This window comes from Actinoplanes sandaracinus (assembly GCF_030009775.1).
Classification (GTDB): Bacteria; Actinomycetota; Actinomycetes; order Mycobacteriales; family Micromonosporaceae; genus Actinoplanes; species Actinoplanes sandaracinus.
In genome coordinates, this window is record NZ_JASCTH010000003.1 from 286,639 (window position 1) to 340,851 (window position 54,213).

A 54,213-nucleotide genomic window follows, 5' to 3' on the forward strand; every position below is an offset into this window, starting at 1 on the left:
GGAGATCCTCGAGCGCGGCCATCTCGGTGCGCACCCGGTGCTCGTCACGGCGCATCGCGACGTCGGCCCGGCCGGCGTCATGCCGTTCGTGCAACGTGGTGGTCTTCTCGTGCAGCCGGTTGCTGATGTCCAGTTGCCGCCCGATCAGCGCGTCGTACGTGGACGGCCGGCTCATCAGCTTGGTCAGCACCGGCAGGCAGTCGATCGTGACCAGGAGCAGCCGCAGCAGCCACGAGCCGATCAGCACGAACAGACTCTGCGAGGTCAGCACGCCGAGCGCCTTGTCCTCGTCGAGGATGCCGATCTGCTCCTGGGTGTCCCGCTTCTCCCGCACCTTCTGCAGGATCTCGGTGTTCAGAGCCTGTGCGTACGCCGTGCTGATCGTCCCGTCCCGCGCGGTCAGCACGTCGATACGGCGGTTGACCTTGATCAGATCGGCCTGGTGCGCGTCCAGTCCGCTGGAGGCGCGGTAGCGGTCGGCCTCCCGGCGGTCGCGGCGGCAGTTCGGCCCCTCACCCCGCCGATTCGACAGCCCGGGACCGGGGTCGCCGTTGCACTCGGCGCGGGCCAGGTCCTCACGCTTGGTCAGCTCTGTGTTGATCTTCCCGATCAGGGTCTGCAATTTGGCGCGTTCGGTGTCGGCGAGCGCAAGCTCGTTGCGTACGCCGGCCGGGCTGTCGGCGACATTGAGCTGGAAGTCTCCGCAACCCTCCGGGATCACCGCGCCCAGAGCGACCGGGTTGCATTGTTTCAATCTGCTCTCGTAGTCGTCGATCTCGCTCTTGCGCTGCGCGTTGATCTCGGTGTGAATGGCCGGGCCGAACACCTTGAGCAAGAGCGGCTCGGCGATCACCGCGCCCATCAGGACGGAGATGAACAGGCGCGGCAGGAAGATCCGCAACCGCGCCATGCCCAGTACGCCGTGGGTGCTGGCCACCAGCCAGCCGTCGAAGCTCAGGATCAGATAGCCCCAGATCAGCGCCACCGGCGCGATCAGCCACACCGGCATGTCGACGCTGCCGAGCAGCACGCTCATCGACAGCGCCGCCATCAGCGCGGTGTTGAGGACGATCGCGCCGAGCCGTGCGTAGCGGTGCCGCTCCTGCGGGACCCAGTCGAGCACGCGCTCGTCGACTCCGGCGATCCGCCGTAGCTGCCGGCCCAGTCCGTGCTGTGCCCCGGCCGGCAGCAGCGGATCCCTGCGGTCGTCGCCGCCGGGGCTCGCGCCGCTGTGGGGCCGGGTGATGACGGACTCAGACATCTTCCTCACGCAGCCCCTGATCATCGTCGTGAGCGTCGTCATCGTCGCCCTCGGTCGCCACTGACGCCCGGGTGGTCAGCGACGGTTTCTCCGCGCTGTCGACCTCGGGCACGGGCACGTTCATGAACTCGGCGAGCATCCGCTCGCTCTGCATGTCGGAGTTGTTGAACTGCCCGTTCGCCGCCAGGATCTTCAGCAGCGAGTACTGCTGTTCCCGGCTCTCCTGGTCGGCGAGCCGGTCCGCCTGCTCCCTCCTGATCCGGTCATCGCGGTCGCGCTGCTCCTGCAGCAACCGGTCGGCACGGTCGTCGCGGGCCTTCTCGACCCGCTCGGTGCGGTTCTGTTCGGCCTGCCTCATCCGCTCGGTGTGCTCGCGCTCCTTGCGCCGCTCCTCCCGGCCACGCGCGGCCTGGTCGTCCGCGCGCTTGTCCGCTTCGATGCGCAGCACGTGCTCCCGCTCGAACTGGGCCTGCTCGATCTGCGCAAGCCGGTCCTGGTCGTCGAGCTGGCGCAGCTTGTCGGAGAGCTCGGGCGCCTCGATCCGCCCGGCCGCGAAGGCCGCGATGAGCGCCCGCCGCGGATCCTGCCCGATCATTTCCATGTCCTGCGCGAACTCGCTGCGCGCGAACGCCGACCGGTTTCCGGCCAGGATCTGCTGGTGCGCCGCGGACGCCGCTTCCTGGTCGCGGTCGTGCTGATGCTGGAGGCCGTCGATCTCCCGGGCGTGATGCCGCGTCAGGGAGTCGAGGTCGTGCCCGTGCACGGTGTCGGCGAACTCCTCCCGCCGGCTGGTGTTCCGCTTACGGGTATGGACCGACTCGTCGTGGTCCAGCTGGGTGTTCGCCAGGTCGTGGTCGTTGAACTGACGGCCGGTCGCGAGCCGGTGCTGGTGCTTGAGCTCCAGTTCGGCCAGCTTCACCTCGTAGTCGCGGTCCCGGTGGGTGGTCGCGAACTTCGCCACCACGTCCGGATTGGACATCTCCACGCTGGCGACGGTCACCTCCATCCCCGAGACCGTCGGCGGACGAATCGTCAGGTACGCCTTGACCTGCGCGCTCACCACCGGGCGCACCTTGTTGACCTCGGACAACGGGAATCCGAGGCCCAGCTCGAAGATCTTGTTGTGCGCCTTGAGGTGGCTCCACAACGCCTGCTGCGCGTCGACTCCGTCGCGCACCACGGCGATCGGGTCGATCACCGTGCAGGTGAACGTCACGAACACCTCGAACGCCGCCGCGTCCTGCGACGGGATCTCCAGTCGCACCACCACGGGCGCGTTGCGCCGCATGTCGACCATGCTGACGTGCGTCGCCTGCACCACGCGTTCGTCCGAGCCGCCGTACCGGTCGCTGTCCTGGATGTAGTTGCCGGCGACCCGGTAGACCAGCACATGGTGCGCGTCCGGTTTCAGCATGTCGGCGCTGCCCCGCTCGGCCTTGCTGAACCAGCGGCGCTTCTCGGCCTTCTCCAGGCGCCGCCGAACGGTTATCGGGTATGTGACGGTGCTCATGCTGCTCCTTCAGGCAGAACGCGGGAGACGGCGTCGATACAGGCCAGCAGCACATCGGCGGAAAGATCACGCCGCCCGCGGTTGAGTTGCTGATTGACATGGTTGAAGTCGCGTTTGAAGAGGTCACGCTCATGCCACGGCAGCGCGTTCGCCAGCGCCTCGCCGATCGACCGGGCGTCCTCGCGAGGGGTTTCGCTCAGGTCACGCAGGGCGCGGAGGCTGGCCCGCAGCGCCTTGATCGCCTCCCGCCGGAGCGGGCGGAAGCAGAGCAGAGCGGCCCACAGGCGGGCGATCATGTCCAGGCGGTCCGGCTGCTCCTTGCGATGGCGGACCAGGTACCTGATCACCGCGGGCTGCCCGGTCTCGAAGCTTCGGACACTGAGCACGCCCAGGGTCGCCGACATCACCAGCTCCTGGAAGCGGAGTTGCTCCTCGGCCCGCATGCGGCTCGTCCCCTCCTTCAGGCCGAACTTGCGCATCTTGGGCGCCAGCAGCGCGGGCACGGCCTTGGCGTCGTTCTCCGGGTCGTCGGTGAGGTCGGCGAACAGCTGCGCCATGGCCCGGCACGCGGTGGCCTGGAGGTCGGGATTGCGGGCCACCAGATGCCGCCACAGCTGGTTGACCGCCTCCACCGGGAACGCCCCACCGAGGTTGCCGCTGAACGCGATGACCGCGCTCCAGCGCTGGTCGAGGCCACGCTCGGGGGCGGCCCAGCCGGCCGCGATCTGCAACGCCACCGGGGCCAGCTCGCCCAGGCACATGTACCAGAGCGTGTAGATCGCGGTGAACTGCCCGTTCAACCCGATCGCGCCCCGCGACCACGGCTGCAGGTAGGACTCGTTGACCTCCTCGAACGCCGAACAGGCGAGCGCGGCCAGCCCGTTCGCCACCGGAAGGCTGTCGGCGTCGAACACCATCTCGTCCAGCCACTCGGACACGCCGTCCCAGAACGCGTTGTCCTGCGTGCGCCACAGCTCGGCCAGCACGCAACGGCAGTACTCGTCGTCCTTGAAGACCACGATGCTCGCCGTGCCGACCGCGGCCTGCACCGACTTCACATCGATCAGGTTCACCCGGCGGCCCCGCGTGGCGAGCGGCCGGTCGGCCGGCTTGGCCAGCATCTTCTTGTACTTGCCGGGGAGCCTTTTGGTCATCGACGCCACGAGCCGTTCCACGGCGTTGTCGAAGCTCCGGACGTCCACTCGCTGGGTGAAGCAGAGCGCGGCGACCTCCAGGATCTGCCGATCGTCCGGCTCCTCGGCGAACCAGGCGCGCACCTCGTGGACAGCGTTGTCCCGCAGCGAGGCGAGCGCATCGGCCGGGTCCCGGCCGTCCGCGATCTGCCCGGCGACGCGCGCGAGCCCGGCGAGGCTGACCTCGCCCGGCAGGTCACCGGCGAACTCGCCGACCGTGCGCCGCGCCTCCTCCGCACTGACGTCCCGACCCGTGAGCTGGGCGGCCAGCACTTCGTCGGCCGACGGACGGGCCCACTCGACGCGCGACACCCCGCGCACCCCCGATCCGGTGGTGACCACCAGGTACGCGCCGGCCTCGTGCACCTGATCGCGCACGCTGCTCCAGCTGACCTCGGCGACCGCGTCGTTGCGCTCGCCGAAGCGGTCGACGATGAGGTAGCCGCAGCCCTCGTCGTAGTCGCGTTCGGCCAGATGGCGAAGCGACAGATTGGGCGCGAGCAGGACCAGGGGCGCGGCGCCGACCTCGTCCAGCAGCGCGATGGCTCCGGCCCGGCGGCCCGTTCCCGGCTTGCCCTCGATCACGAGCACGTGCTCGCTACGCAGCCGCGCCGCCGCGCCGCCGAAACAACCAGGGCGGGCGTATCGGGTGACAATCTTGGCGACGTCCTGGGGCAGCAGCTTTCCGGTGACCTTGCCGACCGCCTGGTGCGCGGTTCCCTGGTTGCCGCCGGAATTGCCGAAATTGCTGCCGCGCGCGTCGACGTACGCCCCGGCAAATTTGATGTTCGCCAGATGCGACGCCTGTTCGCTCCGTTTGTCGTCGGCGCGGCGCTTGACTTTCCGCCGGGCGCGAAGCGACTCGTCCGGGTCCTTTTCGTTACCCTCGGCCGCGACGTCATCGCGTTTGTCGTCCGCCGGCCGCGGTTCATTGGTTTCCGATTCCGGACCGGCCGGTGCCGGCTCGGCCCTCTCCTCGGTATCTGACATCGGTGGTCCCCCGATTCAGGCCGTGACCGTCAGTTGTACTGATTTCCGAAAGTACTGTGTCGCGCGTCCGTGTGGCCGTAGAAATTGTTGGCGACACCGCCGGCGGCCGGCGCGGAGCCGGACGCCTCCCGCCCCTCCGGCCCCTCCTCGACGAGCTCGACAAGGCGGTCGATCAACGGCTCGACGTCATGTTCCAACGCGCGGAGCCGGATCTGCAGGTACTGCCGGCTCGCCAGCGACGCCAGTTCCGCGGGCAGGTCGGCCACATCCAGCTCGACGTCGCCCACCAACAGCGGGATCACCGGGATGCCGCGGTCGAGAGCACGGGCGATCTCCCGGCGCACCCAGTCCGCCGGGTCGTCCACGCGGCGGTGGCCGTGCTCGTCCGCGGCCAGCCACTTCGGCCCGATCACCGCGATCAGCACGCGGCACCGCTCCAGCGCCTTCTCGATGAGCGGCGGGAAATGCTCGCCGAGCGGGATCGCCGTGTTGTCCAGGAACACCCGGCGAGCGCCGAACCGCTCGCTGAGCACATGTTTCAGGTAGACCGCCGTAACCGCCTGATCCGCCGTTCGATAACTGACGAAGAAATCCGTCACGCGTCTCTCCTCAATGCGGCTTTGAACTACGCGACATCACGATGGAAAGCGCGAAATCATGCTCACCTTGCGGCCAATATCAGCCGTCGACAGAATTCCACGGCGCCGCGTCACGCGGCAAGACGTTTCCCGTCCCCCGTTCGGGAAGATCAAATGATCGCGACCCTGACCTGCCGATCTGCACGATCGGCTGATCCACATTGTGACGAACGGGACCGCCGGGCTACGCCGACCGCACGACTCATCAGCTCCGGCGGGATTAGTGAATATTTCTCTTGATCACCGCAATTAAATGATCTTGATTAGGCACGGGTCTCGACCGGCCGCCAGCTTGTATTCTTGGCGGTCATCAGTTAACAGGCCAGTCTCCACCTCATTCTCGAAGGAACGTCATGGCCCTGTCGTTCGGCGCAGAGCTGCGGGCGCGCAGGCTGGCCGCGGGTGTCTCGCTGACTCGATTCGCGCGGGCGGTCAACTACAGCAAGAGCCACATCAGCAAGATCGAGAACGGTATGAAGGTGCCCGGCACCCTGCTCGCTCGCATCTGCGACGCCGCGCTCGACGCAGACGGCAAGCTGGCGGCGCTCGCCCCCGCCGTGCGGCCCAGCGCGGCCGAGGCGTCCGCCACCGAGGCGGGCCACGAGAGCCCGTGGGTGCTTGAGCTCGATCCGAGCGGTCGTGGCAGATTCGGCGCCGCCACGACTGTCGCGGAGTGGCCGTCCATGCCGGGCACGCCACGGGACGCCGGCCATCTCGTCGACGCCTTCCGTGTCCAGTTCGACAACCTCCGCCGGATGACCCAGTTCATGCCACCGGCCGCGATGATCCCGATCCTCATCACCGGGACACGGGCCGTGCGCCTGACCGCCTTGCCGGCGCCGGAACCGGCCAGGTCTCGCCTGCTCCTGCTCGCCGGGCGGTACGCGGAACTCACCGGCTGGATGGCCCAGGAGTCCGGTGACGACGCGAGCGCGCTCTGGTGGACCGGCTTGGCGGTGCGATTCGCCGCGGAGGGCGGCGACCACCACATCGCGGCCTACGCCGACGTCCGCCGGGCCGACATAGCGATGTACCAGCGGAACGGGGCGAAGACGATCAGCCTCGCCCAGCGCGTGCAGGACACGAAATGCAGCAGTCGCGTCCTCGGCCTCGCCGCGCAGCGGGAGGCGCAGGGTCATGCGCTCCAGGGCGACTACGACGCCTGCCGGCACGCGCTCGATCGCGCGGCGACCTGGCTGAACCAGCCCGATGACACAGCGGCCGAGCCGGTGCTGGGCACGTCCACCGTCCACGACCCGATCGCCATGGCGGCCGACTGGTGCCTCTACGATCTGGGCCGCCCCGAGCAGGCCGGCCAGCGCCTGATCGGCCAGCTGAACCAGACTCCGATGTGGGCCTCGCGCACCCGCGCCCGCCTCGGCGCACGCTACGCCCTCGGCCTCCTCGCCGCCGGCCGGGTCGAGGAGGGTTGCGCCGCACTCGAGACCGCCCTCGACGACAGCGTCGGCCTAGGGTCCGCCACGATCCGGACCGACCTGCTCGAAGCGGGCCGGCACCTCAACCGGCGCCCGGCCGATCTCATGGTCCGGGCCGTCATGCCGCGGCTGATCGAGGCGCTCGGCGCGGGAGTGTGAGGGCCGCCGATCCGGCAGCGGTCATACCGCCCTCCGACGGGATCGCCCGCTGTCCACGTTCCCGGGTCCGCCGCCGCTGGAAGGGAACGCCGAATGATGGCGCCTGGGTCTGGGGACCACTCCCCGGCAGCCCACCGTGGGCCGGACGATGCACCATGCGAACCGCTCCATCCACATCGTCGGCAACCCGCTGGACGCGCGTTTGACCAGATCGCCTGGCAGGCGCACCGCCGATATGGGCCGGCTCGCCCTGTCGAGACGGGTCCCGTACCGATAGATCACACTCGGCGTACGACGAGTCCCGGCTTGACCTCTGCCGCGGCACCCAGGTGTGTGATGTCGTCCGGATCGCTGGTGAAGACGATCGCGCCGTGTGCCAGCGCAAGCGTGACCACCGTGGCGTCGACGACGTCACGGGTGCCGGCCTTACCGCACAGCACCCCCGCCGCTTTCGCCGTCTCCACGCCGACCGGGACGACCTCACAGCCGTGCAGGAATTTGCCGATGGCACCTACCCTTGCGACCTGCCGCGGATGGACGCCGATCGCCGACATGCATGGACTTCTATGTGGCGCGGCCATCCTGACGCCTCCGTACCGTCGACGCCGAACCGCACGACCGGCTGCCAGTTGCGACGGTGGGAGCGGGCGACCCGAGGACGAGTCTGAGCGAGCGAGCCGATGACCGCCATCGAAAGGACCGGCCGCGAAACACGAACCGCTTCTGGCCGACTCTGCTTCGCAGAAGGCGGTCTGCTTCACATAGAGCGCTCTTGAGCACACGTGGATGATGCTGGAGAAAATCGACGGCCGCGAGGTGCAGTCCACGTTGGGCCTGGAACGGGCGATCGCCGCGCTTGCCGGCATCAGCAAAGGCGATGCCACCCCGTTCCCGGACCCTGACTGACCGGTCCAGGATGCGCGTCACCGGCCCCCCTGGGGCGACCACCGCGACGCGGGGTCTGGGGTCGCTCCCAGGTCGGTATCGTGGGGCGGACGGGACTCGAACCCGTGACCGATCGAGTCAAGGCGGTGCGGTTGGATCAAGTCTCGTACGAGGCCAAACGGCTCGTAGCGATTCTTCCTGGGCGGGTGCGGTTGGATCGGTTGCTGTACTTCACTGCTGTACAGCAACCCTCATCGAGACTGAGCCCAGCGTCTCGGCTGTGGCTCATGACCCCTCACTTGTAAGTTTTGGGCGACTCATCCGAGTTCGTCCGTACAAGGCTGTGACCTCAGAAAGCCGTCCGCCGCAAGATCACGCCGATGGAGATCATCTGCGCCGGTTGCTGTCGGCGTTGCTGTCAAAGCGCACTCCTCGGCGGGTGTCTAGATCATTCTGAACCCGCTAGACAGCGCTGGCGTAAGCCCTCGTGACAGCCGCTTACGGGGCGGCGTCACAGTGACTGGTATTGATACGGTGAGCGGACTCGCAGGGGGCAGGAGGCAGGATGGGTCCAGCAGAAGCAAAGCTGAACCTACAACGGCTGGTCGGTAAGTTCTCCCTCTTCTTCGCGTTGATCTACGTGCAGATCCTGATTGCTGCCGTGGTGGTGGCGTTCCGAGACGGCTTGCAACCACTGGCGGTGTGGCTACTCCTGCTCGTTCCAATGGCCGCGTTCGTGCCGGCCGCAGTGGATGCCGTCAAGCTTCACCGAACCAGGGAACCGGAGAGATTGCGCCATCTGTGGCGTCGCTGCGGACTGCTAGGCGTTAGCGGTATGGCACTGCTCATGGTCGCCGCATTGGTGATCGGAGTGATTGACCGGTGACATTAAGGGTAGACCCAGACGAGATCCGAATCTTCGCATCCAGTCTCGCGAGACTTAGCGAGGATGCGGAAATCGCGAAAGGATATGCCGAGCAGATCGGCTCATTCGACGTCCTGGAGACTGGCGCTATTGGCCTTGTCATGGGCAAGCACCGCGCATTCATGGCGGATTTCAGTGCGACTATGCAGAAGCTCGCCACACTTTTTGACTCGTCCGCTGTAAACATGCAGGCGACGGCTAATCAGTACCAGCGGACCGACGAAAAGAGTGCTGCTGAGATCGACGCCTCCTATCCTGCCTCACCTCGACCCATTGCGGACGTTTATTAGCTTGAGGGAGACCTATGGTGCAGGACCCGAACGCCTTCCTTACGCCTCCCACTGAGCCCGATGAGAGCTGGACGAATGGCTTCATCGACCCGGCTTTCCTGTTCAACTACGTGTCGCCGACCTCATGGATTAACGAGCTTATCAACTCAGTGACGGGCAAAGATGTACTCGGCACCATCACGGAATCGATTGCTGGCGACTGGTCGAAGATCTGGGCATTCGGCGATGCGATGACGAATGTCGGCAGGTGGTCGGAGCAGGTGGCGGTAAATGTTCAACAGGAAATCCTTAAGCTGGATTCCTCGTGGGACGGAAACGCGAATGATGCAGCCTATAACTACTTCACGAACTTGGCTGTCGAGATTAGCGACCTCCGTTTCGCGCTAACAGAAATTGGCGAGTCCTACAGAACGGCAGCCAAGGGCGCCTGGGGACTTGCGACTCAAATGGGCAACATGCTGCAAGCACTCTGCGATATGGCGATTGCATTTTGCCTAGTTGTGGCTGGCAGCGCGCTAACCACTAGCGTTGGCGTTGGGTTCGCCGGCTACGGGGTGGCCGGCTTGATGGCCGCTGAGATGATGGCTATCGCAAGCAAGTTGTTCCTTATTGCGTCCACCGCGTCTATGGCAGTTTTTGGCACGTTCGGCGCCGCGATGGACGCCGCCTACCAAGGCGGAGACCTTTCTTCGGTGAAGCTTCCGACCAGCCCATACCCTGTCCTGGGGACCTGACATGTCCGACGGTTCGCTGGATCGTGAAATCGAGGCGATGGTTCGGAACCCTCGCGTAGCTAAAGCGGTCAAGGAGAGTCTTGAGAGGTTGAAGGCTGGTCACGCAGGACCGGAAATGGCTGAGATGGCTAGCGGGGTGCTGGATGGCAGCATCAAGTTACGAGATCTCGCTAAAAGCTCGGTCTACTCAGAAGGATTCTTGGTAGGCCTTGAGCGCTACAAGCAGTGGGAAGCCACACTCAGTTCAGATGAGCGGCAACGCCTGCAGGATGAGGCAGAGAGCCTCTACGGTCGCGACCTCGGCAGGCCCGAACGGGGCTAGCTCCGCCGTCTGCGAACCGACGCCATGGACGCCTTGACCCCCAGGCACTTTTCGATCTTGGCTGAACTTGGTCAACATGCTGCTGACCTGCATAGGCACGTCCACAGAGGTCCATAGGCGTCCGTCGGTGGCGCTGGCGATTGTCACTCAGTTAGTCACCCAGCGCCCCAGGACCTCCAAGGTCGGGCGGAGTTGGATCAGCCCCGCGTTACCCTTCCTACAGCTGACGGGCCGCCTCACCAAGACCTACTTTCTGCGCCTGCAACGATCACCTTTTGGGCGAGATACCGGGCAAGGTAAATGTCCGCCGCCAACCGGTTGACTTCGCCACTGAAAGGAATAAACATCGGTTGCCTCTTCGGTCCGCCATCCTCCTTAGCGTGAACGATACGGCATCTAATCTGATAGACACGATTAGCCACTTGCTCGATTAGATCATCAGCCTCCGGCCGCAGAGCCTTCACACCTTCAATGTATTGCTTGCCGGTAAGGTGATCCTTGAGGACGTTGTCACTCACAATAAAATCTCGTAGAAGACTCAAGTCGACACATCGCTCAAGTGTTGCACGAAGCTGAAGCAACTCCGATAGCGATCCAGCCGTCGAGCTGTCGAGCATTGAAATGATGCGACCAATGTCCTCTTCACTGCTAGCGTCGAAACGCGGGTCAATAAGCTCAGCTCTTAACTTCAACCTACGTTCTTGATCAGAATATTTTGAGAAATGAAACTCCAAGGACTGGTAATAGGCGAGATATTCGAGCAATGGCATACCCTGCGCCGAGCGGCCATACATATACAGGGCGACCGGCTTTTCGGCGTACATGACAGGGGGAATCTTGGGAACCACTGGAGAGTTGCGACCCCTGCCCCGCATCCTCAGGCGCCTGATGCGATCGACCGACCTACTCTCGCGCAAGCCGAGCGAAACTTGTTGAGTAAGTTCGAGTTCGAAAAAGAACGAGCTTGAAAATTCTCGAAGGTATCGCAATGCGTCATCATGCCTGGAAATACCATTGGCAGGAATAGTTAGGCTTAGCGAGCCAAATTCGCATGCTCGCATCAAATCACTAGGCACGCCCAACTCAACGGTAAAGCCCGTTTGTGGATGAGTGATTTCGACTTTATTTGGCTCATTTTCAGCAATGTCTTCGGCAAGCTCCGTTCCTTCCGGTTCATCCATTTGCCTTGCGCTTCTCATGGCAAAGGCAAGCCGCTGCAGAACATTTCGCCCCAAAGGGTTTCCGTAAGATCTAACGACCGCCTCAATGACATTCGAAGAAGTGTCGAGGAAGGCGGCATGTTCACCCAAGAAAATGAGCTTTTCGAATTCATGGGCGGCAAATACCTCAACGTCGCGGTCAAAAATGTCAACTGTTCTTTTCGACCGGCCATTTGGCATTTGCAGCATGATGAGGTTGCGTGGTTCGATTTCGCCGTCGGATCCAACAGTATGAACCTCCTGAACCTCGACGGAGATACTGGCCGCTGAAGCTCTTTGCTGGATCTCTTCCATCGCACTCAAGGCAACTCATCCTCGTCTCGCGGCGTCTCAGGTTGGCTGAGCGTAGGACGCCTGTTGCCTTCCCGTCCTACTAAACTCGCCGTTCGCGGGAGTGGCGTCAAGGCGGACTTGACACCGGACGGTGACGCCAGGACCGGCGGTGACAGGGGGCGGCGGTGCGCACATACTGCGGGCAGGCCACCTGGCCTGCCCCTAACTCCTGGCCGCCAGGGTCGCAGAGGCTCCGAGGCTCAAGGGCGGCCGCTTGCGGCCGTCGCTTGCGACGCGAAGCGCCCTTGACCTCGGAGGGGCGGCCCGGACACACTGCGCGCCGCCGACCCAGGCACCGACGGCCGCAACCCGCGCTACGGCCCGGCGCGGCAGCTCGGCCGCGTCGCCCTAGCCGTGCCGGTCGGCTGCCGGCCAAATCCGGCCCACCCCACTACACCGCTCTCTCTGTCGTCGCTGCGGCCCGACTCCGCTCCTGCACGCCAGCCGACGGGCCGCCCGCGTGTCCCGGGCCAAGCGACAGCGGCGGCACGGGCACGCGCCCTGGCGGCGGCGTGAGCGGCCCGTTTCGGGCCGCCTTGAAGACGTACAGAAAGTTTGAACAAGATCCAGCAGTCGGTAACTGACCAGAGCTAGTTCGCTGGCGCTGCGCCGTCCTGCAGGTAGACCGTTTGAGCACTCCGACGGGCACTGAGGGCTGCTCGCACTCGCCTGGCTAGTCTCGGAATCGTTACCTCGTCAAGTCGCTCTTGGTCGACGAAGGCCCACTGACTGATCTCGCCGTCTTCGAATTGGATGGCAGCAAGTTGTTCGGGCCGGAGGTGACCACCGTCGAAGACGAACAAGACCTTGTCGCCCTCGTCGGGGTTGGGCGCCCAATCGACTGCCAGAAGTGACTCGATCGCGACTTGGAGGCCTAGTTCCTCCTGAACTTCTCGGACGCATGCGTTGAGCGGGGTTTCCCCCTCCTCGACGTAGCCACCGGGGATGTCCCAGTAGGCCTTGTATGTCGGGCGCAGCATCAGGACGCCGCCTTGGTCATCAACGAAAAGCGCGCCCGCTGCTACCCGAGGAGTAGCGAACGGACGCGCCTGCTCTGCTGAGTCGATCACAGATGAGACTGTACGTATCTAAGGGGTGACACGCACTCGCTGGGCGAGTCCCGCCAGTTGAAAGCTGGGCCGTCCTCGACCTCGCCGCATCCAGGTTTGGACAAGCTGTCGGGCAATCGCATGGTGCCGAACCTGCTCCGGGGCCTTCTGCTCAGCAGCGAGCACTGTGGCTAGAGCATCTTCAGTCCGGTTCCTTGCACTCAACGCCCGGGCGATCTCAAGCGCATGCCGCACCTGGCGCTCGACTGGAAGAGCACTGGTATCTACGCGAGGCCCTAAATCGATGGCGAACTCGATGTCGCCAAGGTCCATCGCTGCGGTGACCCGGTGAATGCTGACGTTGGTAGGACCAAACGCAGTCCAAAGATGGTTGCTGTCTCGACCTAGCCGGCGGGCCATCTCGTCAGCCTCGTTAAGGAATGTTTGGGCCGAGCTTCGATCTTCGGCCCGGGCTGCCGCGACTGATCCAGCAAGTAGCAACGTACCGTAGACGGATAAGTACTCAGGACCCGCGTCGGCGAGCCCTGGTTGGAGGTACGCGGCAGCATCAGTCGTTAGTTGTGTGGCCTCCGAGTATCGGCCGGTCGATAGAAGTGTGTGTGTCACGGATCGAAATAGGGATCCGATGACAACCGGATCATCGCTTCTTTGGGCTGCCGCAAAGCCGCGCTCAGCGGCAATCCATGCCAAATCGGCTTCTCCAAGTTTCGTTAGAAGCACTGCGGCCGCTTGGTACGCCAGGCCAAGCAAAGCGAACGACTGTTGCTGTTGGTCGCCACCGTGCTGCTGCCCCGCCGCCTGCGCGTGAGACAGCAGTTCTGGCAGACGCGCTACTACATATCCGTAGCGGGAGTCTTGATAAGCGGCCCACACCATGTCGACGCTCGTTCGAAGGGCCTGCACACTGGGCGCCTCAGTACTTGATGCCTGCATGAAGGGTGACAACTGCCGGTAGTTCAGCAGCGTGTCACGGAGGGCGGCAACGGTTCGAGTACCGCTCTCTGAGTTCCATTCGAGCAGTGTAGGTTCCCCGACGAGATCGCCGATAGCAACGTCCAGTGCTTCGGCGACGCTCCTGATAACCGACAGCCGATCAAGATCGATCCTGTTGTTTTCGATCTTGCTCAGCCAGTCCACAGTGCGCCCGACTATACCTGCCAGCACTTCTTGCGACATTCCTCGACGACGTCGGTACCACGCGATCCGCTCACCCACGGTGAGTTCTTCTCCGATACCTCGCATGGCTAGATCATCTCCGCTCGCGTCAATGTGCCCCCGGAAAAGTATTCCAGGTTCAGTCGCGATCTTGGACGTAGCTTCGTGTCATCGAGCGATTCGTCCGCAGGGGACGAGCTCATACCAGGGAGGAACCCTCGTGAAGATCTACGTGGACACCACCGGCATCACGTTCACGGTGGCGAAGAAGGCTCAGCCGAAGGTGGACGAGAAGGGCAACCAGCGGTCCGAGAGGGGAACGGGCCGTCCGATGTGGCAGACCCAGGTCGTCGCGCTCGACGAGACGGGTGGCGAGGTCATCAATGTCACGACGGTTGGAGAGATTCCGTCGGTTGAGGTTGGTCAGTTCGTCACTGTCGAGGCGCTGGAGGCCAAGGCGTGGGCTACCAACGGTCGTAACGGCACTGCGTTCCGCGCGGCGTCGCTGAAGCCCCTGACGAGTACCTCGGCGAGCAAGTAGCACTTCCTGCAACACCGGAACACCCAAGCCACAGTGTCCGTGGCAATCCCTCGACCGTTCGCGGTCGCCTATCTCCATCGCATCAACCTGATGGTCCGGAATCTCGCTGGTTCTCCAGCATCCTGACCACCGGCCAACTGATTGGCCGTTGCAATTCCGAAGTGTGGCGCGGGGCCGGTACTGCTATCGAGCCTGCTGGCCTCGCCGCCTTCCCAACCATTATCCCCTTGAAAGGGGCGGTTGACCATGTCTAACTCCGCTGTAGTGTTTGCCGTTTCAATCGGCACCCTCGTGGCCGCGCACCAGTTGGCCGACCACATCTTTCAAACTGACTCCGAAGCTGGCGCGAAAGCTGCGCACGGCTGGCACGGCTGGCGGCACCTTCTCCGCCACGTCACCACGTACCACTTGACCGCCTTGGTGATGCTGCTGCTCACCGTCACGGTCCTTGACGTTCCGGTCACCGTCACCGGGATGGTCGCCGGGATCGGCTTTTCCGCCGTTACCCATGCCTTCCTGGATCGGCGTTGGCCGGTCCGCTGGATTCTCCAGCACCTAGGCGCATCCGGTTTCGCAGACCGGCAGACCCCCATCTGTGGCATGTACCTCGCGGACCAGGCACTGCATTACGCGTGCCTGTGGGTCTCCGCACTCCTCATCGCTAGCTTCTGATCTCCAAGAAAGGAATCGTCGCCATGAACGAGGACAACACCATTTACCAGCTCGACGATGACGACTTCGACTTCGTCATCAACAAAATCGAAGCGTTCGTCACCCGCATCAAGAACTCTCGGGGCAGCGACACCAACGCCGTTCGTGGGCTCGCCTACTGGCAGAAGCTCCTGTCCGCGACCTACCTCCGACAGGACTGACCTTTTTCACCTGAGTTAGTGCGCGAGGTCGGCATCGGCTCACAACCTGCCGACCCCACGCCTTCCAACCCATCCCACCCCTCAGCAGGGAGGACGTGTCGTGTCCAAATCTACCCGAGGTTTCGGTTTCGGCAGGAAGTCCGGAACTGTCACCGTCATCGAACAGAAGGTGCTGCGCACAACGGCGCGGGCCGGTACTGGGCTCCCGAACCTGCTGGCCTCGCCGCCTTCTCTCTAACACTCCAACCCTTGAAGGGGCGGTTTTCCATGCCTAAGTCACAGACCCGAAACGCTGTCCAAATCGCAGCGATTGTTGTCCTACTCGACCAACTCGGAGACAACCTCGACCGCCGTGACGGTGACGCCGCCGTCCAGACTCTCGACCAGATTCGGATCGTCGCCGGTGCCGAGTACGCCGACTACATCCTCTATCACCTTATCGCCGTCGGACTTAGCCGACGGACTAGGTGACCTGCCGATCAGCCTCCTTTCTCATCGCCTGAACCCCATGAGGGGCGAGGAACCATGCCCATCTCATTTCTCGGCCCCTCGCGTGGAGGAATCTCATGACCATCAAGCCCCTGTACCGGTCGGCCGCCGACTGGCCTTCCGTTCCGAACACCGTGACGAAGCGCTGCGACAACACCTCCGTCGGTGTTCTCATCACCAACCGGGAGGGCCAGCACTTGTTGTTCGCCCGTAACACCCCGCCGGTGGGCATTGCCCCCGCCGCCGGCCACGTCGACGAGCACGGCAGCCCCGAACAGGCCGCCCGCACCGAGGTCGCCGAGGAACTCGGCCTCACCGTCACCACGCTGATCCCGCTCGCCCAGCAGTGGCGCACCAACATCTGCCGCCGCCAGCACGGACCTCACGGCCCCGGCCACCACTGGACCGTCTATCGCGCCGAGGTCACCGGCACCATCACCGCCAGCCCCCGGGAAGCCCGCAACCCCCGCTGGTACACCACCACCGAACTGCAATATCTCGCCGAACGCACTGCCGACCGCGCTCGCGGCCGGATCAGCGTCGCCGAGTTCGCTGCGAACCCCGGCCTCGAACCGGTCTGGGTCGGCTTCCTCTACCACGCCGGGCTCATCACGCTCAGTCTGCGCGACCTGGACCGGGTCGACTACCTGGCCAGTCAGTCTCCGTACGAATCCGAAGCCAAGACCCCCTACCGATACCTGATCGTCTTCCGCTGTGACAACGGCGCGAACGGCATGGACGTCGTTCCGATCATCACCAAGTCGGACGTGGAGTTCCACACCAAGGAAGACCTCGCGCCGGTCGTCACCGGACTTGAACGCGATAGCGGTTACCAGAACGTCCGCATTCTTTCGTTCGAGCTGTTTCCCGAGGAATCAGACAGCACCGATCAATAGCGCTCTGAACAAGCATTGCCGCGTCTAGCAGTGCTCAGAAAACGCGTAGGGCCGGTACCGGCTACCAACCATCCGGCCCTACGCCTTCCAACCCATCCACCCCTGAGCAGGGAGGACGTGCCGTGTCCAAATCTACCCGAGGTTTCGGTTTCGGCAGGAAGTCCGGAACCGTCACCGTCATCGAACAGAAGGTGTCGCGCTCCTCAGCGCGTAACGCCCGGATCGCCTTCATCATCACCGCGATCATCGTCGGGTTGCTCGCCATGAGCGTGGCTTCCGACCAAATGCACCCCATCCTGGCCGGGCTGCTCGCAGCCCCGATCGCCTTCGTAGCCGGCGCTCTGCTCTGGATGCTGTTCCGCATCTGGCCGGTGCTGCGAATCCTCTGGTGGTGGACCCCGGAGATCGGCGCCGGACTGGCGCTCGTCTACGGCTGGATCACCCTGGCCAACACCACCCCGGCCCCGGTCACCTTCGCCATCATGGCCATCCTGGCCGGAGTTCCGGCCGCCGTGCCCGCTATCCGCCGCCGGATCACCGCCCTCGCCTGGTGTTTCATCGTCCGGCACCGACTGCGGGTGTGCTTCTCGCAGTTCATCATCGCCAACAAGTCCGGCAGCCTGCCACTGATCCTGTGGGCACGCCCGACCCCGGTCGGGGAACGCGTCTGGGTCTACCTGCGCCCCGGCCTGTCACTGTCCCGGCTCCAGAAGCGCCTGGACGAAATCGCGGTCACCTGTCACGCCTCCTCGGTGCTGGTCGAACTCGCCAGCGACAGCAAGAAGGCCGCCTACCTGCGGTTCGACATCAAACGCCGCGAAGTGCTGACCGCCAAGGTCAACTCGCCGCTCCTCAGCGTCATCGACACCACGAACATCCCCACCGCGTCCACGGCACCCACCGACGTGCCCACCGCACTGGACCTGCCGGACGTTCCCGCCGAATCCCCCCTCGTCACGGCCACCAAGTCGGCCACCAACGGCAACGGCAAGAAGCCGACCAAGGCGGCCCCGGTCGCCAACACCTTCGACGACGACCCCTGGGACTGAAAGGACAACCCGCCATGAGCCTCGATCTCTTCAACTCTGATCGTCCGGTACATACAGGCTGTCTGACCTCACGGGACGTCGCCCGGCACGCCGACCTGTACGCGCTGACGTACCAGTTCACCGACAACCGGGCTCTGGTCGCGCATCTGCTCCACGAAGCGTCCGACCTGATGGACGCGGCGCGAACCCTGTCGAAAGTCTTCCTCGAAGACGGCTGGGACAGCACTTCCCCGGCCAGCAGTGAAACACCGTGGCCGACCGGCCTCACTGAGGCACAGCGCCACGGCGTCATCACCCTGGCCTCGACCTGCGCTTTTAACGCGACTTTGTTCGTCCAGGAGGCGCAACGCCGCCGTATCAAGCGCGCCGTCGAGGGCTGGGATCCCATCGCCAGCCCATTTACCGACTGACCACAAACGGAACCGACGCGAAGGCCGCAACGGCCTCCAAAGCAACGCGTCCTCCGCGTCGGTCTCCGCAGCCTATCCCCAACTGGAGGCCACTTCCATGCCCGCCACCGCCCGCGACCCGCTCGGCACCAGCCGGGTACCTGTCGCACCTGGCCTGTCGATGTTCGACCCCATGTTCATCGGTATCGACGAATTCGGCGAGCACGTAATGCTCGACGTCGTCTACCGCAACCTGCTGATCGCCGGAGAACCCGGCGGCGGCAAATCCGGCCTGATCAACCTCGCCGCCTCCACGGCGGCTTTGGCCGACAACACCCGCATGGTCCTGCTCGACGCCAAATTCGTTGAGCTCGGTCCCTACCGCGACATCGCCGACGCGTTCATCGGCAACGACATCGAGGCTGCCATCAGTGTCCTCAAACGGCTGCTGACCGTCGCCACCAACCGCTACCAGTGGATTCTGTCGCAACGCCGTCGCAAGGTCAGCCGCGACGACAACCTGTCCGTGATCCTCACGATCATCGACGAACTCGCCATGTTCTCCACCGTGCTCGGTACCAAGGCACAACAGGAAGAGTTCGAAGGTCTGCTCCGCGGGCTCGTCTCGCTCGGCCGTGCTTGCGGCATGCCCGTCGTCGCCGCGACCCAGCGCACCTCCTGGGACATCATCCCCGCCAGCCTTCGGGACCTGTTCGGTTACCGGTGCGCGTTCCGCTGCACCACTCACGGCAGCTCTGACGTGATCCTCGGCCAGGGCTGGGCCGACCTCGGCTACTCCGCCACCGACATCGACCCCGACAACCGGGGAGCCGCCTGGCTACTCGCCGAAGGCGGTATCCCGCGCCGGATCAAGGCCGCGTACCTGACCGACGAGCAGATCTACAACATCGCCGACTACGCCGCCTGGATGCGACGCCCGTCCGGCATCACCGTCCCTGCACCGTCCACCACCAGCCAATGGGAGATGGCCGCATGACCACCCACCCGACAACCCGACCCGGCCGACCGGCCACCCGACCTGCCGCCGGCCACTACATCAACCGCCACCACACCGTCACCGGTACCGCCACCCAGCTCGCCAACATCGTGGCCAATCACCGCAACGCCGGAACCTTCGCCGGGATGAGCGCACCCCGTCCGGTACCCGGCGACCGCTTCCAGGTCGACATCCGGATCCGCGAATACCAGCCCATCCGGCCCACCGCGCGGGTCACCTCGGCAGGCGCCTACGCCCGCACCCGCGTCCAGCGGCCCCGCCGCACTCGCATCGCGGTCATCGTCACGGCCGTCACCGGCACCATCGCCGGACTCGCCGCCGTCGCCGCCTACCTGATCGGCCAACTCGTCGAGCTCATCGCCGCCCACGCCGCACTGCTCCTCGGCGTCCTGGCCGTGGCCGCCATCCTCGCCGTCGCTGCGACCCGTCGCAGCTCCTCCAGCGGCAGGCACTGCCCCGGCTGCTGACCGAGTGCGAACCCACAACTTCATACGTGACGGACGACAGGACCGGCTCAACGCCTGGAAGCACGACCGGTCCTGTCCATCACCGAACGCCCACCCGAAAGAAAGGGACGTGGCTGCCATGCAGGCTACCCACAATCCACCCCTAACCGCCTCCGACACCGGTATGACACCGGCCGAACTGCTCCGTGGTGCTGCCCTCTACCTCCAGCACCGTGGCTGGACCACCCACCAGTTCTACGACCTCGTCGGTGGAGACGCCGGACCCTTCCCGCCCGCCTGCGCTGTCGGCGCTCTGTACGTCGCCGCTTACGGCAATATCCGCCTGTTTATCTACGACCAGTTGGCGAAACCCGGAGATGCCGTCCGTGCTGCCGGACGCTTCTTTGCCGCGTACCTCGATCCCGAGTACGACACCACCGGGACCACCTACATCGACGTCATCAGCGATTGGAACGACTTCGAGGGCCAAACCCTGGCCGATGTCATCGAAGCCCTCACTGACGCCGCCACCGAGTGGGACGGTATCCACTGCGCCGGGGGTGCCCGGTGAACGGTTTCTCCGTCAACTTCGCCTTGACACCCAGCACGCCCTCCAGCGATCGCCGGCCTTCCCAGCCGCGCCGCCGTGACGTCGTCGAGAACGACGAATACGCCGCCTTCGTACGCCGCATCATCCGGGCGTTTGCCCGCCGTGTCGCCACCGGCGACGTCGAAGCACTCAGCGACATGGTCGCCCTCTCCTCCCAGTTGGACGAATCCATCGGCGACGCCGTCAAGGGCCTCCGCTCCCACGGCTACTCCTGGGCCGAAATCGCCGACCGGCTCGGCATCAGCCGCCAGGCCGCCCACCAGCGGTGGGGAGGCGACAAGTGACCGCCTCCGCCCTCACCAGCGAATTCCTCGACGCTCTCGGTGCCCGCACCTGTATCCGCGTCGAGTTCTACGACCCCACCGGTAGCCGCTACGGCTTCCCCACCTTCCCGTTCCGGCTCGCCCCGGACTTCCTGGCCACCCGCCGTCAGCTCCGGGCCGAAGGGCTCTGCCCCGGCGGCTACGACCCGGTCGCCCAGATCCTCTGGCGACACAGGAAGCAGCGCCGCGTCGCTTACCTCTACCGGCGCGACCTCGCCCGGCCCAAACGCACCGCCAGCCCGGCTCAGCTCGCCGTCATCGAACGGATGCTGACCGCCCGCCGCACCTGCGGCACCTGCGGCGTCGTCCGCGACTACTACATCCCCCGCCGCACCGGCACCTGCCTGTCCTGCGAGACAGGAGGCCGGTCATGAGCGTGCGCACCGACATCCGCAGCTTCTGGCACCTCTACCAGGAACTGCACCGCCGCGCCCAGGCCGTCGACCGGCTCGGTTTCGGCTACTCCCGCACCGACACCGACACCACCGGCCCTGCCAGGGTCCCGGACGGCGTCGAGTTGCACTTCTTCACCGGCCGCACCCGCACCCATCAGCAGGGAGGCACCCGATGAGCCTCATCGACCTGGGCGCACACCTGGCCGCCGACAACTGCCTCTGGTGCATCGGCGGTATGAGCCCCGCCGGAATCCACGACGATCTGGGCCCCGTCCTGTCCCTGTGCCCCACCCAACGGTGGTGCGACGAATGCCAGGGCCTGTCCCTGTTCCCGGCCGAATACGAAACCCTCGACGACCGCGTCAATGAACTACTCGATGACGGTTACGCCGCCGTCTGGTGCTCCGACTGCATGGGCGTAGTCGCGGTCATCCCCGTCACCAACGACGGAGGCATCCGATGAAACTCTTCGGCAAGAAGCCCACCCAGACCGAACCCCAGCCAACCGCCGTGACGGCTTCCGGCAACAACCTCACCGAACAGTTCGCCGTCACCTACGCCGAACAAGCCGTCCCGAACATGCTCAGGGCCATCGAGAGCGTCAGGCGATACAACCGCGTCACCCTCATCGGCGCACTGGTCACCAGCTATCTGCACCAGGCCCACTACCTGGCCTCGATCGGTGCCGGCTACTTCGCCTACCTGCCCCCGGCCATCTTCGACACCGCCATGGTGTCCATGCTCATCGTCGTCCGCACCCACGGCATCGCCAAAGACGCCAAACGCTGGGCCATGGCCGTCTTCTGCGGCGCAGCCCTCTTCTCCGCCGTCGTCAACTTCGCCGCTCCCGGCGACCTCGGCCTCCGCATCGTCTTCGCCCTCGTCGTCGTCCTGGTCATCGGCGTCGAACTCGTCGCCGGACGTATCCGTCCTGACTTCGTCGCCATCGACAGACAAGCCGCCGAACTCCTCGCCGCCGCTAACAAGATCGCCAACAGCACCAGCGGCCACACCAGCACGCGCGGCAGCAGCCAGGCCACCGAACAGCCCACCACCCCGGCCCCCGTCACCGACATCAGCTCACACGTTGAGAGCAGCAAGGCAGTCAGCGACACTACCGCCGCCGCTACGCCGGCATCTGTTGCACCGTCGGCCGACACCGACCGTCACCCGACAGAGGCCATCCCGGCCCGGCTCGTCTCCGCCGCCCGCATGATCACCATGCAACACCGGCAGACCTCGGCCCAGCCCATCACCGCCGACGAACTCGCCGCCCGGATCAACACCACCCCGGCCCTCGCCGGGCAACTCCTCGCCGTCATCGACAACCCGGCCCCGGCCCGGATCAACGGCAACACGCCCGCCCTCGGCGGTGCCCGATGACCGCCTATCTCGTCGACGTGCACCACCTCACCCATACCTGCCCGGCCAACCCGGACGAGCCACACCCCTATGACACCCGGCGCACCATCGTCGCCGTTGCCCCCGGTGGCCCCTGCCGCAATCCGGTCACCGTCTCCTGTGGCGGCACCTCCACCGTCATCGACTGCGGACGCCGCGAACCCGCTGCCCGGCAATGCCCGGCCTGCCGGATCACTGTCATCGAACACACGGTGACCTTCACCCACACCGGCCACCACCGGCCGCAGCACCAGGCTCAATCCGTACCGGCCGGTCTCGCCACCATTCCTTGCCGCACTTGCGGTGGACCGCTCGCCGCAGTCTTCGCCGACTCCGGCATCCACCTGCTCTGCCAGCCGCAGCACCCGACTACCGGATTCGCTGCCTGACCATGAGTTCGACGCTGGACCTCGTACCCCGGGAGCAGTCTGCCCGGGGTACGGGCTCGAACGCCGAACCCTCCTGGACCGCACCCGCCCCCGGCTACACCACCGCCGGGCAGGCCCTCGCCCGCGCATCCCAGCCCGGCTACTTCGACTGGCTCGATCACGTCCGCGCCGCCGCCGGATGCACCCGCCCGATCCGGCTGTCCGGGGGCATCAACACTTATGACCGAGCCGGAACGCTGCTGGACTCCCGGCACACCGACCAGCTCCCCGACGGGGCCATCTACAAAGCCTGCGGCAACCGCCGTGCCACGGTCTGCCCCGCCTGCGCCCGCATCTACCAGCGCGACGCCTACCAACTCCTGCGCACCGGACTCGTCGGCGGCAAAGGCGTCCCCGCGTCGGTGTCGCGCCACCCGGCCGCGTTCGTCACCCTCACCGCACCCAGCTTCGGCACCGTGCACACCCGCCACATCCGGCGGCACACCTGCACCGACCGGAAACGCTGCGACTGCCGCCCCGACCCCTGCCACGCCCGCCGCGACACCCCCGGGCCCTGCGTGCACGGAACGCCGGCTGTCTGCTGGACCCGGCACCCCGCCGATGACCCGGACCTGGGCCAGCCGCTGTGTCTCGACTGCTACGACCACGACCACCACGTCGTGTTCAACCTGCACGCCGCCGAACTCTGGCACCGCACCAAACAGCACGCCGAACGCGCCCTGGCCAAACTTTGCCGTGCCCGGGGCATCCCGCCTGTGCTGGTCAGCTCGGCCAACGGTAAGACCCGCAAGGTGGCGCCGGTTCGGCTCTCCCACGGCAAAGCCGCCGAGATGCAACGCCGTGGTGCCATCCACTTCCACGCCCTGGTCCGCCTCGACGGCATCAGCCCTGACGATCCCGCCGCCGTGGTTCCACCGCCGCCGGGAATCGAACTCGCCGACCTGGTCGACGCCCTCGAAGCTGCTGCCGGTCAGGTCACCTTCACCACCCCGGCGCATCCTGAACACCCGGACGGCTGGCCCATGAGCTGGGGCGAGCAGGTCGATATCCGCTCGATCAGCCTCAGCGGGTCCGGTGAGGTCACCGACGGCATGGTCGCCGGGTACCTGGCCAAGTACGCCACCAAAAGCACCGAAGCCACCGGGCACACCTCCACCCGCATCACCGATGACAACGTCGGGCTGTTCGCCCATCCGCGGGGCAGCCACGTCGAACGACTGATCAATGCCTGCTGGCGTCTCGGCCGTGACCCCGCCAGCAGCACCAACGAGCGCGGTGGCCTCCGCGCCTACCGGGGTCTCGTCGGCTCCGCCGGCGGTCCCTTCGTCGAGCCGTGGGACTGCCCGCACTGCGGCACGCACACCCGCTACCGCGCCTGCCCCGTCTGCGTCGCCGAACGTCAAGCCAGCCTTGACACCAAACCGGCCAGCACCACTACCCCGGCCAGTTCCTATACCAAGCTCCGCCGCTGGGCTCACATGCTCGGCTACGGCGGCCACTTCCTCACCAAAGCCCGCCGCTACTCCGTCACGTTCCGGCTGCTGCGCGACACCCGCATCACCTTCCGCCGCACCGAGGACCCGCCCCACACCGACCTCGGAACCGTGCGGGCCGCCGACCACCTCGACGAGACGACCCTCATCGTCGGCACCCTCACCTTTGCCGGAGTCGGCTGGCACAACAACGGCGATGCGCTGCTTGCTAATACCGCCGCCGCTATGGCGCGTGCCCGGCACGAAACCGGGCGGGAAGAACTCGCCCACGAACTTGGTCGAACCTTGGCCACTATTTTGATAGCTGCCTAGAGGACGAGGACGGGCTATCGTGGAACACGCTGGCCCGTGACTCTTAATCGCGGGACAGACAACAACAGGCAACCTTGATCGCCGACTAGAGACATTGCGGCTCGATCCCTTCCCCTGACATCACCCAGTAGAAGGAGAACACGGCCGTGAACAGGCTGAAAGAGCTGCAACCGAAGTGGTATTCCCCTGCCGAAGCTGCAGTCCTCCTGGGCTTCGGTTTGTCGAAAGTGAAGATGAAGATAGCTACCGGAGAGCTTCGATCCATCAAAGATGGAAAGTACCGTCGCATTCTTCCTGAATGGCTGGACGAGTACATCAATGAACAGATCAGCCGTCACGAGGAGGTGGCCTGATGGCAGCCCGTGCACGCGCGAACAGGGAAGGCTCGATCTTCCCCTACCGCAACGGCTACGCGGCGTACGTGTGGGTCACCAAGCCAGACGGCAAGCGCACCCGGAAGTACGTCTACGGCAAGACCCGGGAGATCGTGCATGACAAGTGGCTCAAGCTCCACCAACAGGCCAAGGCTGGGCCGGTAGCTACGAAGAGCCAGACGTTCGCCACCTACTCCGCCTACTGGCTGGAAGAGATCGTCAAGCCGAACCTTGCTCCGAGCACCTACGCGGCGTACGAGGTGGCATGCCGCCTCTACATCGTGCCTGGACTCGGCAAGAAGAAACTGAGCCCACCGACCAGTGAGGTTCAGAGGTGGATTAACAAGGTCGGGATCACCTGTCAGTGCTGCGCGCAGGGCAAGGACGCGCGACGGCCAACAAAGAAAAGGAAATGTTGCGGAATCGGCCAGTGCTGCAATTCACGGCTTTCCAGCAACAGCCTTGCGCATTTGCGTCGCACGCTTCGTACGATGCTGAGCCAGGCCATCACCGAAGATCTGATCACGAGGAATGTCGGCAGCAACTTGAAACTTCCTACTGTCCGGGTCCGGCGCAGGAAAGCCTGGGACAGTGACGATGCCCGAAAATTCCTGGAATCAGCTCGGGAAGACAACGACCCACTGTATGCGGCGTACGTTCTGGTGCTGGTTCTCGGACTGCGTAAAGGCGAGATGCTCGGCATGACCGAAGACGCCATTGACTGGGCGGGATGGGACTCGGACTGCGTCCAGCACCGTGTGTCATTCTGCGTCGACTGCGTAGCCGAATACGAGGTGTCGATTCAGGTGCGGGCACAGATCCAGCGGATCGGCAAGGAGCTGCTGCACCGGGACACCAAGACACCGACCTCGGATGGTGGCCTTCCCCTGCCGTCGATCTGCGCCGTCGCCCTTCGGCAGCGGCATCTCGACCTGGCCCGGGATCGGGACAGCACCGGACCGCTCTGGCGTGGCATCCCGCTGTTGTTCACCACCCGGTTCGGCACCCCGTACGAGCCCCGGAACTTCAACCGGTACTGGGATCGCCGGTGCGTGCTGGCCGGCGTACCCCGAATCACGGTCCGGGACGCGCGGCGTACCTGCGGCACTCTGCTGGCCGACCTCGACGTCCACCCTCGGGTAGCCATGCAGATCCTTCGCCACGCGCGGTTCTCGGTGACGATGGAGATCTACACCATGGTCTCGTCGAAGAAGACCAGGGAAGCGCTCAAACGGCTGGGCCATTCCCTGGAATGAGACGCGCTGCTGTACTTTGCTGCTGTACCAGGCTGGATGGGGCGCCCCGAGGGGCGCTCCATAGCTGGTAGGAGTGGGGCGGACGGGACTCGAACCCGTGACCGATCGATTATGAGTCGACTGCTCTAACCCACTGAGCTACCGCCCCGTACCGGCGGCGATCCTATCCCGTGCCCCGCTCCCTAGACTAGCGATCTATCACCGCACCAGGGATTTCGGCAGAAGGATGATCTGTCGCTGGGGATCTTCCACCATGTCCGGCGGCTGGAGATCCTCCACCCGGGGCAGTTCCTCGTCACAGCAGCTGGGACAGTCGGGTCCGTCCTGGGTGGTGAACTCAGCGTAGTTCTCCGGGTTGATGTCACTCATTGAAACCCCCTAAAACGGGCGTTAAACCCCGACCCGAGCGCCGAGTGACGCCAGGACTGCTCCTGCGGCGCGCCAGCCACCGGCCATCGCGCCCTGAATGGATGGGCTGTCTCGGTGGTCGCCGGCCACGAAGAGGCCGTCGCCGAGATCGACCGGCTTGCGCAGCCGGCCCTGCGGCACGCGGGCCGACGGAAGGGCCTGCGGCACGGTGACCACGTTGAGCAGTTCCCAGTCGTCGGTGGGCGCACCGTACATCCGCGACAATTCGACTCGGATGACAGCTTCCGAGGCACTGGAGGGCGCCGAGATGCCGACCACCGAGGCCGCGATGAGGCTTTTCCCACTGGGGGCGTACTCGGGTGCGGCATTGCTCATCACCACGGTGTTGGCGATGATCTCGCGCCGGTCGCCGTCGATCAGAAGGATCGGCTCGTCGATCGGGGCGCGGTCGGCGCCGAAGTAGAACGTCGTCAGGCTGTGCACGTCCGGGCGGGGCAGGCGGCCGGGCAGCAGGTCGGCGGCGCCGATCGGGTCGGTCGCCACGATCACGGCCCGGCAGCGCAGCTCGCCACCCTCGGTGACGACCATGCCGGGACCGAGGGAGAGGGTCCGGGCTCCGATCAGCAACTGCGGGAAGGGCAGCGGCCCGGCGATCGCGGCCGGCAGCGCGGCCATGCCGGCGGCCGGGATCCCGGTCCGGCCACGGGTGAAGGAGCGCAGCACCATCGCGGCGACGTGACTGGACGTGTCGAGCGAGCGGTCCGCGAAGACGCCGGAGAAGAACGGGCGGAGCACTTCCTCGATGATCCGGTGCGAGAGACCCGCGCCGCGCAGGAACTCCTGGGTGGTGGTCTCCGGCGTGTCGAGCAGCCGTTTCACCGGCAGGGTGGCGCAGCGGGTGGCGAGGGCGGCGAACTTGAGGCGGTCGGCGAAGGTGCCCACGCCCGAGGTCAGGGTCTGCGCGGTGGTGAGCGGCTCACGCAGCGGGTTCTCCAGCCGGTGCAGGCCGCCGCCGCGGCGCACCAGCACGCCGGATGTGAAATACCGCATGTCGAGCGCGTCGACGTCGACCAGCGCGGGCAGCCGCGGATAGGCGGTGTTGAGCGTCTGGAAGCCTCGATCCATCCGCCAGCCGTCGAACACGTCGGTGGCGACCCGCCCGCCGATCCGGTCAGATGCCTCCACCAGGAGCCATTCCACGCCGGCACGGTCGAGCCGCCGGGCGGCGGACAGCCCGGCGAGCCCGCCGCCGATGATGACGACGTCCACCCCTACCGGCTGCGACATTTCCACCTCACATACTGCAATCGGCGCGGAACCCAGCGTAACCGGGCGCGCATGTCCCGGAAGGCAAAAGAGCCAGGCGACCGAACCCCACAAGATCAAGACCTTCTGGATGTACGCTCCACGCCCGGCCCGCCGCAGAGGGATCGCCTTCCCGCGATCCGTGACCTCATGCCAGGGCCGGCGAAACACGGTGCACAGAGGAGGCTCAGCGCGGCGAGGAAGTGCCCGCCGGATCGCGGAAAACAGAAAACCCCAGGCCATAAGCCTGGGGTTGATGTCTGCTCCCCGAATTGGACTCGAACCAATAACCTGCCGGTTAACAGCCGGCTGCTCTGCCAATTGAGCTATCGGGGATTGCTTTACTGCCGTAATGCAAGGTCTTACCGTGTTACCACTTGCTTGTTGCCGGGTTTCCCTGGCGACGGAGAACAGACTACATGACCGCCCCGCCCTCTCACCAACGGGATCCCCCGGGTTCGCGCGTCAGCCCGTCGTGAGGCAGGAAACCAGCATCCGGGGAGTATCGCCACGGCAGGATGGGTATGCACCCCAGACAGACGCACGCGCGTCGAACTACGGAAGGAGCCGCCAACATGCGCGGAAAGCTGATGTTCCTCACCGGTCTCGCGGCGGGCTTCGTCATGGGCAGCCGTGCCGGCCGGGAGAAGTACGAAGAGATCCGGGCCACCGCTCAGAAGGCCTGGCAGCACCCGTCGGTCCAGGAGGCGGCGGGCGTCGCCCAGGCGCAGGCCAACAAGCTCTACACCGAGGGTAAGGACAAGCTGCAGTCGTCCAAGCTCGGCGAGAAGCTGAACACCGGCACGAGCGGCAGCACGGACACCACGGACGAGTTGCTGGCGCCGAGCGACACTCTCGCCGGCCCGAAGAGCAGCAGCACCGGCACCACGTACTGACGCCGGCTGGCTTTCGGCGCCGTTCCCGCACAACGGGAGCGGCGCCGCTGTGCGTCCGGTGCCGTGTCAGGGCCCGGACGAGAACCAGCGCGGGGTGAAGTCGGCGCACCTCACGCACGAACCGGGACCCACACCTCGTCGAACACGTCGAGGATCGGGTCCCAGCGGTCGACGAGTCGGCACACCCGGTCCACGAGATGGTGGCGCTGTCTCCGGGTCGTCGTAATCCCCACTCGGCGGCGAGCCGGCGAGCGAGAGCCGGCCCCTGAGGCGGCGGCGACGGGCAGCGGCAGAACAGCCGGCGGGCCTACGCCTCCCGCCCGGCCCGCCCGTCACGGCGGCGCCTCCACCGCGACTCTACGACCGCACGGGGCGCGACCGAAACCCCGGGTGGGATTAGGGTGCGGTGCAGGGTTGCTGTTCCGGCACCAGGCCGAGGGCGGTCAATTCGCCGAGGACGTACGCGAGAGCGACGCCCCGCTGCTCGTCGGTGCCGGGGACGTCGACGTCCACGTACTCGGTGCGGGCGGCGTCGGCGGCCAGCAGGTGCCGCATGAGGGGCTGCCAGGCGATCCCCGGGTCGCTGATCCGGGCGGTGACGACCGAGAGCCCGGCGTCGGTGATCCGGTCGATGCCGGCCTCGGGGCTGGGCCAGTCGCGCAGCACGGTGGCGAGGTCGAGGTAGACGCCGAGCCGGTCCTTGTCGATCCGGCTGAGCGCTGCGACCGTCTGTTCGGGGCTGTCGAGGACCTGGCCGGGACCGGGCTGGAACCCGGCCCGGACCGCGCGGCCGACCCGCCAGGCGAGGTCGGCGAGTCCGCCGGAGAGGCGGGACAGGTGCCGGGCGCCGGCCTTCTGCCGGGTCTCGTCCCATTCGTCGGCGCGGCCCAGGCCGGAGGTGGCTATCGCGCCCCGGACCTCCTCGAACGGCAGCAGGTCGACGAGGATGCGGGCCAGGTCGAGGGTGTGCCGGACCCGGGACGGGCCGCTCCAGTCGGAGGGGCCCTCGCCGTCTCCCCCGGGCGCCCCGCTCAGAGTGATCACTTCGAGGCCGCGGGCGTCGAGTTCGGTACGCAGACGGGTCCGGGCGCGCCGGTCCTCGGCGAAGGTGGCGGCGAGACGGTACGACAGCCGGAGCGCCAGGGTGAGGGTGCCGGTGCCGAAGTGCTCCCGGAGTGCGCCGTTGGCGGCGGCCACGCGATCGACGGCGGCGGACACGTCTGCCGCCTGATCCAGGCTGATGCCACAGCTGAGATGCACGATCCGGCCGGAGGGATGTCGCAGTCGCATCAGATTCCTCCCCGGACGAGCTCACCCGTGCAGGTGCACGTGCATTCGCACGCGCTTACCGTTCCAGTATGGACCATGGCGAAGCCGGTCCCCGATCGGGCGATCTCGCGATGCCGGGATGCCATCGACGCCTCCATCCGTGGAATGTCTGCCCTCGGATACGAGCCTGCGCCGCACGTCGGATCACCGGCGCACCCACCGTGCGACGTGGCAACCAGGAACAACATGATCGAAAGCAGCCGCACTCATTGAAGCACGCGGATGCCCTCGCTGGGTGTGACCAGCGAGTAGCCCTTGGCGCACCGCCATCGCGAGGCATTACCGGTCAGCCGTAATCTTCATATTTTGCAAAATCGGACATGCAACGTTCGGCTGCGCGTGCGGACGCCGCGTGCGGTCGCACGACAGTGCGCAGGCACGGGATCACCGTCCGCACATCCACGCCCCGCCATCGGACGCCGGCCACTGCCCGACGCGGCCGCCCCGCCGTGGCGATCAGCCGGGGCCGGCGGGTACACGAAAGGCCCGGAGTCACCTCCGGGCCTTTCCGTCTAGGGGCCGAAGCCGGGATGCGCCCCAGCTCCGTACCGCTCACTTCTGGCTGAGGCCGCTCTCGCTGCCCTTCTTGAGCTTGCGGCTGTCGCGCAGCTCCAGGAACGGCTCGTCGTCGGCGGGATGCCCGGCGGCGATCGCCCGGCCCCGTTCCAGTTCCGCGTCCAGCTCGGCGCCGAGCAGGATCGCCATGTTCGAGATCCAGAGCCAGACCAGGAAGGCGATGACACCACCGAGCGTGCCGTAGGTCGCGTTATAGTTGGCGAAGTTGGCCAGGTAGATGGCGAACGCCGCAGAGGCGACCATCCACAGCAGCACCGCGAAGATGCCACCCGGGCTGACCCAGCGGAAGCCACCGGTCTTGGCGTTCGGCGAGGCCCAGTAGAGAACCGCGAACATCAGGCTGATCAGCGCCACCAGGACCGGCCACTTGGCGATGTTCCAGGCCAGCACGGCCTGGTCACCGAGACCGATCTTCTCGCCGACCACCTGGGACAGATCACCGGTGAAGATGACGATGGCGGCCGAGGCGATCAGCATGACGCCGACCACCGCGGTGACACCCACCCGGATCGGCAGGGTCTTCCAGATCGGGCGGCCTTCCGGCACGTCGTAGATGGAGTTCGACGCCCGCATGAACGCGGCGATGTAACCCGACGCGGACCAGAAGGCCAGGACCAGACCGACGATCGCGGCCAGGCCGGCCTTGCCGGTGCCCTGCACCTGGTCGAACACCAGGTCGACGAACTCGGTGAGTTTCTGGCTGCCGGCGATGTCGTTGACGGCGTCCTTGACCGTCTGCTGCCCGTTGTCGCTGACCATGCCGAGCAGCGACACGATCACCAGGGCGCCCGGGAAGATCGACAGCACTCCGTAATAGGTCAGCGCGGCCGCCCAGTCGGAGATGTTGTCCTCGGAGAACTGCTTGAAGGTGCGCTTGAGCGCGGCGAGGATGCCCTTCGCCTTCAGTTGGCTGGGCTTGTCCGGCCCGGCGTCGGGACCGGGCGCCGACAGGTCGCGGTCACGGTCCTCGGCGGTGCGGGCGGTGGCCGCCGCGGCCACGTCGTAATCGGCGTTTCCCTGACGCCGCGCCTCGGCCGTCTCACGGTCCTCCGGGCCGGAGTGTCCGGTGTGCTGTTCGTCAGCCTTGTGGCGAAGTCTCATGGCGGGGTTCCTTCCGGGCAGATGCGACGGCTCTCGGCCGTTCCGCACGCCGTGTCCCCACCACGACGCGCTCAGCGACCTGCACGTGGGTTGCCCTGCTCCGGGTCCTCCTAACCGTCCGCAACCGCACGCTGGCCCTCCGGGGACGCCGTCATTTGCACAGCAGACGCTCCATGCGGCGGCCGGCCACCACCAGGCACACCGCCAGCATGGCCAGGAGGTAGAGGACGTCCACCAACTGGGTGACACCGACCGAGCCCAGGCTGATGCCGCGGATCAGGTCGACCGCGCGGTAGAGCGGGGTGACCTCGACGACCCAGCGGAGCACCTCGGGATAGGCGGTGGCCGGGACGAACGTGCCGGAGAACAGGAACAGGGCGAACTGGCCGGCGCCGATCATGTCGAAGTCCTGCCAGCCGCGGATCAGCGTCGAGATGGTCATGCCGAGGGCGCCGAACGCGAAGCCGACCAGCATGGTCGCGGGGAAGGAGACGAGAGCCCGCGCCGGAGTGGTCAGGTCCATCGCCACCATGATCACCAGGAAGGCGGCCGAGTAGATGCCGCCCCGGGCCATCGCCCAGGCCAGTTCCCCGAGCGCGATCTCGATGGGCCGCACGGGGGTGGCGAGCATCCCCTCGTACAGCCGCATGAATTTCATCTTGCCGAAGAAGTTGAAGGTGGTCTCGGAGAGCGCCCCGCTCATCGCCGACGACGCCAGCATCGCCGGGGCCACGAACTCCGCGTAGCTCACCACCCGGCCACTGGGCAGGGGAATCTCCCCGATCAGGGCGCCCACCCCGACACCGATCGAGAAGAGATAGAGCACCGGCTCCAGCAGACCGCCGAGCATGACCAGCCAGTAGGCGGTCTTGAGCGCGGCCACGTTGCGCTCGGCGACCGCCGCCGACCGCCGGCCCATCCCCTCGAAGCTCACCAGCCGCCGGGGCAGCGCCAGCGTCAGCACGACTCGCATCCTTCCGTCACGTCAGATCACCAACCGGCGCTGGTAACGCCAGTACGCCAGGGACCACCCGGCGGCGCACCAGAACACCAGGTAGAGCACCTGCCAGACCGCTCCCGGGCCAGGATCGAGGCCGAGCGTGGCGGCCCTGGTCAGGTCGACCCCGTGCCAGAGCGGCAACACGTAGGCCACCCATCGCAGCACCACCGGCAGCGACTCGATCGGGAAGAACACCCCGGAGAACAGCGACATCGGCAGCACCGCGAACCGGATCAGGATGGCCAGGTAGCTGTCGCTGGTCACCGAGGCCGTGTAGGCCGCCACCGGGGCCGCCACGGCCGCCCCGACCAGCAGCGCGATCAGCGGCACGGCCACCGCCCAGGCCGACCGCAGGGTGCCGAAGGCGAACGCCACGAGCAGGAACGCCGCGATGCTGAGCAGCACCCGGAACAGCATGAAAGCCAGGTGCCCGCCGAGGATGTCGCCGATCCGCAGCGGCGCGGCGGCCTGCGCGAAGTAGACCTTCACCCACTCGAAGCTGCTCAGCACCGGCCAGGTGGACTCGCCGATCGCGGTCTGCATCGCGGTGGTGGCGATCAGGCCGGGGACCATCCACTCCAGATAGGAGTAGCCGCCGACACCGCCGGTGACGTAGGCGCCGACACCGATGCCGAACCCGAGCATGGTCAGCAACGGCAGCACGAGCGAGGAGAGCACGCTGGACCGCCAGGTGCGGCGGTAGTTGACCAGGTGGTATTCCAGAACGTAGGCCGAAGGGGTCATCTCAGTCCACCAGGGTCCGGCCGGTGAGGTGCAGGAACACGTCTTCCAGGCTGCTGCGGCGGACCAGCGAGCCGGCCGGGCTCAGGGACCGCCGGTGCACCTCGGCCAGGGCGCCGTCGCCGTCGCTCACGTAGAGCAGGACGCGGTCGGGCAGGACCTCGATCCGCTCGCCGATGCCCTCCAGCTTGCCGGCGTAGGTCCCCTGGTCGTCGGTGGCGAAGCGCAGCTCGACCACCTCGCGGGTGGAGTGGGTGTCGATCAGCGCCCGCGGCGAGCCCTCGGCCACGATGCGTCCACCGTCCATCACCACGAGCCGGTCGCAGAGCTGCTCGGCCTCGTCCATGTAATGGGTGGTCAGCACCAGCGTGACGCCCTGCTGCTTGAGCCGGAACAGGCGCTCCCACACCAGATGCCGGGCCTGCGGGTCGAGCCCGGTGGTGGGCTCGTCGAGCAGCACCAGGTCGGGCTCGTTGACCAGCGCACGGGCGATCGTGAGCCGCCGTTTCATGCCGCCGGAGAGCGGCTCGACCTTGCTGCCGGCCCGCTCCCCCAGCTGCACGAAGTCGAGCAGCTCGGCGGCCCGGGCCCGGGCCACCTTGCGCGGGATGCCGAAGAACCGGGCGTAGGTGGTCAGATTTTCCAGCACGGTCAGCTCGGGATCGAGATTGTCGAGCTGGGGGCAGACGCCGAGCCGGGCCCGGATCCTCGGCCCGTCACGCCGCGGGTCCATGCCGAGGATCCGCAGCACGCCGCCCGTCGGTGGGGAGACACACCCGATCATGCGCATGGTGGAGCTCTTGCCCGCGCCGTTCGGCCCGAGGAACCCGAACGCCTCCCCGGCCTGCACGTCGACGTCGATGCCGTCGACCGCGGTGAAATCGCCGAACCGTTTGACCAACCCGCGCGCGTGGATGAGGGAGTTCACGCCCTCGACCCTACGGAAGGGGTACGACATTCGAGTCGGCGAGCCGGGCTACTCCGCGGGCGCGGTGGCCGACCGGGCCGTCCCGACCAACTCGTCGGTCAGCTCGGTCACCTCGGGACGGTCCGCGGGCGTGCCGGAGTCATACCGAACCGCCCAGCTCAGCCCGTCGCGCCCGCTGACCCGGCGCCCGACCACCCGCACCGCGCCCTCCGGCAGCGGGTGATGCACGGTGTAACCCACCGAACGGGTCACCCGAGCCCGCACCTGGTCGGGCAGCTCGCCCGGTTCCAGCAGCAGGAACGACACCGTCGGCCCGTCCACCAGCACGGTGTAGCCGTCCCGCTCCTCGGCCACCTCGGCCGGGGTGATCCGCAGCTCCCGCCCGGACCAGGCCGCCTTGTGGATCTCGTGCCAGCCGAGCCGTTCCGCGACACCGGGCAGCCAGAGTCCCTGATCGGTGGCGACCACGACGGCCTCGCCGGCGGTGTCGGCATCGGCGTCGGTGACCGCGGACCAGGCCAGGACCCGTTCACCGGGCGCCAGCCGCGGTCGAAGAGCAGCGGGGAGAGCGGCACGCCGCCGCAGGAACCGGAACATCGTCGAAGGCCACCTCATCCGGTCGGCGACTCATAGGTGAACGCCGCCAACCGGAGCGCCTTCGCATGCTGCTCCAGCGGGAACAGCTCACCCGCCAGTGCGAAGTACTCGTCGCGGTTCTTGACCGGGTTCATCCGCTGAATCTTGGACTTTATGTCCTGGATCCGGGCCATCACCCGGGGAAGCTGGAGCTTGGCGACCTGTTGCGAGACGTAGGACGGGTCGGCCTCGCGGTCGAACCGGACCGGCTCCACCGACAGCTCCCCCACCAGGGCCTTGGCGCCGAGGTCCTCGGCCGCGTCCCGGACCGACTCGATCCAGTTGGCGCCGCCGGTCGCCGCGGCGGTGCCGCCGACGGCCGCGATCGCGATCCGGATCGAGCGCAGGATCTCGTCGCCGAAGTCCTCGGGGGCGAGGGTGTCGAACATCGATCCGGCCAGGCCCGGGTACTGCAGGGCGAGTTTCACCGCCTCCCGCTCCACCAGACGCTGGGTGCTGTGCACGGGACCGGGCCGCACGGTGGTGTCCGTTCCGCTTCCGGTCTGGGCGGCCCGGACGGCACGCTGCACCGGTTCGAGCTCCATCCCGAGGTCGTCGGCGAGCTTTCGCGCGTACTCCGGGCGTTTCTCCCTGTCCTTGATCTTGGCGACCAGCGGCGCGGCACGCCGCATCGCCTCGACCCGGCCCTCGACCGTGTCCAGGTCGAAGCGGGAGATGGTCTGCCGCAGGGCGAAGTCGACCAGCGGCTCGCGGCCCGCGATCATGTCGCGGACCGCCAGATCGCCGCGGGCCAGCCGCAACTCGCAGGGGTCCATGTTGGCCGGGGAGACGGCGATGAAGGTACGCCCGACGAAACGCTGGTCCTCCTCGAAGGCGCGCAGCGCGGCCTTCTGGCCGGCCGCGTCCCCGTCGAAGGTGTAGATGATCTCGCCGGTGAAGCTGTCGCTGTCCATCAGCAGGCGCCGCAGCACCTGGATGTGGTCCACGCCGAAGGCGGTGCCGCAGGTCGCCACGGCCGTCGGTTCGCCCGCCTCGTGGCAGGCCATCACGTCGGTGTAGCCCTCGACGATCACCGCCCGGCCGCGCTTGGCGATCTCGCGTTTCGCGTGGTCGATGCCGTAGAGCACGTGCGACTTCTTGTAGATCGGCGTCTCGGGCGTGTTCAGGTATTTCGGGCCGTCGTCGTCGTCGAACAGCTTGCGGGCGCCGAAACCGATCACATCGCTGCTCAGGTCCCTGATCGGCCAGAGCAGCCGGCGGCGGAACCGGTCGATCAGCGAGCCCGAGCGGGCCGGCTTGGACAGGCCGGCCGCGGTCAGTTCCTCCGCGGTGAAGCCCCGGCGCAGCAGGTGCTTGCTCAGCATGTCCCAGCTGTCGGGGGCGAAGCCGCAGCCGTATTTCTCCGCGGCGTCCCGGCCGAAGCCGCGCTCGGCGAGGAACTCGCGTGCCTTGCGGGCCCCGGGCGAGCCGAGCTGCTCGGAGTAGAACTCGACGGCGGCGGCGTGCGCGGCGATCAGGCGCTGCCGCTGGCCGGTCTGCGGGCGCGGCGCGGACGGGCCGCCGGACTCGGTGTCGTAGCGCAGCTGGATGCCGGCCTTGCCGGCCAGCCGCTCCACCGACTCGATGAACGACAGGTGCTCCGCGTCCATCAGGAACTTGATCGAGTCACCGCCCTGGCCGCAGCCGTGGCAGAAATAGACGCCGCGGGCCGGCGAGACGTTGAACGACGGTGTCTTCTCGTCGTGGAAGGGGCACAGCCCCTTGAGGTTGCCGCCGCCCGCCGACCGTAGCGTGACCGTCTCGCTGATCACGTCGACGATCGAGGTCCGGTCGCGGACCACTGCGATGTCCTCGTCCTTGACCCTGCCCGCCACGGCTACATCCTGCCTCGCGCGATCGGTCAGCCGCCAGCAGGGTCGCCGGTCCTCACCGACGTGTCCCGGTGATCGCCGCGTGCCAGGCCACCGCGGCGTGATCGGTCAGCGAGGCGACCTGGTCGATCACCACCCGCAGGGCGGCCGCGTCGTCGGCGGCCGCCGCGTGCAGCGGGCGAAAGAGCGGATCCAGCCGCTCCGGGGTACGGGTGAGCGCCTCCACCAGCTCGGCCAGGATGGTCCGCTGTTCCTCGTACCAGCCCTCGGCCGCCCGGGACCGCATGACGTACCGGTACGCCATGCCCTTGAGCAGCGCGCACTGGTTGCGGACGGTTCGCGGGACGATCAGGTCGGCGGCGTACCGGCACAGCGGCTCGGTGCCGTGACGGCTCTGGGTGGCGCCGACCGCGGAGGCGACGAACCGGCCGGTCAGCACGCTGGTCATCCGTTTCAGCGCGACCAGGGAATGGTAATCGCCACAGTAACCGGCGACCGCGGTGACCGCCGGGTCGGCCAGCAACTGGTCCAGAGCCACACCCAGCTGCTCGGCGCTCTCGACGGAGTAGGTGGCGGCGACGTCATCGCAGAGCGCGGCCCGCTCGCCCCGGTCGTGGAGCAGGTCGGCGAGAGTGATGTAACCGCCGTGCACGCCGTCCTCGACGTCGTGCACGGAGTAGGCGACGTCGTCGGCCCAGTCCATGACCTGCGCCTCCAGGCAACGGCGCTCGTCGGTGCGGGGTGAGCGCATCCACTCGAAGACGGGCCGGTCGTCGGGGTAGACGCCGAACTTGCGGTAGCCGGGCCGGCGGAACCACGGGTACTTGGAGCAGGCGTCCAGGGTGGCCCGGGTCAGGTTGAGGCCGGCGCCGGGCACCTTCGCCTCCAGTCGGGTGATCACCCGGAGGGTCTGCGCGTTGCCCTCGAAGCCGCCGCACGGCTCGGCGACCACGTCGAGCGCGGCCTCCCCGTTGTGACCGAACGGCGGGTGCCCCAGGTCGTGGGCGAGCCCGGCCACGTCCACCAGGTCGGGGTCACAGCCCAGGCGGGCGCCCATCTCCCGGGAGATCTGGGCCACCTCGAGCGAATGGGTGAGTCTGGTGCGCAGGAAGTCGTCCGACCCCGCCGTGTGCACCTGCGTCTTGGCGGCGAGGCGCCGGAACCCGGCCGAGTGCAGCACCCGGGCCCGGTCCCGCTGGTACGGCGTACGCCCGTACCCACTGTCCTTGGCGGGTTCGGCTGCCCACCTCTGAGAGTCGGCGGCCGTCATGATCCCACCCTATGCCGGTCGGCCCGGGTCACCCGCTCTTCGTGCTGAGGACGCAGAACTCGTTGCCCTCGGGATCGGCGAGCACCACCCAGGGAACATCGCCCTGGCCGATGTCGACCGGCCGGGCGCCCATCCCGACGAGCCGCTCCACCTCGGCCTCCTGGTCGTCCGGGCGCAGGTCGATGTGCAGCCGGTTCTTCACCCGTTTGGGGTCCACGCCGACGCCGAACAGCAGGCCCGGCAGTTCGTCGGCGGTGCGGCGGATCTCCACCTCGTCGGGGGCCTCGTTCACGATCACGTAGTCCAGCGCCTCGGCCCACCAGCGGGCGAGTCGCCCCGGGTCCTGCGCGTCCACCACGATCTGCTCCCACCGACTGGGCATACAACCTCCCGAGATCGACATATGACGATCATGTTACGCGATCCGGGCATGTGGACCTCGGGGAAACAGCGCACCCCGCGTGCGACTGGACCATGACGCACAGGACGTGCGACTTGTCGCCGCACGGTCACCGGAGGATGGCCCACGGTGGCGGCACGGATGCGGAACTCATGAGAAACGTCACCGGGGACAACGACGAAGCGCTGAGGAGTGAAGTGCCCGGCGTCGACCACTGTCTACAGGAGGCGATGACGATCCCCGGCGCTGTCGGGGCCAGCATCGTCGACTACACCACGGGCTTCCCGGTCGCCACGACCGGAGCCGCGCCGAACGAGGACCACGAGGCCGCGGCCGCCGGAACGGCGGAGGTGGTCCAGGCCGCGAACAGCCGATCGCTGTTCGTCTCGGCGGTCCCGCACGACCTGCTCGAAGACCTGATCATCACCACCGCCGGGGGCTACCACCTTCTGCGGATGGTCCAGACCGAGTTCGACAGCCGCCTGGTGCTCTACGTGTGGCTGGACCGGGTCCGCGGCAACCTCGCCGTGGCCCGCCGCAAGATGCAACGCCTGGCCGACGAGCTGGTCGCCACCCGATGACCAGCGTCTGTCCTGCCACGACCCGCGAAGGGAGCGATCGGTGGCCGCCACGAGGACCGCGACGCCCGGCACCCTGCTCGCGCAGGTCGCCGGTGCGCGGCAGACCGGAGCGCTGATGGTCGGCGGCCATCCGGGCGGCGCGGTCTACGTCCTCGAGGGCCGGGTCATGTACGCCGAGTCGCCGGCCGCACCGGGGGTCGGTGAGCTGCTCACGTCATCGGGGCGGCTCGCCGGGCGGACCTGGCAGAACGCGCTCGACCTGGGCACCTCGACCGCCCGGGTGGGCCGGCTGCTGGTCGAACAGGGCCATCTCACCCAGGGTGAGCTGGAGCTGTGCGTGCTCGGCGCGACGTACGACGCGGCGTACTTCGTGCTCGCCGACACGGACGCCCCGGTCGAGTTCCTGGCCGGCGCCACCCACTGGCTGGGGCCGGTCGTGCACATCGACGCGGCCGCGATCAACCGCGAGGTGCGCCGCCGGATCAAGCTGCTCGACGAGATCCTCCCGAACCCGCGGGTGGACGTGGCGCCGGTCATCCCGGTGACCCGGCCACCCCGAGAACGGGTCACGATCACCGCTCCGCAGTGGGAGCTGCTGGTCCACGCCGACGGCCAGCGCACCCCGGCCGACCTGGCACAACTGCTCGGCCGGGCGGGTTACGCGATCATCCAGGAACTGCGCCGGATGGCCGCGGCGGGGCTGATCGAACCGCCCGAGCAGCGGGTCACCGACAATCCGGAGTTCGTCCGGCTCCCGCATCCACGGGGGACGTCGGTTCCGCTGTCCAGGACCGCGCCGAGCTCCGTACCGGTGATCTCCGGGCCGGAACCGGCGGCCCGGCATCCGCCGCCGGACGACGACCCGCCGCCCGCCGTGGCGGCGCCCGGTGAGAACAACGCCGGGCTGAACCGGCCACCGCGGCTGGCCCGCCGGAAACCCGGCGCGAAGCTGCCCAAGGAGTTCGCGGGCGAGAGCCCGCCCGCGCACCAGGGAGCCGACGAGGTCCTGCTCAAACGCATACGCACCGCACTGAGGGCACTGCGGTGACGCGCGCACCCCCCATCAGCCGAAGGAGCGAGAAGAAGTGACGGTGGATCCGGCGGTACTCGAGGAGCTCGGGCGCCTGCGCAGCAGAGTGCCGGAGTTGGCCGGCAGCGTGCTCGCCACCGCCGACGGACTGGTCGTCGCACACGACTCGCACGGCATCGAGCCGGACACGCTGGCCGCGCTGGCGGCGGCCCACCTGGCTCTGGCCCGGCGGTTCGCGCACGCGGTCAATCACGGTGAGCTGCGGGAGTCCGTGGTGGAGTGCGACGGCGGCTACATCACCTCGTACACCGCCGGACCGAACGCCCTGCTCACCGTGGTCACCTCGGGTGACGCGAACCTCGCCATGGTCCATCTCGAGGCGCGGCGGTGCGTCCGCCGGCTGGTCCGGATCCTCGCTCTGGAGACGGCGCCGCAGCTCCGCCCGGAAATCCCCACGCAGTCCGGCCCATCGGTCCCGCTGGCCCGGCGGACCCCGATGGCCACCCTGCCCAACGTCGTACGCCGCCGGCAGGCGGCCGGCTGACCGGCAGTTGACGACCCTATGTGAGAACCATCCCACCGCAACGGAGGAAAGATCCCATGCCCGACATGGACACCGCACTCAAAGAGATCATGGAGATCGACGGCTGCATCGGCGTCGCGCTCGTGGACCACACCAGCGGCATGGCCCTGGGCACCCTCGGTGGCGGCAAGGAGCTCGACCTGACGGTCGCCGCCGCCGGCAACACCGACGTGGTCCGGGCGAAGCTGCGGGCGATGGAGATGCTCAACCTCTCCGAGAAGATCGAGGACATCCTGATCACGCTGGACACGCAGTACCACATGATCCGGCCGCTCACCAGCAGGTCGGGGAAGGGGCTCTTCCTCTACGTGGCGCTGCGGCGGGACCGGGCGAACCTCGCCATGTCCCGGCACCAGCTGCGCCGCATCGAGAACGACCTCGACGTCTAAGGCGTGAGCGCCACCCCTGGCGGGGAGGGCCCGCACCGCCCTCCCCGCCCTCGCCTCACCCTCGACGGGGCCTACCATCTCTCCTCATGGGCGCCCAGGAGATCATCGACCACGTGCGGTCCGGTGACCTCGGGCACGAGGACGCGCTGGACATCCTGACCGGAGCGCCCGCCGCCGAGGCCGACACGGCTCTGCGCAACGCGCTGAACAGTGAGTTCGACCGTCTCTTCGGCAACGGCTGGCAGCCGGCCGAGTTGCACCGCACGGTCGCCCGACTCGGCAACCCGATCCAGGCCCGCCTGGTCGCCGACGCCGCCCGGGACTACCTGCGTGGCCGGGAGCCCGTCGACGAGCGCTGGCAGGCTCAGGTGGACGGGCTGCGTACCCCGGAAGGCCGTAAGCCGGACCGGATCGCCGTCCTGGACGCCTCGCTGGGTCTGCTGGCCGACCTTCGGCGCCTGCCCCGCATCGAGATCCTGATCCCGCCGCCGGGCACCCCCCTCACCACCGTGCCGCACCACAGCGACAAGCGCATTCTCGACCGGGTCCGCGCCCTGCTGGCGAAAGCGGAGTCCACCGACTTCCCGGCCGAGGCGGAGAGCTACAGCGCGAAGGCGCAGGAGCTGATCACCCGGTACCGGATCGAGGAGGTCACCGCCCCGGCGGTGGACGTGGTGCCGTTCGCCCGGCGGATCGGCGTGGACCACCCCTACGAGAGCGAGAAGGCGGCCCTGCTGGACGCGGTGGCCAGTGCCAACACGTGCCGCACGGTCTGGTCACAGGACCTGGGGTTCAGCACGGTCTTCGGCTTCGACGCCGACATCGACGCGGTCGAGCTGATCTACACGTCGCTGCTGATGCAGGCGAACCGGGCGATGAGCCGCGACGAGAAGACCATGCGCAAGGCCCGGATCAAGGCGTTCCGCCGGTCGTTCCTGGTCGCCTACGGCATTCGGATCGGCGAGCGCCTGCGGCAGACCGTCGAACGGGAGATGACCGGGCACGACGACCTGCTGCCGGTGCTGCGCAACCGCGAGATTAAGGTGAACGAGGCGATGGACCGGGCGTTCCCCCGCACGGTCCGGGTCCGCAGCAGCAGGGTGGACAGCCTGGCCGGCTGGGAGTCCGGACGGGCCGCCGCCGACGAGGCGGAACTGCGTTGACGGGTGCGGCAGACTGGGTCCATGCACCCGATTTGACGCTGACACCTCTACGCCGTGCACGCCCTCCAGGAGGGGGTGCTCCTCTACCCGGTCTACGCGCTGCTCTTCGCCGACACCGGGCTCACCACCGGCGAGATCTCCTCACTGTTCATCATCTGGTCGGTGGTCTCGTTCGCCTGCGAGGTGCCCGCCGGCGCCCTGGCCGACGCCTGGTCGCGTAAGCGTCTCTACGCCCTCGGCGAGATCATCACCGCGGCCGGTTTCGGGCTCTGGCTGCTCTGGCCCACCTATCCGGGCTTCGCCCTGGGCTTCCTCCTCTGGGGTCTCGGCGGCGCGTTCGCCTCCGGCTCGCTGGAGGCGCTGGTCTACGACCATCTCGGCGACGGCGCCGCGTACAGCCGCGTCATCGGCCACGCACGCACCGCCGGCCTGCTCGCGATGCTCGCGGCCACCCTCCTGGCCACCCCCGCCTATCTCACCGGCGGCTATCTCCTGGTCGGCGTGATCAGCATCGCGACGGTCACCGCCGGCGGTCTGCTCGCCCTCCGCCTCCCCGAGAAACCCTTCTCCGGTACGGACGTCGCCGGCGACGACCGCACCCCGGGCAGTCCCGTCGGCTCCGCGCCGGACTCACCCCCCGCGCCGGAACCCGGATATGCGGAGCTCCTCCGCGCGGGCGTCCGGGCGGTCACCGGGAGCAGCCGGGCGCTGCGGGCCCTGCTCGTGGCCGCGGCCGTGCCGGGGTTCAGCGCCCTCGACGAGTACCTGCCCCTGCTCGGCCGCGAGATGGGGGCGCCGACGCAGGTCGTCCCCCTGCTGTTCGCGGCGACCGCGCTGGCGATGGCGGCCGGGAGTTCGCTCGCCGGGCGTCTCCCGCCGACCACCCCGCGGCCGCTCGCGGGCGCTCTGACCCTGGCCGCCGTGCTGCTGGCGGCGGGTTCGCTGGTGCCGCACCCGGCCGGCATGCTCGCGGTCTCGGCCGCGTTCGGCCTGCTCCAGTTCGCGATGGTGCACGCCGAGTCCCGTCTGCAGGACACCATCACCGGTCCGGCGCGGGCCACCGCCCTGTCGGTCGCCGGGTTCGGCGCCGAGGTCTTCGCGGTGACGCTCTACGCGGCGTTCGTCCTGCCCGTCCCGTTGCCGGTGCTCTGCGCGGGGATGGCCGTCCCGCTGCTGATCACGGCCCGGCTCGCTGTGCAACGCTGAACCTCGGTGGTCCGGCGGCGACCTTTCCGGTCCCGCCGGACACCTGCCGAACGTCCCCCCACCCCCTGGCGGCGGCGGTCGTCAGCCGCCGGACTCGTCGGTCTCGGCGCCTTCGGGAACGGTCTCGTCGTCGCGGCTGTCGAGCCAGCCGTGCGGCAGCGACACCTTGCCCGGGGCGTTGACCCGGCCACGGGGCTGGCCGAGCGCGTCGGCCGGGAACGGGATCGACGGGTCGAGCTTGGCCAGCAGGTCGTCCAGCTCGGCCAGTGACGAGATCATCGCGAGGCTGCGGCGCAGGTCACCGCCGACCGGGAAGCCCTTCAGGTACCAGGCGACGTGCTTGCGGAAGTCGGCGCAGCCGTGCTTCTCGTCTTCCAGCGCCTCGACCAGCAACTGCGCGTGCCGGGAGACGATCTTCGCGACCTCCCCGAGGGTCGGCAGCACCGGCCGGTAGTCGGCGCCCTGGGTGAAGGCGGCCTCCAGGTCGGCGAACAGCCACGGGCGGCCCAGGCAGCCGCGGCCGACCACCACGCCGTCGCAGCCGGTGTGCGCGACCATGCGCAGGGCGTCGGAGCCCTCCCAGATGTCGCCGTTGCCGAGCACCGGCACGTCCAGGGCCTGCTTCAGCGTGGCGATCGCGTCCCAGTCGGCCTTGCCGGAGTATCGCTGCTCGGCGGTGCGGGCGTGCAGGGCGACAGCGGCCACGCCGGCCTCCTGCGCGGCGAGACCGGCTTCGACATACGTCAGATGGTCGTCGTCGATGCCCTTGCGCATCTTGATCGTGAGCGGGATGCCGAAGGGCTTCGCCGCCGCGACCGCCTGGCTCACGATCCGGCCGAACAGCCGGTGCCGCCACGGCAGGGCCGACCCGCCGCCACGCCGCGTCACCTTCGGCACCGGGCACCCGAAGTTGAGGTCGATGTGATCGGCCAGGCCGTCCTCGCCGATCATCCGCACCGCGGCCGCGGTCACGTCCGGGTCGACGCCGTAGAGCTGCAGGCTGCGGAAACCCTCGTCCTCCGCGAACGCGATCATCTTGAGCGTCTTGGGGATCCGCTCCACCAGGGCCCGCGTCGTGATCATCTCGCAGACGTAGACCCCGCCGCCCTGCTCCCGGCAGAGCCGCCGGAAAGCGACATTGGTGATCCCGGCCATGGGGGCGAGCACGACGGGCGGATTGACGACGTGGTCGCCGAGCATGAGCGGTGCAGTCACGCGCTCTAGCGTGACACGCCCGGCCCGGCGACCCCGAATCGCCCGCTCCCCTAGTTGGGGCTGTCTCGCTCGATCAACGTATCCAGCATCCCGATGATCTGCTGCATCCCATCCTTGAGGCCGTGCACCTCAAGAGTGAGCAGGCCGAGCGACCTCGCATGTTCCTTGTGCATTGCGGTGTGCCGGTCAAGCGTCGCGGTGTGCTGCGCCAGCGTCGCGGTGTGCTGCGACTGGGTTGTGGCCAGCGCCTTCATCAGATCGGTCTGGACACGCAGTTTCTCGGCGACATCAGAGAGGTCGCGATCTTGACCGGCGCGGAGCCTCTCCTGCTCGTCCATGCGGGTCTCCAGTCGAGTGACGCGTTCTTCCAAAGTCGGCACCATGCCTCCGGGGGTGAAGGGTAGTCGCTCGGCCGGCCGGCGATGAGCTTTTCTCGCTCATGACTATAGTCGCCAAGCAAGTGGGAATGCGACATCTGGGCGGGTGCTTTCGAGGATTCTCTGGCAGAGTCGATGGGGTGAGTGATGCGCTGAGTCCGCGGCGGCTGATCGCCGTGTTCGAGTCGCCGGTGTCGGAGATGCTGTTCCGGTTCGGGGTGGAGCTGGGGTTCCAGACCGTGCTGGTGGAGCCCGACCCGGCACGGCTGGGCGGGACGCCACGACCGCACGGCGACACCCTCGTCAGCGACCTGGCGGCGGCCGCGCCCGACGAGCACACCGACATCCTGCTGACCGATCATCACCGGACCGAGATCGGCGCCCTGCTCAAGGAGGCGCTGAGCGGGGAAGCCCGGTGGATCGGGATCCTCGGCAACCCACGGCACGAGGGGCCTCACCTCGCGGCGCTGCGCGAGCTCGGCGTGGCGGAGGACGAGATCGGGCGGGTGCACCGGCCGGTCGGGCTGAACATCGGTAGCCGTACCCCGGCGGAGATCGCCGTCGCCGTGCTGGCCGGACTGATCGCCGACCGCAACCACCGCCCCGGCGGTTTCGAGTTCTGAAAAGCTCAGAGAGTTCTGAAAGCTCAGAGTTGTGCAGACAGCGAGAGGCCGGGCCCGAGGGCCCGGCCTCTCATCAGAGGATCAGCAACCCGGCAGGCGCTTGATCAGGTAATCCTCGATCTGGCTGAGGGAGACCCGCTCCTGCTTCATGGTGTCGCGGTCGCGCACGGTGACCGCGTCGTCGGTGAGGGTGTCGAAGTCGACCGTGACGCAGAACGGGGTGCCGATCTCGTCCTGGCGGCGGTACCGGCGGCCGATGGCCTGCGAGTCGTCGAACTCGACGATCCACCGCTTGCGCAGGTCAGCGGCGAGCCCCTTGGCCTTCGGCGACAGGTCCGGGTTACGCGACAGCGGCAGGACGGCGACCTTGACCGGGGCGAGCCGGGGGTCGAACCGCATGACCGTGCGCTTGTCGACGCCGCCCTTGGTGTTCGGGGCCTCGTCCTCGTCGTAGGCCTCGAGGAGGAACGCCAGCACCGCGCGGGTGAGGCCGGCGGCCGGCTCGATGACGTAGGGCACCCAGCGCTCGCCCTTCTCCTGGTCGAAGAAGGACAGGTCGACACCGGAGTGCTTGGAGTGCGTCGTCAGGTCGAAGTCGGTGCGGTTGGCGATGCCCTCGAGCTCGGCGAACTCGGTGCCGCCGAACTGGAAGCGGTACTCGATGTCGACGGTCCGCTTCGAGTAGTGCGAGAGCTTCTCCTTGGCGTGCTCGTAGAAGCGCAGGTTGCTCTCGGACAGGCCCAGGTCGCGGTACCAGTCCCAGCGCTGCTGGAGCCAGTACTCGTGCCACTGCTCGTCGCTGCCCGGCGGGACGAAGAACTCCATCTCCATCTGCTCGAACTCACGCGTACGGAAGATGAAGTTGCCCGGGGTGATCTCGTTGCGGAAGCTCTTGCCGACCTGCGCGATGCCGAACGGCGGCTTCTTGCGGGCCGCGGTCGCCACGTTGTTGTAGTTGACGAAGATGCCCTGGGCCGTCTCCGGGCGCAGGTAGTGCAGTCCGTCGGCGCTCTCGGTCGGGCCGAGGTAGGTCTTCATCAGGCCGTTGAACATCTTCGGCTCGGTGAAGGTGCCCTTGTTGCCGCAGTTCGGGCAGTTCAGCTCCTGGAGCGAGCCGGGCAGCTTGCCGTGCTTCGCCTCGAACGCCTCCTCCAGGTGGTCGGCCCGGAAGCGCTTGTGGCAGGACTGGCACTCGGTCAGCGGGTCGACGAACGCGTCGAGGTGACCGGAGGCGGCCCACACGTCACGGGACAGGATGACCGCCGAGTCCAGGCCGACGATGTCGTCGCGCTGCTGGACCATGGTCCGCCACCACTGGCGGCGGACGTTCTCCTTCAGCTCCACACCCAGCGGACCGTAGTCCCAGGCCGAACGGGTTCCTCCGTAGATCTCACTGGAGGGGAAGACGAAGCCCCGGCGCTTGGCCAGGCTGACGACGCTGTCGATACGGTCGGCAGGCATGTGCGGTTTCCTCCTACGCCGGCTGGGTGTCGGCGGGGACATTCGTGGGTGAGTGGACGAAAAGGGAGGTTACTCCCTCAGGTCGCACACCTCGAACTTGCCCGTCGACCTGCTCTGCTGCAGCTCGGCCTCGACCCGGGCCCGGTCGCCGTCGGGATAGGTGAGGCTCACCGGGACGGTCGACTTCACCAGGTCCAACTCGCCGACCTCGAAGGACACGAAGGGCTCGAACCCGGCCATCCGCGCGGCGTAGTCGGCCTGGCTCTCGTCGTCCCGCGCCTCCTGGCAGAGCTGCTGGTACGCCCCGTCGAAGTCACGCTCACGCAGGTCGGCGAGGTAGCGGCCGACGGTCACCTCGGCCTGCTCGCCGAGCGCGCTGGTGAAGGACGTCAGGAAACCGACGCCGGCGACGGCGCCGACTCCGCAGACCAGCACCACCACACCGGCGACGATGCCGAGACTGGTCGAGACCCGCTTGCCCCGGCCCTCCACCGGAGGAGCCGGAAACGGCGGGTGCACGCCCGGGCCCGGCGGTGGCGGGGGCGGAGGAAGACTCATGTTGTCAGCCTAATGTTCAGCGCCAGGGCTCGGCCGCCCGGTCGCTGACGGTGATCACCACAGCCTCGCCGGGGCCGGCCTCCGCCAGGGTCTCGAACGCCGACGGTTCGTCGAGCGACACCGCGAGCAGCGGGGTGGCGTGCACCTTGACGTCGAAATTGCCGAGCGCGCGCCGGTAGGCTCCCACCGACTCCCACTCGGTGACCAGGGTCCAGGCGGCGGGGTCCTCCAGTGCCCGGGCGAGCCGGCCGGACCGGTAACCCGGACAGCGCGCCAGGGCCGCGAGCGCGGCGTGCGCTTGTTCGAGAAAGCCGTCCTGCGTGTCCGGTCGGACTTGGAAGCGGTTGAGCACCAGCATGTGACGAGGGTACGCACACGCGAGGAGGAGCCACAGTGACCACACCTCTGCTTCAGCGGCTGGCCCGGGTGAATCCCACCGCCGCGTTCGTCGGGGCGCTGGCTCTGCTCCTGGCCGGCCTCTTCCTGCCCGGCATCGTCGGGGGACTGCTGCTGTTCGGGCTGGCCGCCGGCCTGGCCGCGCTGACCTTCACCACCTGGCCGGTGCAGGTGCCGGTCACCCGGACCGTGCGGCTGGTGCTGCTGACCCTGTTGATGACCGCGGCGGTGGCGAAGACCCTGTGAAAGCATGCGCCTTTGACAATCATTGTCATTATCGACCACAGTTGCTGGCATGATGCGCCGCCTGCTTCCCGCCATGCTCCTGCTGACCGCCCTCACCGGCTGCGGAGAAGAGGCTGTCGGCGCTGACGGCAAGCTCTCCGTGGTCACCGCCTTCTATCCCCTCCAGTTCGTCAGCGAACGGGTCGGCGGCGACGTGGTGAGCGTCTCCACGCTCACCAAACCGGGCGCCGAGCCGCACGACGTCGAGCTGACCGCCCGCCAGGTGGGTGAGGTCTCCGACGCCGGCCTCATCGTCTACCTGGGTGGCTTCCAGCCCGCCGTGGACGCCGCGGTGAAGCAGAACGGCGGCGACCGGGCCTTCGACGCCACCTCCGCAGTCGAGATGATCAACGCGGAGGAAGCCGACGCGCACGAGGAGGAGCACGGCGAAGAGGAGCACGCCGGCACCGACCCGCACGTCTGGCTGGACCCCACCCGCCTCGCCACCGTCGCGGACAAGCTCGCCGAGCGGCTCGGCAAGGCCGACCCGGCACACGCCGCCGACTTCACCGCCCGCGCCGCCAAGCTGCGCGCCGAACTGACGGCCCTGGACGGGGAGTTCACCGCCGGCCTGACCACCTGCGCTCGCCGCGAGTTGGTGACCAGCCACACCGCCTTCGGCTACCTGGCCGACCGGTACGAACTCACCCAGATCGGCATCACCGGCATCGACCCGGAGACCGAGCCCTCCCCGCAGCGCCTCGCCGACGTCGCCACCGAGGCCAAGGAGCACGGAACCACCACGATCTTCTTCGAGACCCTGGTCAGCCCCAAGGTGGCTGAGACGATCGCCAAGGAGGTCGGCGCCCAGACCGCGGTTCTCGACCCCATCGAAGGTTTGACCGACGGCTCGGCGGACTATTTCTCGGTGATGCGTGCCAACCTGGCCGCACTGAAACTGGGCCTGGAGTGTTCATGAGCGAGCTTGCGAACGCATCATCCGGCTCGGCCCATGACTCCTGGCGGCGCCGGAGCACGGCGGGGGTGACGGCATGAGCATCGTCGAGGTCAGGCATCTCGCGGCCGGCTATGACGGTCGGGAGATCCTCCGGGATGTGTCGCTGAGCGTGACGGCCGGTGATGTCGTCGCGATCCTCGGCGCCAACGGCTCGGGCAAATCCACCCTGATCCGTACGATCCTCGGCCTGGTTCCGACGAGCCACGGCGAGATCCAGCTGTTCGGGACGCCACAGAAACGTTTCCGGGAGTGGGAGCGGATCGGGTACGTGCCGCAGCGGCTGGGCGCCGGCAGCGGCGTACCGGCCACGGTCGGTGAGGTCGTCGCGTCGGGCCGGCTGGCCCGGCGCGGCGTTCTGAGTTTCCCGCGGGCGGCCGACAAGGCGGCCGTTCGGGACGCGCTCACCGCGGTCGGCCTGCTGGACCGGATCGGTGACCCGGTCGCGACCCTCTCCGGCGGTCAGCAGCAGCGCACCCTGATCGCCCGGGCACTGGCCGGGCGGCCCGATCTGCTCGTGCTGGACGAGCCGAACGCCGGCGTGGACGCGGCCAGCCAGGAGGCGTTCGCCGCGGCGCTGACCCGGTTCGCGGAGAGCGGCGGCACGATCATGCTGGTGCTGCACGAACTGGGCCCGCTGCGGCCGCTGATCGGCCGGGCCGTGGTGGTGCACGACGGGCGGATCGCGCACGAGGGAGCCCCGCCGGAGCCGGCCGGGCACCACGCCGATCCCGACCACGACCACGTGCACCCACACGCCGACGAGGTCAAGGCCGGTATCTGCGAGTGGGCGCCGGCCGAGGGGACGAAGGCGTACTGATGGAGCTTCTCGCGTACCCCTACATGCTCCGCGCCCTGGCCGGCGCGTTGATCATCGGGCTGACCGCGCCGGCGCTCGGCATCTACCTGGTACAGCGGCGGCTGTCGCTGGTCGGCGACGGGATCGGGCACGTGGCGCTGACCGGCGTCGGCGTGGGACTGCTGACGAACACCTCTCCCGAGCTCACCGCGGTGGTGGTCGCCGCGATCGGCGCGGTCGGCGTCGAGCTGATCCGTGAGCGCGGGCGCACCTCCGGGGACCTGGCCCTGGCATTGCTCTTCTACGGAGGCATCGCCGGTGGCGTGGTGCTGGTCGGCCTCTCCTCCGACAAGGGCAACTCGAACCTGATGCAGTACCTGTTCGGGTCGCTGATCACCATGGAGCCGCGGGACATCGCGGTGATCGGCGGGCTGGCGACGGTGGTGCTGGTGACGATGCTGCTGCTGCGGCCGGCCCTGTTCGCGCTCTGCAACGACGAGGAGTACGCCCGGGTCAGCGGTCTGCCGGTGCGCACCCTCAACATCCTGCTCGCGGTGACCACCGCGATGACCGTCACCATCGCGATGCGTACCGTCGGCCTGCTGCTGGTCTCCGCGCTGATGGTGGTCCCGGTCGCCGCCGCCCAGCAGGTCGCCCGGGGCTTTCGCAGCACCATGGCGGCGGCCATGCTGATCGGCCTGGTCTCCGCCGGCCTCGGTGTCGTGGTCTCGGCCGAGGCGAACACCGCTCCGGGCGCCACCACGGTCTTGATGGCACTGGTCGCGTTCCTCGGCGCTACGATCGGTGGGATGATCCGGCGTAACCTGCGCCGACGGCACAACCGCCCGCCGGTGACCGCCGACCCCCCGGACGTGGTTCTCCATGGCTGACCCGCACATGACCGCCGCCGGCTACGAGGCGTACGAATCGGCGGGGGCACTTCTGCGTGCTCTCTCCGCGCCGATCCGTGTCGCCATCGTGGTCGAGTTGGGTGTGGGCGAGCGCTGTGTGCACGACCTCGTGGAAAAACTCGGCGCCCCGCAGCCACTGGTCTCCCAGCACCTGCGGGTGCTGCGCGGAGCCGGTGTGGTGCGAGGTGTGCGACGGGGCCGGGAGATCGCATACTCCCTGGTGGACGAACACGTCGCCCACATCGTCGCCGACGCCGTAAGCCACGCCAGGGAGAGCCGACAGTGAACCCCGACAGCACGATCCGCAACACCAAGCAGCGCAGCGCGGTCAGCGCCGTCCTAGCCGAGACCGAGGGTTTCCACAGCGCTCAGGACCTGCACGCGATGCTGCGCGACCGGGGCGAGCGCGTCGGGCTGACCACGGTCTACCGGACCCTGCAGGGTCTGGCCGACGCCGGGGAGATCGACGTCATGCGGCCGCCGGGCGGCGAGCACCTCTACCGCCGGTGCAGCCAGGGGCACCACCATCACCTGGTGTGCCGGTCGTGCGGGCGGACCGTCGAGGTGGCCGGGCCGGCGGTGGAGTCGTGGGCGGACAAGGTGGCCGGTCAGCACGGTTTCGTCGACGTCTCCCACACCATGGAGATCTTCGGAACCTGCCCGGAGTGCGCCGCGAAACGCTGAGCTCTCTCCCCCCGGGCGCGCCGCTTCGGGTGCCCGGAATGCGCCACGGGAAGCCGAGTGCGACGCTTCCGGGGTGAAGCTCTATGCGGACCGCGTTCCTGTCGCCCTTCGCCAACTGATCACCGATCTCCTCGTCGTCGTCTGGGTCTACCTGTGGATCCGGGTCGCCCTCTGGATCCACGACGTCGTCGAGAAACTCGCTGTCCCCGGCCGGAAACTGGAGAGCGCCGGCAGCGGCATCGCCGACAACCTGGCCGACGCGGGCGGCAAGGTCGGCCGGGTGCCGATCGTCGGTGACGAGCTGACCGCCCCGTTCACCGGCGCCGCCGACGCCGCCCGGTCACTCGCCGACGCCGGTCAGCAGCAGCAGGATTTCGTCGGCCAGCTGGCCCTGATCCTGCCCGCGGTCGCCGTCGGCGTCCCACTGGCCCTGGTGCTCTTCATGTGGCTGCCGATGCGGGTGCGCTGGATCCGCCGGGCCGGGATCGCGGCGGCGGTCCGCAACGACCCGGCCGGGCAGGATCTGCTGGCGCTGCGGGCGCTGGCCTCCCAGCCGTTGACCAAACTGGCCAAGCTGGGCCCGGACATCGCCCAGAGCTGGCGGTCCGGCGACGCGGCCGCGGTGAGCGCGCTCGCCGCCCTGGAGTTGCGGGAACTGGGCCTGCACAACCGTTGATTCTGGAATCGGGCGCGGGCCGCGAACGCGGCGCCCGGTGCCACGGCAGTGCCGATCTCGGATGTTCTCGCAGGGTCGACGTTCTCCGCTGAGTGAGCTCGCCCCGACGTTGCGGGGCGGGCCCGGCTAGTCCGTCGTCGCTGAGTCCTCGTCGTCGTCGCCCCACTCGCGGTGGGCGAACGGAAGGACCACCCAGAAGGCGAGGAACCAGCCTCCGGTCACCACGGTGAGCGGGATAGCCCACTTCCAGTCGAGCAGGTAGTCGGTGATCAGCAGGACGCTGCTGGTCATCGACACAAGCATGAAGGCCAGGCCGCCGGTGGCCATCTTGTGGGCGTACCGGACCAGCTCGGGTTTGCGGCCCTGCCGGAACAGGGCGCGGTGGAACGCCACCGGCGAAATGATCATCGCGGTGGCGAACGCCGCGCTGATCAGGGAGACCGTGTAGACGTCCTTCTGGAACGCGGTGACGTTCGGGAAGCCGCTGCTGAACGGCAGGGTCAGAAGGAACGCGAAGAGGATCTGCACACCGGTCTGGGCGACCCGCAGCTCCTGGAGCAGATCGGCGAAGTTGCGATCCCAGCGCTGCTTCTCGGACTCTCGGGGAGTATGTGTATCGACCGCCATGGCCGCTGGATACCCCCCGTGCGTTCATGATCAAACGCCGATGCGCGCCAGCACCGCGTCGGCCAGCTCACGCGGCGCCTGCTCCGGCACCCAGTGACTGACTCCACGCATGGCCACCAGCTGGTAATCGGCGCGCACCCAGTCTCGCGTGCGCAGCGCGGCGGTCAGCCCGACCACACCGTCCCGGTCGCTCCACACATACGTCGTCGGCACCGTCACCGGCTCCAGGTCGGCGCCCTGCTCGGCCCGGAGAGCCCGGTACCAGTTCAGTCCGCCGGTGAGCCGGCCCGGCTCACGCATGGCCGCGACGTATTGCTCGGCGCGCACCCCGATCGGCCGCAGCATTAGCCGCAGCGCCAGGGCGTGCTGTGCCAGCAGCAGCTTCTCCGCGACCGGAGACCGGAACAGTCCGACGTAGGCGAGCCGGGCCTGCTGGCTGGGCCGGACCCGGAGGGCGAGCAGCAGGGCCCGCGGGTGCGGCACGGAGATCGCGGTGAGGGTGCGCACCCGATCGGGGTGCCGGGCGGCGAGGTGCCAGCCGACCTGGGCCCCCCAATCGTGGCCGACCACATGCGCCTGCTCGATGCCGAGCGCGTCGAGGACCGCGAGGGCGTCGGCGGTCACCGAGTCCATCGTGTAGCCGGCGACGTCGGCGGGACGCGCGCCCGGAGAGTATCCACGCTGGTCCATCGCGTAGGTCCGGAGCCCGGCCGCGTGCAGGCGGGGCAGGATCAGGTCGAACTCGCGATGGTCCTGGGGAAATCCGTGCAGGAGAAGGACCGGTTCGCCGTCGGTGGGGCCACCCTCGTGGACGTCGAAGACGAGCCCTCTGGCCTTGATCTCCATATGACCGTTCCCTCCCTGTGCCACGCCGCAACCGGTGTCAGCTTCATCGAATCACATCCACCGATGTTGTTCGCCACGACGGACCAGCTTC

63 protein-coding genes, 2 tRNA genes and 1 pseudogene (1 of these 66 only partly in view) are annotated in these 54,213 nt (G+C 67.7%); 38 read left to right on the top strand and 28 right to left on the bottom strand.

Annotated features, from left to right (window positions below; translation table 11 throughout):
* The 4 genes in view from QLQ12_RS06080 to QLQ12_RS06095 are tightly spaced (at most 29 nt apart) and all read right to left on the bottom strand, a layout consistent with a single transcriptional unit that may run on beyond the window.
* Positions 1-1,261, bottom strand: partial view of a DUF4407 domain-containing protein gene (locus tag QLQ12_RS06080; protein ID WP_282757688.1) — the 5' portion only. The gene continues 86 nt to the left of window position 1, outside the view; only the first 1,261 of its 1,347 coding nucleotides appear in the window; its start codon is at positions 1,259-1,261; the stop codon falls past the left edge of the window.
* Positions 1,254-2,771: a coiled-coil domain-containing protein gene (locus tag QLQ12_RS06085; protein ID WP_282757690.1), complete on the bottom strand. Its 1,518-nt coding sequence runs from the start codon at positions 2,769-2,771 to the stop codon at positions 1,254-1,256. Before QLQ12_RS06085 ends, QLQ12_RS06080 begins: the two co-directional genes overlap by 8 nt.
* Complete coding sequence (locus QLQ12_RS06090; protein ID WP_282757692.1) at positions 2,768-4,954, bottom strand: hypothetical protein; 2,187 nt, start codon at positions 4,952-4,954, stop codon at positions 2,768-2,770. Before QLQ12_RS06090 ends, QLQ12_RS06085 begins: the two co-directional genes overlap by 4 nt.
* A gap of 29 nt (positions 4,955-4,983) precedes the next feature.
* The gene (locus tag QLQ12_RS06095; protein ID WP_282757694.1) at positions 4,984-5,553 is read right to left on the bottom strand and encodes a toll/interleukin-1 receptor domain-containing protein; all 570 of its coding nucleotides are present in this window, start codon (positions 5,551-5,553) and stop codon (positions 4,984-4,986) included.
* 392 nt (positions 5,554-5,945) lie between these two features.
* Here QLQ12_RS06095 and QLQ12_RS06100 point away from each other — a divergent pair, with 392 nt between their 5' ends.
* On the top strand, positions 5,946-7,187 hold the full coding sequence (locus QLQ12_RS06100) for a helix-turn-helix domain-containing protein (RefSeq protein WP_282757695.1): 1,242 nt from the start codon (positions 5,946-5,948) through the stop codon (positions 7,185-7,187).
* Positions 7,188-7,465: 278 nt separating this feature from the next.
* On the opposite strand, the gene QLQ12_RS06105 is transcribed toward QLQ12_RS06100, so the two are convergent.
* Positions 7,466-7,741: a PIN domain-containing protein gene (locus QLQ12_RS06105; RefSeq protein WP_282757697.1), complete on the bottom strand. Its 276-nt coding sequence runs from the start codon at positions 7,739-7,741 to the stop codon at positions 7,466-7,468.
* Between the two features lie 896 nt (positions 7,742-8,637).
* On the opposite strand from QLQ12_RS06105, the gene QLQ12_RS06110 reads away from it, so the two are divergent.
* The 4 genes from QLQ12_RS06110 to QLQ12_RS06125 are packed head-to-tail and all read left to right on the top strand — an operon-like array spanning position 8,638 to position 10,343.
* Positions 8,638-8,958: a hypothetical protein gene (locus QLQ12_RS06110; protein ID WP_282757699.1), complete on the top strand. Its 321-nt coding sequence runs from the start codon at positions 8,638-8,640 to the stop codon at positions 8,956-8,958.
* Positions 8,955-9,287 (top strand): type VII secretion target, encoded by a 333-nt coding sequence (locus tag QLQ12_RS06115; RefSeq protein WP_282757700.1) that lies wholly within the window; start codon positions 8,955-8,957, stop codon positions 9,285-9,287. The genes QLQ12_RS06110 and QLQ12_RS06115 overlap by 4 nt, the downstream gene beginning before the upstream one ends.
* 14 nt (positions 9,288-9,301) lie before the next feature.
* The gene (locus QLQ12_RS06120; RefSeq protein ID WP_282757702.1) at positions 9,302-10,021 is read left to right on the top strand and encodes a hypothetical protein; all 720 of its coding nucleotides are present in this window, start codon (positions 9,302-9,304) and stop codon (positions 10,019-10,021) included.
* A 1-nt stretch (position 10,022) separates the two neighbouring features.
* Positions 10,023-10,343, top strand: coding sequence for a hypothetical protein (locus QLQ12_RS06125; protein ID WP_282757704.1), 321 nt, complete (start codon positions 10,023-10,025; stop codon positions 10,341-10,343).
* 236 nt (positions 10,344-10,579) lie between these two features.
* Here QLQ12_RS06125 and QLQ12_RS06130 read toward each other — a convergent pair whose 3' ends face one another.
* The 3 genes from QLQ12_RS06130 to QLQ12_RS06140 all read right to left on the bottom strand — a co-directional run bounded on the left by QLQ12_RS06130 (position 10,580) and on the right by QLQ12_RS06140 (position 14,208).
* Complete coding sequence (locus QLQ12_RS06130; protein ID WP_282757705.1) at positions 10,580-11,857, bottom strand: hypothetical protein; 1,278 nt, start codon at positions 11,855-11,857, stop codon at positions 10,580-10,582.
* 629 nt (positions 11,858-12,486) lie between these two features.
* Positions 12,487-12,966 (bottom strand): NUDIX domain-containing protein, encoded by a 480-nt coding sequence (locus QLQ12_RS06135; RefSeq protein WP_282757707.1) that lies wholly within the window; start codon positions 12,964-12,966, stop codon positions 12,487-12,489.
* Between the two features lie 18 nt (positions 12,967-12,984).
* Positions 12,985-14,208 (bottom strand): helix-turn-helix domain-containing protein, encoded by a 1,224-nt coding sequence (locus tag QLQ12_RS06140; RefSeq protein ID WP_282757709.1) that lies wholly within the window; start codon positions 14,206-14,208, stop codon positions 12,985-12,987.
* Positions 14,209-14,341: 133 nt separating this feature from the next.
* Here QLQ12_RS06140 and QLQ12_RS06145 point away from each other — a divergent pair, with 133 nt between their 5' ends.
* From QLQ12_RS06145 to QLQ12_RS06230, 18 genes and pseudogenes are all read left to right on the top strand, one after another.
* Positions 14,342-14,662, top strand: a complete 321-nt coding sequence (locus QLQ12_RS06145; RefSeq protein ID WP_282757711.1) for a hypothetical protein — start codon at positions 14,342-14,344, stop codon at positions 14,660-14,662.
* 246 nt (positions 14,663-14,908) lie between these two features.
* Entirely contained in the window at positions 14,909-15,334 is a 426-nt protein-coding gene (locus tag QLQ12_RS06150) for a DUF3307 domain-containing protein (RefSeq protein WP_282757713.1), read from the top strand.
* 23 nt (positions 15,335-15,357) lie between these two features.
* A complete protein-coding gene (locus QLQ12_RS06155) occupies positions 15,358-15,534 on the top strand; it encodes a hypothetical protein (protein WP_282757714.1) in 177 nt (58 codons plus the stop codon).
* Between the two features lie 566 nt (positions 15,535-16,100).
* On the top strand, positions 16,101-16,919 hold the full coding sequence (locus QLQ12_RS06160) for an NUDIX hydrolase (RefSeq protein WP_282757715.1): 819 nt from the start codon (positions 16,101-16,103) through the stop codon (positions 16,917-16,919).
* Between the two features lie 122 nt (positions 16,920-17,041).
* Positions 17,042-17,968: a hypothetical protein gene (locus QLQ12_RS06165; protein WP_282757717.1), complete on the top strand. Its 927-nt coding sequence runs from the start codon at positions 17,042-17,044 to the stop codon at positions 17,966-17,968.
* Positions 17,969-17,982: 14 nt separating this feature from the next.
* The gene (locus QLQ12_RS06170; protein ID WP_282757718.1) at positions 17,983-18,378 is read left to right on the top strand and encodes a hypothetical protein; all 396 of its coding nucleotides are present in this window, start codon (positions 17,983-17,985) and stop codon (positions 18,376-18,378) included.
* 97 nt (positions 18,379-18,475) lie between these two features.
* The gene (locus tag QLQ12_RS06175) at positions 18,476-19,354 is read left to right on the top strand and encodes an FtsK/SpoIIIE domain-containing protein (protein WP_282757720.1); all 879 of its coding nucleotides are present in this window, start codon (positions 18,476-18,478) and stop codon (positions 19,352-19,354) included.
* Positions 19,351-19,842, top strand: a complete 492-nt coding sequence (locus tag QLQ12_RS06180; protein ID WP_282757722.1) for a hypothetical protein — start codon at positions 19,351-19,353, stop codon at positions 19,840-19,842. The genes QLQ12_RS06175 and QLQ12_RS06180 overlap by 4 nt, the downstream gene beginning before the upstream one ends.
* A gap of 118 nt (positions 19,843-19,960) precedes the next feature.
* The gene (locus QLQ12_RS06185) at positions 19,961-20,392 is read left to right on the top strand and encodes a DUF6197 family protein (RefSeq protein WP_456049081.1); all 432 of its coding nucleotides are present in this window, start codon (positions 19,961-19,963) and stop codon (positions 20,390-20,392) included.
* Entirely contained in the window at positions 20,389-20,715 is a 327-nt protein-coding gene (locus tag QLQ12_RS06190; RefSeq protein WP_407651420.1) for a hypothetical protein, read from the top strand. The genes QLQ12_RS06185 and QLQ12_RS06190 overlap by 4 nt, the downstream gene beginning before the upstream one ends.
* Positions 20,712-21,128 (top strand): RRQRL motif-containing zinc-binding protein, encoded by a 417-nt coding sequence (locus QLQ12_RS06195; RefSeq protein ID WP_282757725.1) that lies wholly within the window; start codon positions 20,712-20,714, stop codon positions 21,126-21,128. The genes QLQ12_RS06190 and QLQ12_RS06195 overlap by 4 nt, the downstream gene beginning before the upstream one ends.
* Positions 21,125-21,325: a hypothetical protein gene (locus QLQ12_RS06200; RefSeq protein WP_282757726.1), complete on the top strand. Its 201-nt coding sequence runs from the start codon at positions 21,125-21,127 to the stop codon at positions 21,323-21,325. Before QLQ12_RS06195 ends, QLQ12_RS06200 begins: the two co-directional genes overlap by 4 nt.
* Positions 21,322-21,612 carry a hypothetical protein gene (locus tag QLQ12_RS06205; RefSeq protein WP_282757728.1) on the top strand — a complete coding sequence of 97 codons (291 nt, stop codon included), beginning with the start codon at positions 21,322-21,324 and terminating at the stop codon, positions 21,610-21,612. Before QLQ12_RS06200 ends, QLQ12_RS06205 begins: the two co-directional genes overlap by 4 nt.
* Complete coding sequence (locus QLQ12_RS06210) at positions 21,609-22,532, top strand: DUF2637 domain-containing protein (protein WP_328518261.1); 924 nt, start codon at positions 21,609-21,611, stop codon at positions 22,530-22,532. Before QLQ12_RS06205 ends, QLQ12_RS06210 begins: the two co-directional genes overlap by 4 nt.
* Positions 22,529-22,768: pseudogene (locus QLQ12_RS06215) on the top strand (hypothetical protein); the annotation flags it as partial. The gene QLQ12_RS06210 and the pseudogene QLQ12_RS06215, both read left to right, overlap by 4 nt.
* A gap of 173 nt (positions 22,769-22,941) precedes the next feature.
* Positions 22,942-24,744, top strand: a complete 1,803-nt coding sequence (locus QLQ12_RS06220; RefSeq protein ID WP_282757729.1) for a replication initiator — start codon at positions 22,942-22,944, stop codon at positions 24,742-24,744.
* A 146-nt stretch (positions 24,745-24,890) separates the two neighbouring features.
* Positions 24,891-25,097 carry an excisionase family DNA-binding protein gene (locus tag QLQ12_RS06225; RefSeq protein ID WP_407651421.1) on the top strand — a complete coding sequence of 69 codons (207 nt, stop codon included), beginning with the start codon at positions 24,891-24,893 and terminating at the stop codon, positions 25,095-25,097.
* On the top strand, positions 25,097-26,374 hold the full coding sequence (locus QLQ12_RS06230) for a tyrosine-type recombinase/integrase (RefSeq protein WP_282757731.1): 1,278 nt from the start codon (positions 25,097-25,099) through the stop codon (positions 26,372-26,374). Before QLQ12_RS06225 ends, QLQ12_RS06230 begins: the two co-directional genes overlap by 1 nt.
* A 74-nt stretch (positions 26,375-26,448) precedes the next feature.
* Here QLQ12_RS06230 and QLQ12_RS06235 read toward each other — a convergent pair.
* The 4 genes from QLQ12_RS06235 to QLQ12_RS06250 form a co-directional block, all read right to left on the bottom strand.
* Positions 26,449-26,522 (bottom strand) — tRNA-Ile (locus QLQ12_RS06235).
* A gap of 50 nt (positions 26,523-26,572) precedes the next feature.
* Positions 26,573-26,743, bottom strand: coding sequence for a hypothetical protein (locus QLQ12_RS06240; RefSeq protein WP_282757733.1), 171 nt, complete (start codon positions 26,741-26,743; stop codon positions 26,573-26,575).
* A 21-nt stretch (positions 26,744-26,764) separates the two neighbouring features.
* Positions 26,765-28,030 carry an NAD(P)/FAD-dependent oxidoreductase gene (locus QLQ12_RS06245; protein ID WP_282757735.1) on the bottom strand — a complete coding sequence of 422 codons (1,266 nt, stop codon included), beginning with the start codon at positions 28,028-28,030 and terminating at the stop codon, positions 26,765-26,767.
* A 281-nt stretch (positions 28,031-28,311) separates the two neighbouring features.
* Positions 28,312-28,384, bottom strand: a tRNA-Asn gene (locus QLQ12_RS06250).
* A 239-nt stretch (positions 28,385-28,623) separates the two neighbouring features.
* Here QLQ12_RS06250 and QLQ12_RS06255 point away from each other — a divergent pair.
* On the top strand, positions 28,624-28,944 hold the full coding sequence (locus QLQ12_RS06255) for a hypothetical protein (protein ID WP_282757736.1): 321 nt from the start codon (positions 28,624-28,626) through the stop codon (positions 28,942-28,944).
* Between the two features lie 396 nt (positions 28,945-29,340).
* Here QLQ12_RS06255 and QLQ12_RS06260 read toward each other — a convergent pair whose 3' ends face one another.
* From QLQ12_RS06260 to QLQ12_RS06300, 9 genes are all read right to left on the bottom strand, one after another.
* Positions 29,341-30,234, bottom strand: a complete 894-nt coding sequence (locus QLQ12_RS06260; protein WP_282757737.1) for an apurinic/apyrimidinic endonuclease family protein — start codon at positions 30,232-30,234, stop codon at positions 29,341-29,343.
* Positions 30,235-30,825: 591 nt separating this feature from the next.
* Complete coding sequence (locus tag QLQ12_RS06265) at positions 30,826-31,950, bottom strand: YihY/virulence factor BrkB family protein (RefSeq protein ID WP_282757739.1); 1,125 nt, start codon at positions 31,948-31,950, stop codon at positions 30,826-30,828.
* A 151-nt stretch (positions 31,951-32,101) separates the two neighbouring features.
* Positions 32,102-32,914, bottom strand: a complete 813-nt coding sequence (locus QLQ12_RS06270; protein WP_282757741.1) for an ABC transporter permease — start codon at positions 32,912-32,914, stop codon at positions 32,102-32,104.
* Positions 32,915-32,935: 21 nt separating this feature from the next.
* Positions 32,936-33,694, bottom strand: coding sequence for an ABC transporter permease (locus QLQ12_RS06275; RefSeq protein WP_282757743.1), 759 nt, complete (start codon positions 33,692-33,694; stop codon positions 32,936-32,938).
* Between the two features lies 1 nt (position 33,695).
* Positions 33,696-34,619, bottom strand: a complete 924-nt coding sequence (locus QLQ12_RS06280) for an ABC transporter ATP-binding protein (protein WP_282757745.1) — start codon at positions 34,617-34,619, stop codon at positions 33,696-33,698.
* Positions 34,620-34,667: 48 nt separating this feature from the next.
* Positions 34,668-35,216: a hypothetical protein gene (locus QLQ12_RS06285; RefSeq protein WP_282757746.1), complete on the bottom strand. Its 549-nt coding sequence runs from the start codon at positions 35,214-35,216 to the stop codon at positions 34,668-34,670.
* A gap of 14 nt (positions 35,217-35,230) precedes the next feature.
* Positions 35,231-37,090 carry a DNA primase gene (dnaG, locus tag QLQ12_RS06290; RefSeq protein WP_282757748.1) on the bottom strand — a complete coding sequence of 620 codons (1,860 nt, stop codon included), beginning with the start codon at positions 37,088-37,090 and terminating at the stop codon, positions 35,231-35,233.
* A 52-nt stretch (positions 37,091-37,142) separates the two neighbouring features.
* Positions 37,143-38,357: a deoxyguanosinetriphosphate triphosphohydrolase gene (locus QLQ12_RS06295; RefSeq protein ID WP_282757750.1), complete on the bottom strand. Its 1,215-nt coding sequence runs from the start codon at positions 38,355-38,357 to the stop codon at positions 37,143-37,145.
* 28 nt (positions 38,358-38,385) lie between these two features.
* On the bottom strand, positions 38,386-38,739 hold the full coding sequence (locus tag QLQ12_RS06300; protein ID WP_282757752.1) for a VOC family protein: 354 nt from the start codon (positions 38,737-38,739) through the stop codon (positions 38,386-38,388).
* A 170-nt stretch (positions 38,740-38,909) separates the two neighbouring features.
* On the opposite strand from QLQ12_RS06300, the gene QLQ12_RS06305 reads away from it, so the two are divergent.
* From QLQ12_RS06305 to QLQ12_RS06330, 6 genes are all read left to right on the top strand, one after another.
* Positions 38,910-39,338 (top strand): roadblock/LC7 domain-containing protein, encoded by a 429-nt coding sequence (locus QLQ12_RS06305; protein WP_282757754.1) that lies wholly within the window; start codon positions 38,910-38,912, stop codon positions 39,336-39,338.
* A 40-nt stretch (positions 39,339-39,378) separates the two neighbouring features.
* On the top strand, positions 39,379-40,386 hold the full coding sequence (locus tag QLQ12_RS06310) for a DUF4388 domain-containing protein (protein WP_282757756.1): 1,008 nt from the start codon (positions 39,379-39,381) through the stop codon (positions 40,384-40,386).
* 37 nt (positions 40,387-40,423) lie between these two features.
* Positions 40,424-40,912, top strand: coding sequence for a roadblock/LC7 domain-containing protein (locus QLQ12_RS06315; RefSeq protein ID WP_282757757.1), 489 nt, complete (start codon positions 40,424-40,426; stop codon positions 40,910-40,912).
* A 56-nt stretch (positions 40,913-40,968) separates the two neighbouring features.
* A complete protein-coding gene (locus tag QLQ12_RS06320; protein WP_109591698.1) occupies positions 40,969-41,340 on the top strand; it encodes a hypothetical protein in 372 nt (123 codons plus the stop codon).
* A gap of 86 nt (positions 41,341-41,426) precedes the next feature.
* Positions 41,427-42,503 carry a DUF2786 domain-containing protein gene (locus QLQ12_RS06325; RefSeq protein ID WP_282757758.1) on the top strand — a complete coding sequence of 359 codons (1,077 nt, stop codon included), beginning with the start codon at positions 41,427-41,429 and terminating at the stop codon, positions 42,501-42,503.
* 54 nt (positions 42,504-42,557) lie between these two features.
* Positions 42,558-43,709, top strand: coding sequence for an MFS transporter (locus QLQ12_RS06330; protein ID WP_282757759.1), 1,152 nt, complete (start codon positions 42,558-42,560; stop codon positions 43,707-43,709).
* 81 nt (positions 43,710-43,790) lie between these two features.
* On the opposite strand, the gene dusB is transcribed toward QLQ12_RS06330, so the two are convergent.
* Together dusB and QLQ12_RS06340 are read right to left on the bottom strand one after the other, a co-directional pair.
* Positions 43,791-44,909, bottom strand: a complete 1,119-nt coding sequence (gene dusB / locus QLQ12_RS06335; protein WP_282757906.1) for a tRNA dihydrouridine synthase DusB — start codon at positions 44,907-44,909, stop codon at positions 43,791-43,793.
* 65 nt (positions 44,910-44,974) lie between these two features.
* Positions 44,975-45,262: a hypothetical protein gene (locus tag QLQ12_RS06340; protein WP_282757760.1), complete on the bottom strand. Its 288-nt coding sequence runs from the start codon at positions 45,260-45,262 to the stop codon at positions 44,975-44,977.
* A gap of 179 nt (positions 45,263-45,441) precedes the next feature.
* Between QLQ12_RS06340 and QLQ12_RS06345 the strand changes: the two genes are divergently transcribed.
* Positions 45,442-45,924, top strand: a complete 483-nt coding sequence (locus QLQ12_RS06345; protein WP_282757761.1) for an XdhC family protein — start codon at positions 45,442-45,444, stop codon at positions 45,922-45,924.
* 81 nt (positions 45,925-46,005) lie between these two features.
* On the opposite strand, the gene QLQ12_RS06350 is transcribed toward QLQ12_RS06345, so the two are convergent.
* The 3 genes from QLQ12_RS06350 to QLQ12_RS06360 form a co-directional block, all read right to left on the bottom strand.
* Positions 46,006-47,385, bottom strand: coding sequence for a glycine--tRNA ligase (locus tag QLQ12_RS06350; RefSeq protein WP_282757762.1), 1,380 nt, complete (start codon positions 47,383-47,385; stop codon positions 46,006-46,008).
* Between the two features lie 69 nt (positions 47,386-47,454).
* Positions 47,455-47,943: a hypothetical protein gene (locus tag QLQ12_RS06355; protein ID WP_282757764.1), complete on the bottom strand. Its 489-nt coding sequence runs from the start codon at positions 47,941-47,943 to the stop codon at positions 47,455-47,457.
* A gap of 16 nt (positions 47,944-47,959) precedes the next feature.
* Positions 47,960-48,301 (bottom strand): antibiotic biosynthesis monooxygenase family protein, encoded by a 342-nt coding sequence (locus QLQ12_RS06360; RefSeq protein WP_282757765.1) that lies wholly within the window; start codon positions 48,299-48,301, stop codon positions 47,960-47,962.
* 35 nt (positions 48,302-48,336) lie between these two features.
* On the opposite strand from QLQ12_RS06360, the gene QLQ12_RS06365 reads away from it, so the two are divergent.
* From QLQ12_RS06365 to QLQ12_RS06395, 7 genes are all read left to right on the top strand, one after another.
* A complete protein-coding gene (locus QLQ12_RS06365; protein WP_282757766.1) occupies positions 48,337-48,585 on the top strand; it encodes a DUF6703 family protein in 249 nt (82 codons plus the stop codon).
* A gap of 49 nt (positions 48,586-48,634) precedes the next feature.
* Positions 48,635-49,543, top strand: coding sequence for a metal ABC transporter substrate-binding protein (locus tag QLQ12_RS06370; protein WP_282757768.1), 909 nt, complete (start codon positions 48,635-48,637; stop codon positions 49,541-49,543).
* A gap of 73 nt (positions 49,544-49,616) precedes the next feature.
* Positions 49,617-50,399: a metal ABC transporter ATP-binding protein gene (locus QLQ12_RS06375; protein WP_282757770.1), complete on the top strand. Its 783-nt coding sequence runs from the start codon at positions 49,617-49,619 to the stop codon at positions 50,397-50,399.
* Complete coding sequence (locus QLQ12_RS06380; protein ID WP_282757772.1) at positions 50,399-51,268, top strand: metal ABC transporter permease; 870 nt, start codon at positions 50,399-50,401, stop codon at positions 51,266-51,268. The genes QLQ12_RS06375 and QLQ12_RS06380 overlap by 1 nt, the downstream gene beginning before the upstream one ends.
* Positions 51,269-51,275: 7 nt before the next feature.
* Positions 51,276-51,575: an ArsR/SmtB family transcription factor gene (locus tag QLQ12_RS06385; RefSeq protein WP_282757907.1), complete on the top strand. Its 300-nt coding sequence runs from the start codon at positions 51,276-51,278 to the stop codon at positions 51,573-51,575.
* Positions 51,572-51,973 carry a Fur family transcriptional regulator gene (locus QLQ12_RS06390; RefSeq protein ID WP_282757773.1) on the top strand — a complete coding sequence of 134 codons (402 nt, stop codon included), beginning with the start codon at positions 51,572-51,574 and terminating at the stop codon, positions 51,971-51,973. Before QLQ12_RS06385 ends, QLQ12_RS06390 begins: the two co-directional genes overlap by 4 nt.
* 73 nt (positions 51,974-52,046) lie before the next feature.
* Entirely contained in the window at positions 52,047-52,649 is a 603-nt protein-coding gene (locus QLQ12_RS06395; protein WP_282757774.1) for a hypothetical protein, read from the top strand.
* Between the two features lie 126 nt (positions 52,650-52,775).
* Here the strand turns inward: QLQ12_RS06395 and QLQ12_RS06400 are convergent, their stop codons facing one another.
* Positions 52,776-53,276, bottom strand: a complete 501-nt coding sequence (locus tag QLQ12_RS06400; protein WP_282757776.1) for a DUF6328 family protein — start codon at positions 53,274-53,276, stop codon at positions 52,776-52,778.
* Between the two features lie 30 nt (positions 53,277-53,306).
* A complete protein-coding gene (locus tag QLQ12_RS06405; protein WP_282757777.1) occupies positions 53,307-54,122 on the bottom strand; it encodes an alpha/beta fold hydrolase in 816 nt (271 codons plus the stop codon).
* Positions 54,123-54,213: the final 91 nt, after the last annotated feature.

Bases quoted from the DNA above. Each gene is read 5' to 3' on its own strand.
- QLQ12_RS06085 (WP_282757690.1), bottom strand. From the start codon at position 2,771: ATGAGCACCGTCACATACCCGATAACCGTTCGGCGGCGCCTGGAGAAG.
- QLQ12_RS06090 (WP_282757692.1), bottom strand. From the start codon at position 4,954: ATGTCAGATACCGAGGAGAGGGCCGAGCCGGCACCGGCCGGTCCGGAA.
- QLQ12_RS06100 (WP_282757695.1), top strand. From the start codon at position 5,946: ATGGCCCTGTCGTTCGGCGCAGAGCTGCGGGCGCGCAGGCTGGCCGCG.
- QLQ12_RS06105 (WP_282757697.1), bottom strand. From the start codon at position 7,741: ATGTCGGCGATCGGCGTCCATCCGCGGCAGGTCGCAAGGGTAGGTGCC.
- QLQ12_RS06110 (WP_282757699.1), top strand. From the start codon at position 8,638: ATGGGTCCAGCAGAAGCAAAGCTGAACCTACAACGGCTGGTCGGTAAG.
- QLQ12_RS06120 (WP_282757702.1), top strand. From the start codon at position 9,302: ATGGTGCAGGACCCGAACGCCTTCCTTACGCCTCCCACTGAGCCCGAT.
- QLQ12_RS06125 (WP_282757704.1), top strand. From the start codon at position 10,023: ATGTCCGACGGTTCGCTGGATCGTGAAATCGAGGCGATGGTTCGGAAC.
- QLQ12_RS06130 (WP_282757705.1), bottom strand. From the start codon at position 11,857: ATGGAAGAGATCCAGCAAAGAGCTTCAGCGGCCAGTATCTCCGTCGAG.
- QLQ12_RS06140 (WP_282757709.1), bottom strand. From the start codon at position 14,208: ATGCGAGGTATCGGAGAAGAACTCACCGTGGGTGAGCGGATCGCGTGG.
- QLQ12_RS06150 (WP_282757713.1), top strand. From the start codon at position 14,909: ATGTCTAACTCCGCTGTAGTGTTTGCCGTTTCAATCGGCACCCTCGTG.
- QLQ12_RS06155 (WP_282757714.1), top strand. From the start codon at position 15,358: ATGAACGAGGACAACACCATTTACCAGCTCGACGATGACGACTTCGAC.
- QLQ12_RS06160 (WP_282757715.1), top strand. From the start codon at position 16,101: ATGACCATCAAGCCCCTGTACCGGTCGGCCGCCGACTGGCCTTCCGTT.
- QLQ12_RS06170 (WP_282757718.1), top strand. From the start codon at position 17,983: ATGAGCCTCGATCTCTTCAACTCTGATCGTCCGGTACATACAGGCTGT.
- QLQ12_RS06175 (WP_282757720.1), top strand. From the start codon at position 18,476: ATGCCCGCCACCGCCCGCGACCCGCTCGGCACCAGCCGGGTACCTGTC.
- QLQ12_RS06180 (WP_282757722.1), top strand. From the start codon at position 19,351: ATGACCACCCACCCGACAACCCGACCCGGCCGACCGGCCACCCGACCT.
- QLQ12_RS06185 (WP_456049081.1), top strand. From the start codon at position 19,961: ATGCAGGCTACCCACAATCCACCCCTAACCGCCTCCGACACCGGTATG.
- QLQ12_RS06200 (WP_282757726.1), top strand. From the start codon at position 21,125: ATGAGCGTGCGCACCGACATCCGCAGCTTCTGGCACCTCTACCAGGAA.
- QLQ12_RS06205 (WP_282757728.1), top strand. From the start codon at position 21,322: ATGAGCCTCATCGACCTGGGCGCACACCTGGCCGCCGACAACTGCCTC.
- QLQ12_RS06210 (WP_328518261.1), top strand. From the start codon at position 21,609: ATGAAACTCTTCGGCAAGAAGCCCACCCAGACCGAACCCCAGCCAACC.
- QLQ12_RS06220 (WP_282757729.1), top strand. From the start codon at position 22,942: ATGAGTTCGACGCTGGACCTCGTACCCCGGGAGCAGTCTGCCCGGGGT.
- QLQ12_RS06230 (WP_282757731.1), top strand. From the start codon at position 25,097: ATGGCAGCCCGTGCACGCGCGAACAGGGAAGGCTCGATCTTCCCCTAC.
- QLQ12_RS06240 (WP_282757733.1), bottom strand. From the start codon at position 26,743: ATGAGTGACATCAACCCGGAGAACTACGCTGAGTTCACCACCCAGGAC.
- QLQ12_RS06245 (WP_282757735.1), bottom strand. From the start codon at position 28,030: ATGTCGCAGCCGGTAGGGGTGGACGTCGTCATCATCGGCGGCGGGCTC.
- QLQ12_RS06255 (WP_282757736.1), top strand. From the start codon at position 28,624: ATGCGCGGAAAGCTGATGTTCCTCACCGGTCTCGCGGCGGGCTTCGTC.
- QLQ12_RS06260 (WP_282757737.1), bottom strand. From the start codon at position 30,234: ATGCGACTGCGACATCCCTCCGGCCGGATCGTGCATCTCAGCTGTGGC.
- QLQ12_RS06265 (WP_282757739.1), bottom strand. From the start codon at position 31,950: ATGAGACTTCGCCACAAGGCTGACGAACAGCACACCGGACACTCCGGC.
- QLQ12_RS06275 (WP_282757743.1), bottom strand. From the start codon at position 33,694: ATGACCCCTTCGGCCTACGTTCTGGAATACCACCTGGTCAACTACCGC.
- QLQ12_RS06285 (WP_282757746.1), bottom strand. From the start codon at position 35,216: ATGTTCCGGTTCCTGCGGCGGCGTGCCGCTCTCCCCGCTGCTCTTCGA.
- QLQ12_RS06295 (WP_282757750.1), bottom strand. From the start codon at position 38,357: ATGACGGCCGCCGACTCTCAGAGGTGGGCAGCCGAACCCGCCAAGGAC.
- QLQ12_RS06300 (WP_282757752.1), bottom strand. From the start codon at position 38,739: ATGCCCAGTCGGTGGGAGCAGATCGTGGTGGACGCGCAGGACCCGGGG.
- QLQ12_RS06305 (WP_282757754.1), top strand. From the start codon at position 38,910: ATGAGAAACGTCACCGGGGACAACGACGAAGCGCTGAGGAGTGAAGTG.
- QLQ12_RS06320 (WP_109591698.1), top strand. From the start codon at position 40,969: ATGCCCGACATGGACACCGCACTCAAAGAGATCATGGAGATCGACGGC.
- QLQ12_RS06325 (WP_282757758.1), top strand. From the start codon at position 41,427: ATGGGCGCCCAGGAGATCATCGACCACGTGCGGTCCGGTGACCTCGGG.
- dusB (WP_282757906.1), bottom strand. From the start codon at position 44,909: ATGCTCGGCGACCACGTCGTCAATCCGCCCGTCGTGCTCGCCCCCATG.
- QLQ12_RS06340 (WP_282757760.1), bottom strand. From the start codon at position 45,262: ATGGACGAGCAGGAGAGGCTCCGCGCCGGTCAAGATCGCGACCTCTCT.
- QLQ12_RS06350 (WP_282757762.1), bottom strand. From the start codon at position 47,385: ATGCCTGCCGACCGTATCGACAGCGTCGTCAGCCTGGCCAAGCGCCGG.
- QLQ12_RS06355 (WP_282757764.1), bottom strand. From the start codon at position 47,943: ATGAGTCTTCCTCCGCCCCCGCCACCGCCGGGCCCGGGCGTGCACCCG.
- QLQ12_RS06360 (WP_282757765.1), bottom strand. From the start codon at position 48,301: ATGCTGGTGCTCAACCGCTTCCAAGTCCGACCGGACACGCAGGACGGC.
- QLQ12_RS06370 (WP_282757768.1), top strand. From the start codon at position 48,635: ATGATGCGCCGCCTGCTTCCCGCCATGCTCCTGCTGACCGCCCTCACC.
- QLQ12_RS06375 (WP_282757770.1), top strand. From the start codon at position 49,617: ATGAGCATCGTCGAGGTCAGGCATCTCGCGGCCGGCTATGACGGTCGG.
- QLQ12_RS06380 (WP_282757772.1), top strand. From the start codon at position 50,399: ATGGAGCTTCTCGCGTACCCCTACATGCTCCGCGCCCTGGCCGGCGCG.
- QLQ12_RS06385 (WP_282757907.1), top strand. From the start codon at position 51,276: ATGACCGCCGCCGGCTACGAGGCGTACGAATCGGCGGGGGCACTTCTG.
- QLQ12_RS06400 (WP_282757776.1), bottom strand. From the start codon at position 53,276: ATGGCGGTCGATACACATACTCCCCGAGAGTCCGAGAAGCAGCGCTGG.
- QLQ12_RS06405 (WP_282757777.1), bottom strand. From the start codon at position 54,122: ATGGAGATCAAGGCCAGAGGGCTCGTCTTCGACGTCCACGAGGGTGGC.